Genomic DNA, 57671 nt, shown 5'->3' with positions numbered 1-57671 from the left:
GCCGCTTGCTGACCCAGCAACTGCAGCGTATCGGGTGTTCGGTCCAGACGATCTGGCCACCCACGCAAAACCTGCCTTCAGGAACGGATCTGGTCTTTCTGGCCGTGCAGCCTGATCTTTTGCACCTGCGCCTGGATTGGGTCTGCGAGGAGGAAGCACCCACGATTATTGCCGTGGTCAATTATGAAAACCCCACGATCGTGTCGGCCGTGCTGGATTTGAATATTCAGGCGATCCTGCCTTCGCCCATACGCTCTTTTGGCTTGTTGTCCACGGTGGTGCTGGCACGTAAATACCATAAAGAACTGCGCCAGCAACGTCGGCTGATCAGCAAGCTGCAAACCAAACTGATGGGGCAGCGGCATGTGGCGCAAGCCAAGACGATCTTGATGCGTACCCATCAGGTGTCAGAGGACCAGGCCTACGATTTGATTCGTGAGCAGGCCATGAACAAGCGCAGCACGATTGAGGATATTTCGATTGCCATTGTGAATGCCAGTGAAGTGCTGTCCCTGGGGCAAAAAGGTTCGTCCTTGCGGGGGAACTAGCCAGGTGTTTTGGCCAGGCTGAGCTGCGGTGGCTGGCTAGAGCAGGCGCGTGATTGAAGTGGTAGGCATAGGCTTGCTTGGTAAAGAGAAAAAGGCAGAAACACTACCCGTTTTCATTCCTCCTACAATAGCGATTTTCTAGAGTACGCCGCTGCCCCAGCGTAGAGATAATGAGCCATCAGGAATATGAACAGCCCCGGTCTGCCCTTGCGGTGACATCAGAGCAGCGCGCTGCCTGGGTGCAACTGCAAAAAGACCGTGATCAGCTTCACGAGCAATTAGAGACTTTGAACCGTGGCCACCTGGATTTGAGGAAATTCTTGCTCAAGGCCAAGCGCAATAATTGGATTGCCTGCACTTTAGTGGTGATTTTTACCGCGCTTGGCTGGTTGCTGGATGCATCGGTCTGGCTGCGTTGGTATGTATTGCCGATTACGTTTTTCTGCTGCGCCTTGTTGTGGTTTGGCGGAAAGCTGCTGGATCGGCTAATGCAAAGCAAGATTGCGAATCTATCCGAGTTTTTGCAACAGACGGATGCACAAATAGAAAAGGGGCGGCCTATCTTCGAGACAGACCACCCCCAATCCGATCAAGCTTGAAGTTACTCAGTGGAGCTTGGTGTCGCCACTCCCCAACCCAAGGCCTGATACAAGGCAATTACATTCAGGTACGAGCCGGTTTCCGCTATTGCCAGTTCTTGCCGGGTCTGGTTCAGGCTGCGCTGATTTTCCAGCACTTGCTGATAGGCACCGGCTCCCACTTCATAACGCGTCAAGGCACGCTCATGGGCATTTTCCAGATGTGACGCCGCTCGAGTCAGGCTAAGCAGGCTTTCCTGATGTTGAGTCAGCCGTTGCAAAGAGCCCTGAATTTCTTCCTGAGCTTGCAACAGCACTTGTTGATAGTGCAGGCGTGATTCATCGGCCACCGCCTCCATGCCACGCAAGCGCGCTTTGGCATGGCCCAGGCGCAGGGCAGGCCATTGTATGGCAGGTGAAACATCAAAGGCACGGGCAGCATGGCCCAGGTCGCTACCTCGCAAGGCAAAAAAGCCAATAAAGCCAGCCAGATCCAGGCGGGGGTACAGCTCGGCGGTGGCGGCGGCCACTTCGTGCGAGCTGGCCAGGATTTCCTGCCGGGCGGCGCGTACGTCAGGCCGGTTGAACAGCATGGCGTTCACATCACCTAACGGCAAGGAAGCGGCCAAGGGTGCCTTGGCACTGGGCAACGGCGTATCAATGCTCCCGGCTTGCCCGCCGCTTAGCACCTGGATGCGCAAACGAGCCAGTTCCAGGTCGCTGCGCAGTTGGGGCACCAGGGTTTTGGCGCGCTCCAGACCAGCCTGGGCATTGTCCAGATTCTCCGGCAATTCCCGACCCAGCGAGACGCCAGCCTGCACCAGCCTGATTGTATGCTCCCAGCTGCGTACGTCGTCCTCAGCCAGAGCCAGTTGCCGTTGCAAACCTTGGGCTTGCACGTATTGGCGTGCCAGTTCAGCCGCGATAGCCTGGCGAGTCAGATCAAGTTGGTCTGCACTGGCCTCGCTGCGAGCCTGCGCAGAACGGGCCAGTTGCTCCAGACGACCGAACAGATCGATCTCCCAAGTGGCCTGCATGCCAAGGCGCCAGTTCTCGGTAATACCGTGATCAGTGGAGCCATCGGGCGCGGCAAATTGTGAACCGCTACGGTTGTAGCTGGCGTGGGCCGTAACGGCGGGTAGACGGTCGTGTTGGCGCTCGTCGATCAGGGCACGGGAGGCCCGCCAGCGGGCCTGTGCCTGGGCAATATCCAGGTTGTGATCCAGGGCCTTGGCAATCAAGGCGTCCAGCTGCGGGTCTTGCAGCAAGGTCCACCAGTTTTCGCGTTGCTCGGTGGCTTGAGCGAACTGGCTGTTCCAGTTGGTGTCGGTCAAGCTTGGAGCGGTGGGAATGGAGGTGTCCAGTCCCACAGCGCAACCGCTCAGGATCAGGCTGGGGATCACCAGTCGCAGAGCACGCGCCACAGGCGCTAGCCTGTTTGATAGTTGTGGCGTCATGATGAGTGTTCTCCAGTCGAAGGGCGCAGGGCTTGCGCCAGATCGCGCGCCCGCGGGGTGTCTGCTTGATGGGCGTGATCACGCGCCAGCAAGGTATACAAAGTCGGCAAGATAAACAGGGTGAATACCGTGCCGATCAACATGCCCGAGACCAGCACCACACCCAGGCCAAAGCGGCTGTTAGCACCCGCACCGGAGGCAAACAGCAGAGGCACCAGACCAAAGACCATGGCCCCGGTTGTCATCAGCACAGGGCGCAAACGAATGCGGGCGGCTTGCAAGATGGCTTCGGGCTTTTTCAGGCCCTCTTTGAATTGCAGTTCATTGGCAAACTCCACCATCAGAATGCCGTGCTTGCTGATCAGGCCGACCAGCGTTAACAGACCTATCTGGGTGTAGATGTTGAGCGTGCCAAATCCCAGGGCCAAAGGCAGCAGGGCACCGCACAGGGACAAGGGCACCGTCACCAGAATGATGATGGGGTCCACCAGGCTTTCGTACTGTGCGGCCAGTACCAGGTAAATCACCACCAGTGCGGCCAGGAAGGCCCACACCAGAGACTGACTTTCCTGGGTGAATTGGCGCGACTCCGATTGCCAGTCATGCGTGAATCCTGCAGGCAATTGACGGGCGATGTCGTCCAGATAGCCCACCGCTTGACCCAACGTGACGCCCGGTGCTGGAATGGCTTGCAGCGTGGCCGAGTTTTGCTGGTTGAATTGGCGCAGGCTGTTGGGTTCCACTTCGCTGTGGATTTGAACCATGGCCGACAAAGGCACCAGCTCGCCATTGGCGCTGCGTACAAACTGACGTGTCAGTGCTTGAGCTGTCAGGCGCAGTTCACGCTGGCTTTGTGGAATCACGTCATACGAGCGACCATCCAGCGAAAAGCGGTTCAGGTAATTCTCGCCCACCAGCACGGCCAGGGAATCAGCAATATCTCGCAGACTGATCCCCATGCTGGCCGCTTTGCTGCGGTCAATTTCCACGCGGGAAACGGGCTTGTTGTAGTCCAGATCGCTGTCTACCACGACGAACAATCCGCTTTCTCGGGCTTGCTGTTTGACCCACTCCATCGTGTCGTACACCGTGCGGTAGTCGCCGGGGCTGCGCAGTACCAGTTGAACCGGCAGACCGCCGCTGGAACCGGGCAAGGGGGCAAGCTGGAAGGCGAAGATACTGCTGCCGGGAATCGCGCTGACACGTCCTTGCAGCTCACCCTGTACGGCGCTGGCATCGCGCTCGCGCTTGCTCCAGTCCTTCAGGTTGATCCCGCCAAAGCTGGCAGCCGGGCCGTCTGTCCCCACAATCAACCAGGTGCTTTCGGTTTCGGCCACTTCACGATACGTGTCATCCAGCAGCTTGCCGTCGCGCTCGGCATAGGCCAGGTTGGCATTTTGCGGAGCTTTCACGGCTGTCAGCACGCTGGCCTGATCTTCAATGGGAGCCAGCTCACTGTGCGTCATTTGATAGAGCACGGGCAGGCTGATAAAGACCAGCAAGGCCATGGCGCCCGTGATCCAGCGATGGCGCAAGGAGCGGGCCAGCAATCGACCGTAGCGGGCCGACAGACCACCAAAGAAACTCTCTGCCAGGTGCGCCATGCGACCTTCATCTTGCTGTGAGGGCAGTAGCAAGGAACTCATCACTGGGGACAAGGTCAAGGCCACGACCCCGGATACCAGCACGGCACCGGCCAGCGTCAGGGCAAACTCTTTGAACAGTGCTCCAGTCAGGCCACCCATCAGCCCAATCGGGGCATAGACGGCGGCCAGGGTCAGGGTCATGGCGATCACTGGGCCGGCCACTTCACGTGCGCCCAATAAAGCCGCCACCACGGGTGAGCGTCCGGCGGCAATGTGACGGTGTACGTTTTCAACCACAACAATCGCATCGTCCACTACCAGTCCGATAGCCAGCACCATGGCCAGCAAGGTCAGCAAATTGATGCTGAAACCAAAGGCCAGCATCAAGGCGGCTGCTCCCAACATGGACAAGGGAATGGTAGCCAGCGGAATCAGCACGCTGCGGAAAGAACCCAGACACAGATAAATCACCAGCACCACGATAATCATGGCTTCGGTAAGGGTCTTGAGCACCTCATCAATCGAGGCCTGGATGAAGCGGGCGGTTTCAAAAGCCAGGGCCACTTCCACGCCGGGAGGCAAGGTGGCCTCAATGGCTGGGAGGCGATCACGAATGCCTTCCACAATCCGCAAGGGGTTGCCGCCGGGAGTGGGGAACAAGCCCAGGTGAATCGCGGGCAGGCCATCCATCAGGGCGCTGGTTTCCGTCGCTGCTGCTCCCAGCTCTACCTTGCCTACGTCGCGCAGTCTTACCAGCGAGGTGCCGTCTTCGCGCACGATCAGGTCCTGAAATTCGGCTACGCTGGTCAGGTCCGAATTGAGCTGAATATTGCTCAAGACATGCTGGCCTTTGACCATGCCGGGGGCGGCCTGATAGTTGTTGGCACGTACAGCCTGGGCAATATCGGCAGCTGTCAGTCCATAGCCCGCCATGCGGTCCGAGTCCAGCCACAGTCGCATGGCCAGTTTTTGACCACCAAAGGTCTGGATTTTCGCCACGCCATCAATCGTGGAGAACATAGGCTCCACCACGCGGGACAGATAGTCATTCAGTTCCGGGATGGAGATTGACGTCGTGGAAAAGCCTACATAGGCCACCGCAGTGGAGTCCCCGGAGGAGCGTTCCACAACCGGGTCATAGGCGCCTTCAGGCAGGCGGTAGCGCACCTGGCTGACCTTGCTCATGACTTCGGTCAGGGCCTGGGTAGAGTCGCGGTTCAGCTCCATGCGCAGGGTCACGACACTGCGGCTTTGCACGGAGTTGGAGGACAGGTAATCCACCCCTTCCACCGAGGCCAGAGCCTGGGCGATGGGCTGGGTGACAAAGCCTTGCATCAGTTGTGCAGAGGCGCCGGGGTACTCGGTGGTAATCGTGATGGTGGAGTTCTCCAGCAGGGGATACTGCCGGATGGGCAGCTTGTCCAAAGAGAACAGCCCCAACATCAGGAGCAAGGCGCTGACCACCAGGGCAAGTACCGGCCGACGAACGAACAAGTCGGTAAAGCCGGGACGGGAGGTGGTGTTCATACGGGCTCCTTGTCCTTGGCGGTTTGTACTGTGGAGCCGTCCTGAATCTTGATCTGGCCGGCGCTCACAACCTTGTCGCCTTCTTTCAAGCCATCAATGATTTCGACACGCTCATCCCATTGCTCGCCAGTTTGTACGGCCACGCGCTTGACCTGCCACAGACCCTGATCCGTGGGGGAGGCCACAAACACGGTCTGGCCGTAGGCGGTGTAGGTCAATGCGGTTTCGGGCACGGTCAGGACGGGCGCTTCGGCGGGGCGCTTCAATTGAGCACGGGCGTACATCCCCGCTTTCAGGCGATTGTCCGGGTTGGGCAGCAGCGCTTGCAGGCGCACGGTGCGCGAATCTCCAATCAAGGGATCGATGGCGCTGATTTCAGCCTGGAAGTTCTCGCCTGGCCAGGCGTCCACCTGTACGTGCAGGGTCTGGCCCACCTTCAGATCCGGCAGGCTTTGCTCTGGCACGGTCAGGTTCACACGCAGTTGACTGTCATCGACCAGGCTGGCGATGGCTTGGCCGGGTTGCAAGTAGTGGCCCTGATGCAAGCTGGTGATACCGATGCGACCCGAGAAGGGGGCGGCAATCTGTTTCAAGGCCAGTTCAGCGCGTTGATATTGCAGTTGGGCCTGGGCCACAGCGTGATCGGCCTGGGCTTGATCCAACTGCTCCTGGGTAGCGGCTTGCTGTTCCTTCAGCTTGCGTACACGGGTGAGCTGAATGGCGGCCTGTTTGACCTGTGCCTGCTCGCGGCGCACGCTGGCTTGTTCCAGTTCGTCATTGAGCAAAACCAGTGGCTGGCCTGCCTTGACTTGCTGTCCGGAGGTGAAATCAATCTTGCGAATACGGCCGCTGGTCTCTGCACTGAGCAGCACTTGCTGCCAGGCTTCCAGTGCACCGACGGCATGCAAAAGACGAGGAGCGGTCTGGGACTCGACGCTGGATAGTTCGACGACGGCAGGCGGATAGGCTCCCCCTGCTTGAGCTTCTTGCGAGGCTGGCAGCAAACGCCAGCCTATGGCCAATACGCCGGCCAGAACGGGAATCATGATCCAAGTACGACGCGAACTCATGCTGCCGACCCTCCTGTCAGGGAAGAGGGCCACAAAGGCTGTTTGTTGGGAAGAGTCCAGCCGAATCGCTGATCACTTTGCGACCAGTCTTCGGGTTTGAAGTAGGTGGCTGACACAAGCTGGGCTTGCCGTAACCATGACAGAGGTCCGGCAAACAGAATCCAAATGAGGGGAGGCATGGCAGGTTCCTGTGACAACAAAGAGGCAGCCAACATGGCTTGCCTTAATTAGGTACCTGGACTATAAAACCTCAAGTTAACTTGAGGTCAAGGGGTGTCAAGATGGCAAAAACAGTGGATTTCAGTCGTGCCTTGACGGTGGGGGAAGTGGCCAAACGCAGTGGTGTCCCTGTCTCGACCGTGCATTTTTATGAAGCCAAGGGCTTGATTGCCAGTACCCGTAATAGCGGGAACCAGCGTCGTTTTGATTCGGTGGTTTTACGCTACATTGCGATCATCAAAGTAGCGCAGCGTACCGGGATTCCTCTGGAGGAAATCCACGAGGCCTTGCGTGGTTTGCCACCGGGCAGCAAGCCATCGAGCAAGCAATGGCGAGCCATGTCCAGCCGTTGGCAGGCCAGTTTGAATGATCGTATTGAGCAGTTGACGCGACTGCGCGATGAGCTGACCCACTGTATTGGCTGTGGGTGCTTGTCCATGAGTGAGTGTCCCTTGCGTAATCCGGCCGATATTCTGGGCCAGCAAGGGCCCGGTCCCCAGATTCTGGAAAGAAAACTGGAGACCGGAACAGAGGCTTAGCTCGGGTCGGGCGACTGCGCGTACAGCGCGGTGGCTTCGGAAGTGACCAGGGACTGATAGCGCTCGAAGTGGTTCAGGATGTCGTTAATGACCTGACTGGAGGACAGGCCCATCAAGTCATAACCCCGACTGCCATCGGCAAAGACAGTACGCACTTGCCATTCTTGAGGGCGAGCCTGTTCGTTGCGTGCTGCTGCCGCGGTAAAGCTGGCAACCCGACGAGCGCGCAACTCGACGCCATAGACAAAGTTACGCTGGTTGTCGGCCTGAATGGTCAGTTGGGCCGTATCCTGCTCGCTGGTCTCCAGGCTGACATTCAGATTGCGTTTGCCCAGCTCGTCGGCCACGGCCTGCAAAGCGGGAACCACGGTTTCACCCATGAAGCGCCGGGCATCGCGTTGGTTGGGCGTGTGCAGGATCGTCGAGAGGCGTCGACGCCAGGACACTTCCGAGCCGGGAGCCGGGCCGGACATGGGGCCTTGGCGACGCAATCGTGACATATCTGCCTTCATGCCTTTGAACAGCCCCAGGATCAACAAGAACATGATGATGGCAAAGGGCAGGGCGCTGACCAGCGTGACGGTTTGCAAGGCTGTCAGACCACCGGCCAGCAAGAGCAGGGAGGCAGCGGTGCCTTCCAGCGCGCACCAGTAAATGCGTTGCCAGACTGGAGCATCTTCCACCCCACCGGCGGCCAGGGTATCGATAACCAAAGAGCCCGAGTCGGCCGAGGTCACAAAGAAAATGGCTACCAGGATAATTGCCAAAGTCGAGGTTACATTGGACCAAGGCAGGTATTCCAGGAACTCGAACAGGGCCACGGATGCATTCGCGGCAGCATCCTGGGCTAGTTGGCCTGCCGCCACACCCATATCCAGGAAGATGGCGGTGTTGCCAAAAACGGTCATCCAGAAGAAGGTGAAGACGGTGGGCACCAGCAAGACGCCCAGTACGAATTCACGTACGGTGCGGCCACGCGAGATGCGGGCGATGAACATGCCGACAAAGGGCGACCACGCGATCCACCAGGCCCAGTAAAACAGGGTCCAGGCTTTCATCCAGCTTTGCCCGCGGAATGCTTGTGTACTAAATGAGCGTGCAAAGAAGTTATCGAGATAACCGCCGATATTCTGTACAAAAGCATTCATCAAAAAGGCTGTGGGGCCCACGGCGAGCACAAACAGCATCAAGGCAATGGCAACCAGCAAATTCAGTTCGGACAGGCGGCGAATGCCAACATCCAGTCCACTGACAACAGATAAGGTAGCCAGTGAGGTAACCACCACAATCAGGACAATTTGCAGCCAGGTTTCCTGCGGCCAGCCAAATAAATGCTCCAGACCGGCATTGATTTGAAGTACGCCCAAACCCATGGAGGTAGCAATACCAAATAGCGTGCCGCACACGGCAAAAATATCCACGCTATCGCCAATCCAGCCTTCAATACGCTTGCCAAATAAGGGATACAGGCCCGAGCGGATGGTTAAGGGCAGGTTGTAGCGAAAGCAGAAGTAGGCCAGCGACAAGCCAACGACCGCATAGACGGCCCAGGCGTGAACGCCCCAGTGAAAGAAGGTGATGATCTGCGCCTGATGGGCGGCTTCCACTGTGCTGGCCAGGCCCGAGGGCGGGGCCGAGAAGTGTTGCAGCGGCTCGGCCACGGCAAAGAACATCAGGCCAATCCCCATACCGGCAGCAAATAGCATCGCCATCCAGGTGAGATAGGGGTAATCAGGTTCCGAGTCGTCCGGCCCTAATTTCAAATTACCGTAGCGGCTTAATGCCAGATAGACGACGGCAAAGAAAAACAGGGCCACAGCCAGGATATAGAACCAGCCGAAACTTTTGATGACCCAGTTTTGTAACTGCTCAAAAATAAGTGCGGCGTCTTTAGGGAAAATAATCCCGATCAGCAAAAAGACCAGGACGATAAAGGTAGATCCCCAGAACACCCGTGGATGTAGCGTGCTTTTAAAAGGCAGCCCCATGTCATGCTCCGTTTGTAACTAAGAGGGCACAGCTTAACGAGAACGACTGCCGGTTGAAAGGTTTGTTAGATTAGGAAATATTTGCTCAGGCTCGGAAAGGATCTATTGGCAGAATTAATTCCTGATGTCCGGCCTGGCGGGTCAACTCCAATTGATGCAGCACACTGGCACTGGCCGTATGCACCGCAGAATGCAGGTCTGCACCCAAAATAAGATGGGCCAGCAAGGTGGAGGCAAACAGGTCTCCGGTACCTTTGGCGGCACAATCCACGCGCGGATGGCTAAGCAGGGTGTCGGCACGCGGCTCCTTGCGAGACATCAATAATTTGATCTGACCATCCTGCCAGGAGTCGGGGGCGGCACTGGTGGCAATGACCCATTCGGTCCGGCCATTTAGCAAGGCGTGCGCGGCGCTGGAACTGCCCTGGATGGTGTCGCAAGGCTGTTGGGACAGCAAGGACAGCTCGTAATTATTGGGGGTCAGGCCCGTGGCCAGCGGCAGCAAGGTTTCGTGATAGGCGGGGATCAGTGCCGGGTCTACGTAGACGCCTACATCCAGATCACCCATGACCGGGTCCACTATCACCAGAGTGTCAGGGTGCTCTTGCAGCAACGCTTTTAACCAGCGTGCAATGATGACGGCCTGGTTGGCGCTGCCCAGATAACCGATCAGGACAGCGCGTACCTTGTCCAGCGCACCGCGCAAGACCAGATCATTCAGAAAGCCTTCCAGCCATTCATCGGGGACAGCGCCGCCGTGCACCGTGGGGTATTGCGGGTTGTTGCTGAGCAACACGGTGGGAACGGCGGCCACTTTAAAGCCGTGTCTACGCAAAGTCGGGCCGGCAACATTGTTGCCCACCCGACCGTAGACGACTTGCGACTGAATCGAAACGACATCCACATGGTAGGGATGTCGTTCACGATCGACGAACGTTACAGCAGCAGTGTTCATGCAGCGCAATCAGCGGAACTGGCCTGTTTAAGTTGGCTGAGCCAGCTGGTCAGGACCGTAGCGGCAGCGGCGTGCAGGCGTTTTTGTACCGCCATGGCTTCCAGACGCAGCATTTGCGGATCGATATCAGCTTGTCCCAGTTCGTTGGCATGACCAACCAGCCAGCGTTCCAGTTTGCTGGTGTCGGCTTCCAGGTGAAATTGCAGGCCCAGTACTTGGGTTCCGAAGGAGAAGGCCTGATTGGGGCCTACGTCCGTGCTGGCCAGGTGAATGGCTCCGTCTGGAATATCGAACTGATCCCCATGCCAGTGCAGGACGGGAATGCCGCTAACGGCGGCCAGGGGCGATTCTTTGCCCGCTTCGCTCAGTTTCAACGGAGAGAAACCGATTTCTTTCACACCCAGGGGGTATACATTGGCACCCAGGGCGCGCGCAATCAATTGTGCGCCCAGGCAAATGCCCAGCAAAGGTTTGCCTGCCAGCAAGAACTTGTTGATCAGTTCCAGCTCATCAGACAGGAAGGGGTAAATCTTTTCGTCGTAGGCGCCGATTGGCCCGCCCAATACAACCAGCAGGTCAGCGTCCTGTTCACCCACGTGACGCAGTGACTCGACGGAAGGGTCAATGTATTGAACTTGGTAGCCCTGTTCGATCAGAACAGGCTCCAGTGTGCCCAAGTCTTCAAAATGGATATGACGCAGTGCGATGACTTTCTTCATAAGAGGTTCTTTCAATCCAGATGGTAAGGATGTCAGCTCGTGGTACCGATGTCTACATTAATGGCACCCGATAAGGGGAAGGTGCAACATGCCAGTGCATGGCCCTGGGCCTTGTCCTGGTCGCTCAGGCAAAAATCCGGTTCAGAGCGGTACTCGCCCTCCGAAATCTGTACCCGGCACGCGCCGCAAATACCCGAGCGGCATTGACTACGAATAGGCACATCGGCGGCCTCCAGCATTTCCAGCAAGCTGCTGCCCGGTTCAGGCGAGAGCGTTTGCCCGGTGCTGCGTACATTGATTTGCAAGGGCGCGCTGTCTGCTTCAGGCAGGATTTCCACGCCGGAACTGGCGGGCGGGGAAAAAGCCTCGATCAACATGTGCGAGATGGGGTGAGCCTGAAGGGTGTATTCGCGCAAGGCCTGGGCAAAACCGTGGCTGCCGCAAATCACGACGGCCTGTGGGTCTTTTAACTGCTCCATATTTTCAAAAGAGGGGCGACCCACTTTGAAATGAGCGCTTTCGCGAATCTTTTCCTGCGTGACAAACACGGTCAGCGTGAACCAGCTGGTGCCCAGGTCCAGCTGCAGCAGCTCGTGCAGGAAAGGAATGTCGGCAATACGGGCAATACTGAGCAGCAAATGTACTTGTGGTACAGGCAAGCCGTCCTGGGCTCGCGTCGCCAATTCACGCAGCAAGGCAATGGGCAGGGTAATGCCAATGCCGCCTGCAATCATGGCGATACGCTGGTAACCCACAATGGAGTTCACCGAGATTTCACCCGCCACATATTGCAGGGGCACACTCATGCCCTCGCGCAAGGTGGCGTGCAAGTGATCGGAAACACTATTGCGCCCCGACCCTTTCACGGCAATTTCAATCAGGTCTGGATCGGCCATACGAGTGATCGAATACATACGCTGTTGAATGGTGCCGCCGGTATCGGGGTAGCTCAGGGCGACGTGCTTGCCTGCCTGCAAGGCTTGCAGAAAATCAAAATGGCCGCCCTGCACCCGCAAGGTAAACACTTTGACGTTTCCGGCCTCGGGGCGAACGGTCTCGCAGCGCGCCTGAATCATGGCTGTCATTGCAGCGCCTCCTGTTGTTCGGCCTCGGCAGGAGCCTTGCCGGACTTGCTGTTCAGGCCAATGCGTTCGATCAGGCTTTCTACCGAGCCGGTGTACACACCAATTTCGTTGGAGTCGCCGGTGTCGTGCAAGATGTCGCGAGCATTGGGGAAGTTCACCATGGAGAAGACTTTTTCCCAGGCGCCCATTTCATTGTTGGCGAACATTTCTACGGTGCGCAAAATAACGGCGCGCATATGCTCGCGCTCTTTCTGGCTCAGTCCGTGAATGATGTCCGACGCAACAAAGCTGAACACGCTGGAGTGGCTCCACTCGTCCATGGCATGGGTGCGGGTAACTTCATGGCACACGGTCTGGATGCTCTTGTCCTCGGCCATGGTCTTCAGGTAGTCGGTAATCAGGGTCTCGGACGCGCAGGCAATGGCAAAGCGGGTCAGACGACGCTCGGATTCGGAACCGCATTGGCTCAGGATGTCATTGCGCCACTGCACCAGGTTGAAATTGGTGAAATCCAGGGGCGTCAGACCACGCATGGAGTAGATGTAGTTGCAGGCCATGATGGACATGCGAGTGTGCAGGGCCTCGTCCAGCAAGGCCTGGGACATCACGTCTTGCAGCAGATTGCGGTTGGCGCTTGGGGGCGGGGTCTTGATGATGTCTTCGCAAGAAGGCGTGACCACGTTGCACTCAACGTAAATGGTCTTCAGGTTGTAAATGCCCCAGGCGTAGGACAAGCACTGCGATTTCAATTCTTCAGGAGCTTCCAGCCATGCCTGATGCCCGCGAAAAGGCAGCAGGCATTCACTGAAATCGGCCTTGTTGGGATCGAAAGCCAGATTGTTGTAGTCCGGCAGTTCCTGATTCACGGCAGCCCGGTTTTTCCAAAGTACAGACAGCTTTTGCAGCATATTCCGTACGGCGTCATCAGTTTCGTAGCTTTTGATTGTCATTTCAAACTTCCTTGCTGTTGATTGCGATCTGTTCGAAATGAACAGGTCGTTTCTTTACTCCACCTATCTTTATTTCCAAATGGAAATTCGCAGGCTTAAAAGGATTTGCCGATTCTTATGGACAAGGCCCAAAAAAATCCCGTTGCCGGGTTTCTTGAGCCGTGGGGATCAGCGTGGTTGAACTGCCGTTAAAGCAATGGCGTTTCCTGTAGTCGTGGGAAAACTGGGGATGTGTTTATCGTGTACAGATTGAAAAAGGTGATAATCTGCTTGAACGTTTAGAAGTACGGGCGTTGAGTATTCGTTGGCTGCATTCTAATGATCCTATGACAATAAATGACAGACCATTTCAAGATCATTTGACAGACCACTTAATGATAAAAATTTGAATCTTGTTTTAATTCTTGACCAGGATGATCGGGATTGGCGTTCTCTCTGTGTTTCAGAGGGTTTTTAATTCTTTATGCTTTGAATTTTTATTCAAATAACAATAATTAAAAGTGGTCTGGTGAGTTAATTTTTAATGGACTGTTTTATAGATCGATAAACAGAATAGGATGTTTATCTTTCGCCCTTGGAGTTCGTGCGTCCAGGGCAGCACTTTTGCCTGGTATCGGGCAATGAGCCACGACCCTATCGTGGCCAATCTCTAAACAGGAACTCCCATGAAGAGTCTTGCCGGTGGCGACACCCCCCACCAGCCTCTGGCGGGTTCGCAATTTCTACAGCAAAGTGATCGCAATCTTTGGGACATCATCGAAGCCGAACGGCGTCGTCAACAACACACCATTGAGCTGATCGCTTCCGAGAATTACCTGAGCCGCTCCGTTTTGGACGTGCAGGGCTCCTTGCTCAGCAACAAGCAGGCGCAAGGCTATCCTGGGCAACGGATTTACGGCGGGTGCGAACAAGCCGATCAAACCGAAGAGCTGGCTATCGAGCGGGCCAAGTCGGTTTTTGGGGCCTCTTACGCCAATGTGCAGGCGCACTCGGGCAGCCAGGCCAATCTGGCGGTGTACCTGGCCTTGCTCTCGCCGGGCGACACGATTCTGGCGCTGGATCAAAGTGCGGGCGGGCACCTTAGCCACGGTTCGCATTTCAATGTGTCCGGACGCTGGTTTCAGACCTGCTCGTACGGAGTGGATCGTCAGACGCAATGGGTCGACATGGACGAGGTTCGTGCCCTGGCCCACAAGGAACGGCCGCGGTTGATCATTGCCGGAGGTTCGTCCTATTCACGTACGCCAAATTTTGCCGAGTTCAGGAATATTGCCAACGAGATCAACGCTTATTTGATGGTGGATTTGGCCCACGGCGCGGGGCTGGTGGCGGCAGGTCTGATGGAGTCACCCGTCAAACATGCCCATGTCACGACCTTTTCCACGCATGGCACCTTACGCGGACCGCGTGGTGGGATTATCTTGAGCAATGAGCCCAAGCTGGCCGAGCGCTTGAGCCAGGCCGTATATCCAGGGCTGCAAGGCGGACCTTTGCTGAACATTCTGGCCGCCAAGGCGGTGGCTTTGGGTGAAGCGATGAGCCCATCCTATAAGGCCTATGCCCAGTCCGTCATCATCAATGCGCGCAGCCTGTGTCGCCGCTTGTCCGAAGGTGGGCTGACGGTGGTGTCAGGGGGAACAGACTGTCATTTTGGTGTGGTGGATTTGCGCCCTTGGGGCCTTTCCGGGCTTTTGGTTGAGCAGGTTCTGGCTCAGTTGGGCATTAGCTTGAGCAAACACCGTGTGCCGTATGAGCAAGCCTCTGGCGCCTATTCGGGGGTACGGGTCGGCAGTGCCGCCTGTACGACTCGCGGTTTGGGTGAAGATGATTTCAAGGAAATTGGCGACATGATTCTGGCCTTGCTGGGCGGGGTGCGCAGTGGTTCGCGCAATCCCCGCACCGAGAATGCCATTTTGGAAGGGGTCGCAGACCTGAACCGGCGATACCCCTTGATGTACTGATTTTTCCCGGCTCAGCCTTTGCCCTGACGCAGAGCGTTGGCCAGACGCAACATGGCGGACTCGATCTCGTAGGCGGTCAGGGAGGCATAGCCCAGCAGCCAGCCCTGTTGTTTTTCTTCACCAATGTACAGACGGCTCAAACCCGGCAGTTGAACGCCAGCGCTCAAGGCGCGGCGCAGCGTGTGTTCTTCTGACCAGCCCGGCTCCAGAAAGCAGGGAATCTGCAAACCGCCTTCAGGTCGGGCCGCACGAACGATTCCTTGCAAGTGCTGCTCGATGGCTTCCAGCATGATCTCCCGCCGCCCGGCATACAGCTTGCGCATAGCGCGAATATGCGAGTTGTAATGTCCGTCCTCCATAAAACGCGCCAGCGTCAGCTGCAGGATTTGCGGTGTGTGACCATCCATGATGCTGCGTGCCTGGGTGAAGGGTTTGACCAGCTCGGGTGGCAGGGCCATATAGCCCATGCGCAGGCCCGGATACAGGGTTTTGCTGAAGGTGCCCAAGTAGATTGTGCGTTGGTATTTATCCAGACCCTGCACACACGCCGTGGGTAAGCCGTCGTAATGAAATTCACTGTCGTAGTCGTCTTCCATAATCCAGCGGCCATTTTCAGCCGCCCAGTGTATGAGCTCCAGACGACGTTCCAGGGACATGGTGGCCCCGGTGGGGTACTGGTGCGAGGGTGTCACGTAAATGCAGTTCGCGCCGCTGCGATCTTCATTCAGCAGATCGGTGCGCAAGCCTTGCTCGTCCACGCCAATCGGTACGACACGAGCCTCGGCCGCTTCAAAGGCTTTGCGGGCGCCGAAGTAGCCAGGATTTTCAACCAGAATGGGTTTGCCAGCATCGACCAGTAATTGCGCGCACAGGAACAAGGCCTGGCGCGTGCTGCTCAGAATCAAAATTTGATCGGCCGAGACCTTCGCACCACGCTCCAGATTCAGGTACACGGCAATCGCTTTACGCAGGGACTCGGTGCCTTGCGGATCGCCATGCAGCAGGATGTTGGCTCGATAGTCTTTCATGGCCTGACGCTGCAGGCGTTCCCACACATCGGTGGGGAAGTTGCGGGTTTCCGGCAGGCCAGTGGCAAAGGCCTTGATGGTCTGTTGATCGGCAATGCCGCCACTTTCAAACACGGCGCGACCCCGACGGCTCAAGCCCGTACCGGGTTCCATTACGCTGCGTTTCAGATCCTGAGCTTTGATGCGGCGATAGGCACTGCCGCGCAGCTCCGTGCCGACCGACTCGGAAACATAGCTGCCCGAGCCCTCGCGCCGCACGATAAAGCCGTCGCGATGCAGTTGAACATAGGCGTTTTCAACCGTATCGCGGGCCATGCCCAAGGATTTGGCCAGCGAGCGTGTGGCAGGCAGCTTGACCCCCGGACCCAGCGCGCCATCCAGAATCAACGCCCGCAAGGCACGCTGAATGCGTTGGTGAAGATCCAGGGATTGAAGTTCGTCATCGTTAAGACGCATCTTCAAGGTGTCCAGTTCAAACGAACGCGTCATGCGGTCTGCTCCAGAGAATATTAATGGTCTGACTAGTCAGACCATTGTGCTCGTAGACTTGATTGTCATTGCCGAAATAGGGGGGCCTGTTCCGGCGTTCAGGTTTGTACAGGATCTCAGCAAGTATGTCCCGACCCTTTAATTTCAGCGCAGGGCCCAGCGCCTTGCCAATGGATGTTCTATTGCAAATACGTGATGAGCTGCTTGATTTTGCGGGCACAGGGGTGTCCGTGATGGAAATCAGCCATCGTTCCCAGCCTTTCATGGATTTTGCCCATCGTACCGACGCCGCTGTGCGTCGTGTTCTGGCCGTGCCAACGGACTATCACGTCTTGCTCCTGCAAGGAGGGTCGTACCTGCAGTTTTCTCAAATACCGATGAACCTGCTTCATCAAGCAAACACAGCGGACTATATACATACGGGTTTATGGTCGGAACAGGCGGCTAATGCCGCCAAGCAATATGGGAATGTCGAAATCGTAGCCAGTTCTTATGAAACTGGATTTGATCGTATTCCCGAGATTAATGAATCTAATATTAATCGGGATGCAGCGTACTTGCATTACACAGAGAACGAAACTGCACAGGGCTTGCAATTTTCAAAACCACCTGTTTCACCTATTCCCTTGGTATGTGATGCTTGCTCCAGCTTGATGTCAAAACCGATTGATGTCTCGGCTCACGATTTGATTTATGCCTCGGCCCAGAAAAATATGGGAATTGCCGGTGTTACGCTGGTATTACTTAATCCTGCTATTTTAGACAGGCCTTTGGCAAATACGCCACAAGCTTTGGATTTTTCCATTCAAGCAAAAAAACAATCGCTATTAAATACGCCCTCAACCTTTTCCTGGTATGTGCTGGGTTTGATGCTGGAATGGATAGAGCGTGTTGGTGGAATAGAAGTATTGCACAAAATAAATAAGAAAAAGTCGCAGCTGCTCTATGAGATTATTGATGGCAGTGATGGTTTCTATATCAACAATGTTTTACCTGACTATCGATCCATCAATAATGTTCCATTTCATATTGCTGAAACTGATTTAGATATTTTATTTGTTGAAGAAGCGCAAAAGAATGGTTTTCACGGCTTGAAGGGCCATCAGTCAACGGGGGGCTTGCGCGCCAGCATCTACAACGCCGTCACCTTGGATGCGGTACAGGCGCTGGGAGAGTTCATGCGCGAGTTCAAGCGCACGCACGGTTAGGGCGTGCGCCTGCTTTGCAAGGCGGCCAAGCAAGTAGCCGCGACGTGGGTAGAAATTTTTTTAAGGAAAAGCGATGTACGACAACACACTCAGCCTGGCTGAATTCGACAAGGAATTGGCTCAGGCCATTCAGGGCGAAGAAAGCCGTCAGGAAGATCACGTAGAACTGATTGCCTCGGAAAACTACGCCAGCCCTTTGGTTATGCAGGTTCAGAACTCCGTGTTTACCAACAAATACGCCGAGGGTTACCCGGACAAGCGTTACTACGCCGGTTGTGAATTTGTAGATGTAGCCGAACGTCTGGCTATCGAGCGTCTGAAAGCGGTGTTCGATTGTGATTACGCCAACGTACAGCCTCATGCTGGAGCGCAGGCTAATACTGCAGTATTCCTGGCTTTGCTCAAACCGGGCGATACGGTGATGGGGATGAACCTGGCTCAGGGTGGTCACCTGACCCACGGTAACCCCATCAACATTTCCGGGCGTCTTTACAACATTGTTCCTTACGGAGTTGATACCCGAACCGGGCTGATCGATTACGACGAAATGGAGCGCATTGCTATCGAGACCAAGCCCAAAATGCTGATTGGTGGTTTCTCCGCCTATTCGCGTGTGAAGGATTGGGCGCGTATGCGCCAGATTGCTGACAAGGTCGGTGCCTGGTTCTGGGTGGATATGGCCCACGTAGCTGGTCTGGTGGCGGCGGGTGAGTACCCCAGCCCCTTGCCACACGCCCATGTAGTCACCAGCACAACGCACAAAACCCTGCGCGGTCCACGTGGTGGCGTGATCATGGCTAAAGGGCAAAGCGAAGATTTCTACAAACGTCTGAATTCCGCTGTATTCCCCGGCGTGCAAGGCGGCCCATTGATGCACTTGATCGCGGCCAAAGCCATTGCTTTCAAAGAGGCTCTGCAGCCGGAATTCCGTACCTATCAGCAAAACGTGGTGCGTAATGCCCGTGCCATGGCGGCGGTACTGATGCAGCGTGGTCACAACATCGTGTCAGGCGGGACAGATAACCACATGATGCTGATCAACTTGTCGACCAAGCCCTACACCGGGCAAGAGGCCAGTGATGCCTTGGCAGATGCCTATATCACCGTGAACAAGAATTCGGTGCCCAATGATCCCCGTTCGCCCATGGTGACCTCGGGTATTCGTATCGGAACGCCGGCTGTAACGACACGTGGCTTTACGGTGAAGGACTGCGAGCAGCTGGCGCATTACTTGTGTGATGTGCTTGATGCCTACGAGGCTGGCACTTTAGATAAGGTCAAGCACGAGATTCGGGAAAAAATTGTGAACCTGTGCCGAAGCTATCCGGTGTATCAGGTGCAGACGGAGCCAGCGCAGCTGTGATTTAATTAATTTTTTATAGGAGCCCAGCCACTTTGGTGGTTGGGTTTTTTATATGGTAGTTGCACTGTTTTTGTTGGGCTTTAAATAATTGAGGGAAGGATGAAGCTATACGAGAATATTACTATTGGTAATTTTCTGTTTGCGCTTGGTTACTCTCTGCGTGATAAGCAGAGAAAAAATATGCTTGCAGGCTCAGTTAATCTATTGCAGCAAACCCCCGCTGATAAATTGTTAGGTGACGTACTCCTCAAGTTTACAGGCGTCGTTCGGCTTATTGAGTTTAAGGCGGAGGGAGCGAATTTAGCTAAGGAGAAAAGCCGACATTCGATTTTGTGTGTGGCAGTTCAAGAGAGGCAGTTTGAGTCGATTTCTAGAGAGGTCCATTGGTCAATTGAAACCAAAGCTACCGAAAATACTCTTGGATTAAGGGTGGTTCCATACTTGGATGCTTTTCCCCGTCCAAGAGGTCCAAAAATAGAGCTGTTGGAAGACTTTATTCACACTTTAGCCAAAGATATAGTCACCCAAAATTTTCTATATACAGGGGCTCAAATAAATGAATACTTGGCTTGGGTAAGACGCACGCAGGGGAAGGGGGAAGTAGGTTCAGGGGGGCTTTTGCTTTTGGCTGAGCCAGGAGGGCTTCTTAGATTCGCACCACTCACTGATTTGTTAGAGTTGAATCTTGAGCATTCTCTATGGATAAAGGAAAGGCAGGCGAAGTTAGAGAAGGATCTTGAACTCGTGAGACAGCGTGCGAAAGAGCGACAATATAAACTTGAACGGAAAGGGCTAAGTTTGGAAAGGTAGATATGACACCTAAAGAATTTGATGACCAGATTCAGACTCAACTCGATGTGGTGACTAAGATTTTAATTGCCAGCGGGCAAAACCAAGAAAAAGCAGAAGCTGCGATTTCTGCATTGGATGAGATGCGGACAAGGATAGAAGCCCGTATGGGGACTCTTGCGCAGTCTGTGGTTCATAAGATTGATGGGGCTGCGACGACCCATGCTGTTGAAGCAGCTAAGCTGCTTCAACAGCATTTCATAAAAGCTGACGAGCAAGCTGTGCTAGCGGCGGACAGGTATAGGCGTGCGGCGAGATGGTTGGGACTTAAGATTTTTTGTAGTCTAACCATTTTGATATTTGTAATTTTGGGCGCTGCATTGTTAGTTGTTATGAGTATCATTCCGACGAAGGAGGAAATCGATACTCGGCGCCAAGAGATAGCTGCTATGGAATCACGCGCTCTTGAATTGGAAAAGTTAGGTGTAAATCTTATTTGGTCTAAGTGTAGTGGCTCGCTGTGTTTCAGAACGAACGAGAAAGAGGGGGCATGGGGATCAAATGGTGAAACCTGGCGTAGGCCTTACGAGAGAAGATAATTAATGATATTTAACTTTTTTTAATTTAAAAAATTTTGGAAGGTTTTTTTAAATATAAGACTTTTTTTAATGGTAATTAATGAGATTAGAAAAATTCTTATGGGATAAGTATTTAATTAAATTGTGGATCATTGAGGGGGCTTGATTTTTTGGAATCGTGGTCGTTGTATGCAGAGTAAGGGTGTGGGATGAGACATGGAGCCTACATGGTGCTCTGCACCCTTGCCACTGCAAAAAGTAGCGAGGCGATCAGCCCCTCAACTTCCAATCTCCATACCCCTTCGCCCGCAGCTCACAAGCCGGACATTGCCCGCAGCCATATCCCCATTCATGCAAGGTTTCCCGCTCGTTCTGGTAACAGGTATGGCTGTCTTCCTGAATCAGCTTCACTAAAGCATCCGAGCCCAACTGGTGGGCCAGCTCCCAGGTATCTGCTTTATCCAGCCACATCAGTGGTGTTTCCACGGTCAGTGGGCGCTCGATCCCCAGGCTTAATGCCACTTGCAGTGCTTTCAGCGTGTTGTCACGGCAGTCCGGGTAGCCCGAATAATCGGTTTCAGACATGCCGCCAACCAGCGTATCCAGTCCCCGACGGTAGGCCAGGGCGCCAGCCAGGGTAAAGAACAGCAGGTTTCGACCCGGCACAAAGGTATTGGGCAGACCATCTTCCTGCATGGCGATAGTCATGGATTCAGTCATGGCGCTGCCGCCTATCTGAGCCAGGACGCTGGCATCGAGCACATGGTCTTGCCCGAGGCGCTCTGCCCAGTGCGGGAACTGCTGGCAAAGCTTGTCTCTTAGTGTCTGTCGACACTGCAGTTCCGCATGGTTGCGCTGGCCGTAGTCAAAGCCCACGGTTTCTACAAAGGCAAAGCGGTCCAAAGCCCAGGCCAGACAGGTGGCTGAATCCTGTCCGCCCGAAAAGAGAACCAGGGCCCGGCGGCGGGGAGTGTGTGGCTTCATGCTTTGACCTGTGCGGTGCTCAGGGCGCGGCGCTTCATGGTGCTGATCAGGGAGTTGAGCAGTACGCCATACATAGGTACAAACAGCAGCAGGCTGACGCCCAGTTTGATGACGTAATCGACGACGGCGATCTCGCCCCAGTGTTCGGCCATGAAGGGATTGCTGCTGTGCCAGAAAGCGATGCCGAAAAAGGCCAAGGTATCCAGTGCCTGCCCAAAGATCGAGGCGGCCGCTGGAGCAAGCCACCATTGTTTGTAGTCGCGACGGATGCGATCAAAGACCTGTACATCCAGCAGTTGCCCTAATACATAGGCGGCAAAGCTGGCCAAGGCAATACGGAACACAAAGCTGTTGAATTCGCCCAGTGCTTGCAAGCCGTTGAATTGCCCTTCATTAAAAAGCACCGAGACCACATAAGAGGCGATCAGGGCTGGAAACATCGCGCGGGTAATCACGCGGCGCGCTTCGGACTTGCCCATCAAGCGGACGGTCAGGTCGGTAGCCAGAAAAACAAAGGGAAAGCTGAAGGCTCCCCAGGTGCTATGGAAGCCGAACAGTTCAATAGGAAGTTGAACCAGATAATTGCTGGCAATCACAATAAAAATGTGAAAGGCAATCAGAAGTCGTACGTAGAACGACAGCCGTGAAGACGGCACGGTAGGCAGAGTCATGTCTGGACCTTTTTGGTGAATGGGGTGAGGGAACCCATTGAAAATGGACTGCAACCGACTATTGTACGGTCAGTTGCGGTTCGATGGAATGGTTGTTGCCCGCAAGTGTAGCGTGTGCATCAGACGCGCTTATACGTCTGCCTTGATGAGGCTTATGGCACAACCAAGGGGTAGGGGGCATGCAGAGGCTCAAACAAGCCCGCTTGCCAAAGCAGACGAACTTGTTTGGCTTGTTCTTGATGAGCAGCCCTTAGGCCGATGCAGGTTGCAGGCACTCTATCAGCAAGCGCTTGTGCAACTGATGTACTTCTTCAAAGGGCACGGGCGAGTTCTGTGGTCCCAGAACCAGCAAAACCATCAGCCACATCAGGGAGGGAGAGGCGGCCAGGATGTAGTCGGAGGGACTGACGTCAGGGCGGATGAGACCTCGCTGTATGCCCAGTTCAAAAAACGCCTGATTGGCGGTGTAGTTCTGGCTCAGGAGCTGTTTGCCCCAGTAATGAGCCAGATCCGGCACGCGGCCACTTTCTGTCATCAAAAGCCTGAACATGGCTTGCACGTCCGGGTTGGACAGGCGTTCATACAACTGGTGCAGGTACTCATCCACGATACAGGACAGGGTGTCTGCCTCGGAGGTATCGGACAACTCAAAGGTATTGCCATCAGGTGGCAGCAGAGTGCTGTGGAGCATGTCCTCGAACACTTCATCTTTGCTGCTGTAGTGCGCGTAGATGCCGGACTTGGAGATCCCGGCGCGCGCGGCGATGCGCTCCAGCGAAGTGCCCAGAAATCCCCGATGAGAAAACTCTTCAAAAGCGGCTTTCAGGATTTCGCGTTTGCGCTCAGCTGACGGTAGGTAACGTCGCTTGTTTGTGCTTTCGTTTTTAGAAGGTTTATTTTGGTGCGTGTCTGTCATGTCATCCTGTGGGGATGGGCAAGATATGGGGCTTGCAGTATATCAGGCCACTTGTCCCAGGCCGATGGCAAGCCAGCCTGGCTGCGGCTGGAGGGCTTGACGAGGGGCTGTGCTTGTTTTGTCACATTGCTGTGGAAATAATAGTTGTGCCATGAGTCTGGGTTACCGCTTGTTTCACTGGATTGCATCGCCTTTGTTTTTTAAAGCCTGAGTTTTTTTAGTGAGGCTTTATTTGTTTTTCCACTTGTTTTTATTTCCCTATTCCATAACAGGCACGGTATAACAACAAATGTGGTTGAGGCTGGTCGTTTTTTATCTGCCATGAACTTGATCTAACGCAAAGGTTTTTTATGGCTCTTTATTAAAAGGCCTGCATACAAAAAGTTTAGATGTAAACTGGTGTATTGTTAAAAAGACTAAGCAGTCGTATCTGTTTTTTGTATGTACTTTTTGCGGAGTGGCAATGGTTAGCAGGCAGTCCCTTGATCAGACTGAACAGTTAGACGCATCCGCACGAGCCGCCTGGGCTCGTATCTGGAGTTCCATCTCCCCCGAATCGCAGTTTCTTGCCTGGATGGACTGGATGCGTCATCTGGCCCTTAGCCCTGGCAAACAAGAACAGTTGCGTCAGTTGGCGCAACGTCAGTGGGAACAGCTATTTCGTGAATGGAGCGAGGAACTGGCCGCATCAGCCCAGTTGTCTCCCCAAACCTCAGAACAAGCTGCAGCGCCTGCCTATACCGACCGCCGCTTTTCCGACCCCGCCTGGGATCGTTGGCCTTTTAATTTGCTGCGACAAACCTATCAGGCGCAGCAGCAGTGGTGGCAAAGTGCCACGGAAGGCGTAGCCGGTGTGGAGCCTCATCATCAAAAACTGATTGCCTTTGGTGTTGAGCAATGGTTGAACATGCTCAGCCCCAGTAACTTTGCCTGGACCAACCCCTTGGTGTGGGATAAAACCCTTGCAGAACAGGGGGATAACTTCAGCCGTGGCCTGGAGAACTGGCAGCAGGATATGCAGGCCCAGTTCGCGGGTGAACCGCCCGTAGGCACCGAAGATTTTGTGGTCGGCAAGGATGTGGCGGCCACGCCGGGCAAGGTGGTACTACGTAACGAGCTGGTCGAACTGATCCAGTACACGCCTTCTACCAAGCAGGTCCATCCAGAGCCTGTGCTGATCGTTCCGGCCTGGATCATGAAGTACTACATTCTGGATCTGTCCGAACAAAATTCCCTGATCAAATACCTGGTGGATCAAGGCCACACGGTGTTTTGCCTGTCCTGGAAAAACCCGCTTGCCGAAGATCATGCCTTCGGGATGGACGACTACATTCGCCTGGGCTGGAAGGCCAGCCTGGATGCTGTCAACGCCATTGTTCCCGGCCAGAAAATCCACGCCACCGGTTATTGCCTGGGCGGCACCTTGCTGGCGATTGCCGCGGCTGCCATGGCACGCGATGGGGACGACAGGCTTGCCTCCCTGACGTTCTTTGCGGCCCAAACCGACTTTTCCGAGCCGGGCGATTTGTCCCTGTTCATTGACGAAAGTCAGGTCAGCCTGCTGGAAGCTCAGATGGCCGACGAGGGCTATTTGCGCGCCAATCAGATGGAAGCCGCTTTTCAAATGCTGCGCTCCGCTGATTTATTGTGGGCGCCCATGGTTAATAAATATTTATTGGGCGAACGCCGCCCCTTGAACGATTTAATGGCCTGGAATGCAGACGCCACGCGTATGCCCGCCACCATGCATTCGCAATATTTGCGCCGCATGTATTTGAATAATGATTTAAGTCAAAACCGCTATCCGGTTGAAGGCCGTATTGTTTCTCTGGCGCAAGTTAATTTGCCTATTTTTTGTGTCGGTACTGTTTCCGATCACGTTGCCCCCTGGCGCTCTGTTTACAAGTTGCATTATCTGGTGCCTGCCGAAATCACCTTTGTATTGACCACAGGTGGGCATAACGCCGGGATTGTCAGCGAACCGGGCCATCCGCGTCGCAAATATCAGATTCATACCCGCGCGGCGGGCACTGCGCCTGTTCTGGTGGACGACTGGCAGGCACAAGCCACCTCGCATCAGGGTTCCTGGTGGCCCGCCTGGACGGAATGGCTCAAGGCGCGCTCGGGAGCGGAGGTGAAACCACCGCAAATGGGTGCCGCCAAACAGGGCTACGCCCCAATCGGCCCGGCTCCCGGTCAATACGTATTAGTGAAGTAAGCAGTCAGTTCATACAAGCTCGCTAAATGGTGAGCTTGTCGCTCTGTTTGATGTCGGCGATAGGCGCAAAGCCCATCGCTGACGTGCTGTTTTGCCTTGACGGCAGTTCCCTTTTTCTCATTAGGCATTTTTTCCAATGGCCCCACAGACCTACGATTTGAGTCTCAAGCACCGAAGCGCTGCGCGTCGCCCTCATTTCGCGCTGGCTGCCTTGCTGGTCACCCTGGCGGGTTGTGCCTCGATGGCACCCGATTACGATCAGCCCGCTTCCCCTGTTCCACAGGCTTACTCGGACCTGTCCGCAGGCCCGGCCAATGCGGTGCGAGCGCGTGATCTGGGTTGGCGCGAATACTTTAAAGATCCGGTTCTGAGCAAGCTCATTGAGACTGCGCTGGAAAATAACCGCGATATGCGCGTGGCTGTTTTACGGGTGGACGAAGCCCGTGCCATGCTGAATTTGCAGCGCAGCGAACGCTTTCCTGAGTTTACCGTAGGGGGGCAAGCTGCTCGCTCGCGTGTGCCTGGGGACATGAACCCCAGCGGCCAGGCGGTGACAGGGGGTGATTATCGTGCCCAAGTCGGTTTGACCAGTTGGGAGCTGGATTTATGGGGCCGCGTACGTAGCCTGGAAGATGCTGCCTTGCAAGGCTGGCTGGCTACCGAGGCAGGCCGACAAGCCGTGCATGTCGCTTTGGTCTCGCAAGTGGCCAATAACTATCTTGTGGTGCGCGAGCTGGACGAACGCGTGCAGATCGCCCGCAAAAGTGTAGAGACTCGTCAGGAGTCTTACCGCATTTTCTCCCGTCGTTATGAAGTTGGCGCAACGTCCAAGCTGGATGTGACGCAGGTGCAAACCTTGCTGACGCAGGCTCAGTCCATGCTGGCCCAGCTGGAACAGCAACGTGCGGTGCAACTACATGCCTTGCAACAGCTTCTGGGGGCCGATCCGGGCGTGTCTCCAACCGGTGCGCCTTTGAATGAAAACATCATGTTGGCCGAGCTGTCCCCCGGTTTGCCTTCGGACCTGATGGTCTGGCGTCCCGACATTATTGCGGCTGAACACAAGTTGCGTGCCGCCAATGCCAATATTGGGGCTGCCCGTGCCGCTTTCTTCCCCCGTATTGCCTTGACTGGCAATTTCGGCACCGCCAGCGCCGAGCTGGATGGTTTGTTTGATTCCGGCAGCAAGGCCTGGATGTTTGCTCCAACCATCTCCCTGCCCATCTTTGATGGTGGCCGCCGCAGCGCGAATCTGGACGCCTCCTATGTGCGTCGCGACATGCGCATTGCGGAATACGAGAAAGCTATTCAAACAGCCTTTCGTGAAGTGTCGGACGCCTTGTCGACACGCCACTGGTTAAGCCAGCAGTTGGACGTTCAGCTGGTCGCCCGAAACGCCCAGACCGAGCGCGCCCGTCTGGCGCAGATGCGTTACGACAACGGTTCGGCTGCCTATCTGGAAGTGCTGGATGCGCAGCGTGATTTGCTGGATGTGGAGCAGCAAGTGGTGCAAACGCGCCGCGCGCTCCTGGCCAGCCAGATTGCCATGTATAGCGCCTTGGGCGGTGGGCTGGACCCCTCCGAGCCCCTGACCAACACCCATAACTCCTCTAATTCGGATCCATCCTCGAGCCAGCTATGAGCAAACAATCCTCTTTGAAAAAAAATCTTGTTCCTGTCCTAATCGTTGCCGGGGTTCTGGGCCTGGGGTGGTGGGCATGGCAGAAAATGTCCAATACCGGCCCTGGCGCTGGCTTTGTCAGTGGTAATGGCCGTATCGAGGCGACCGAGATTGATATCTCCACCAAGTTTGCCGGACGTATCCAAAGCATCGCCGCCCACGAGGGCGATTTCGTGAAAGAAGGTGAAGTGCTGGCCATCATGCAGCAAGACAGTCTGGAAGCGGCCCGCGATGAAGCTGTGGCTGGTTTGCGTCAGGCTGAAAACAATGTGGCGGCCTCTCAGGCCCAAGTGGCCTTGCGTGAAAGCGATGCCATCGCTGCCAAAGCCTTGATTGGTCAACGTGAGTCGGAACTGGACGCGGCCCAACGTCGTCTGGCGCGTTCCACTACCTTGTCCAAAGAGGGTGCCGCTTCGGCACAGGAACTGGATGATGACCGTGCCCGCGTGCGTGGTGCCCAGGCTGCGGTAGCTGCTACCAAGGCCCAGGCCAATGCCGCAGAAGCGGCCATTAATGCTGCCAAAGCTCAGCTGATCGGTGCCCAATCTGCCGTGGAAGCCGCCAAGGCTGCTGTGGCCCGTATCGAAGCCGACTTGCGCGACAGTGAATTGGTTAGCCCCCGCGATGGCCGCGTGCAGTTTCGTGTCGCCCAGCCCGGTGAAGTACTGGGTGCTGGTGGCCGTGTGCTGAATGTGCTGGACCTGTCCGATGTATATATGACCTTCTTCCTGCCTAGCGAAGTGGCCGGCAAGGTGGCGTTGGGCACCGAGGTGCGTCTGGTGCTGGATGCCATTCCGGACATCCCGGTTCCAGCTACCGTGTCCTTCGTGGCCAGTTCCGCCCAGTTCACCCCCAAGAGTGTGGAAACGGCCTCGGAGCGCCAAAAACTGATGTTCCGCGTCAAGGCCCAGATTGCCCCCGAACTGTTGAAAAAGCACCTGGAGCAAGTCAAGACCGGCTTGCCCGGTGTGGCCTGGGTAAAGCTGGACCCCAATGCCAGCTGGCCTGAGTCGCTGACTTCCACCTTGACGGAGTAAACCATGCCCAAGCAGCAAGCGGCGGCGGTTGCTCGCGTTGTTGAACTTAGCCAGCGTTATGGCGACACGCTCGCACTGGACCGTTTAAGCCTGGATGTGCCTGCCGCTTGCATGGTCGGACTGATTGGTCCTGACGGCGTGGGCAAGTCCAGCTTGCTGTCCTTGCTGGCGGGCGCCCGTGTGATTCAGGAAGGCCGTATTGAAGTGCTGGGTGGCGATATGGCGGAAAAAAGCCATCGCGACCAGATTTGCCCGCGCATTGCCTACATGCCTCAAGGCTTGGGCAAGAACCTGTATCCCACCTTGTCGGTGGAAGAAAACCTGCAGTTTTTTGGTCGATTGTTCGGGCACGATGCTGCCGAGCGCCGTCGCCGAATTGATGATTTGACGCGCAGCACGGGCCTGCATCCTTTTCTGACACGGCCAGCAGGCAAGCTTTCGGGCGGTATGAAGCAAAAGTTGGGTTTGTGCTGCGCATTGATTCACGACCCGGACTTTCTGCTGCTGGACGAGCCTACCACCGGCGTGGACCCCTTGGCCCGCAAGCAGTTCTGGGATCTGATCGAGCGTATTCGCATCGAACGTCCCGGCATGAGCGTGATTGTCGCCACCGCTTATATGGACGAGGCCCAGCGTTTTGATTGGCTGGTCGCCATGGACGACGGCCAGATTCTGGCAACAGGTTCGCCCAAGGAACTGCTGGAGCGCACGGAAAGCAAGAGTCTGGAGCAGGCCTTTATTCGCCTCTTGCCCGAGGACAAGCGTCAAGGCCATAAGGCCGTAGAAATCCCGCCACTGGATGTGGATGCCGACGATATTGCCATTGAGGCCGAAGGGCTGACGATTCGCTTTGGCGACTTTACCGCCGTGGACAATGTGTCCTTCCGGATACGTCGTGGCGAAATTTTTGGCTTTCTGGGCTCGAACGGCTGCGGTAAATCCACCACCATGAAGATGCTGACGGGGCTGTTGCCTGCCTCCGAAGGTCAGGCCTGGTTGTTTGGCCACGAGGTTGATCCCAAAGACATCGATACCCGCCGTCGTGTGGGCTATATGTCACAGGCTTTTTCCCTGTACAGCGAGCTGACGGTCCGGCAAAACCTGGTGCTGCACGCCCAGTTGTTCCACGTCCCCGAGGACGAGGTGGAAGGCCGTGTGGCGGAAATGGTGGAGCGTTTTGAGCTGGGCCAGATTCTGGACCGTTTGCCCGATGCCATTCCTTTGGGGATGCGCCAGCGCCTGTCCTTGGCGGTGGCCATGGTGCATAAGCCAGAGCTGCTGATCCTGGACGAACCCACTTCCGGTGTGGACCCAGTGGCTCGCGACAATTTCTGGCGCTTGCTGATTGAGTTGTCCCGCCGCGACAAGGTCACGATTTTTATCTCCACCCACTTCATGAACGAGGCCGAGCGTTGCGACCGCATGTCCATGATGCACGCCGGTAAAGTGCTCGATAGCGATACGCCTGCGAACCTGGTGAAAAAGCGCGGCGCCGCTGATCTGGAAGAAGCCTTTATCGGTTACTTGCTGGAAGCCAGTGGCCCCGAGCCTGAAGTGGAACCGGCGACAGAACAAGCGGTGGTGGCAAACGAAGCTCATAGCGAAAAGCGCGAACGCTTCAGCTTGCAGCGTTTGCTGAGCTACACCTGGCGCGAAGCGCTGGAGCTGCGTCGAGATCCGGTGCGAGCCACTTTGGCCTTGGCCGGTTCCCTGATTTTGCTGTTTGTGATGGGTTTCGGTATCACGCTGGACGTAGAGGATTTGCGCTACGCCGTGCTGGACCGCGACCAGACCAGTATCAGCCAGAACTACGCTTTGAACCTGTCCGGCTCGCGCTATTTTCTGGAGCAGGCCCCCTTAACGGATTACCAGGATCTGGACGACAGAATGCGGCGCGGCAAGATTGCGCTGGCGATCGAAATTCCGCCCGGTTTTGGACGTGATGTGCTGCGCGGCAGCAAGCCGGAAATCGCCGCCTGGGTGGACGGTTCCATGCCTACCCGTGCCGAGACCATTCAAGGCTACGTGAAGGCCATGCATCAGCAATGGCTGATTACCCAAGCCAAGGAGCGTCTGGGGACGGGGGCTTTGGTCGTGCCCGCCAGTATTCAGGACCGTTACCGCTACAACCCGGACGTCAAGAGCTTGCCGGCCATGGTGCCTGCCGTGATTCCGGTGCTGCTGCTGATGTTGCCTGCGATGTTGACGGCATTGTCCGTGGTGCGTGAAAAGGAACTGGGTTCCATCATCAACCTGTACGTCACGCCGGTCACCCGAGTGGAGTTTTTGCTGGGCAAGCAAATTCCCTATATCGGCCTGGCGATGATCAACTTTCTGTGCATGTGCCTCTTGGCCATCACGGTGTTCGATGTACCCATCAAGGGCAGCTTCCTGACCTTGAGCGTGGCCACCTTGATGTTTTGCGTGATTTCTACCGGCATGGGGCTGGTGGCTTCCACCGTGACGAAAAGTCAGATCGCGGCCATGTTCTTTGCCATGATCGGCACCATGCTACCCGCCACGCAATTGTCCGGTTTGCTGAACCCAGTGTCCTCCATGGAAGGGATCAGCCGTTGGGCGGGCGAGATTTATCCGGCTACGCATATGTTCAACATCAGTCGGGGGGTATTTAACAAAGCGCTGACGTTCTCGGATCTGCACGGGGCCTTGTTTGCCTTGTTGCTGGCCATTCCGGTGGTGTTGGGCGCGGCGGTCATGCTGCTGAAAAAGCAGGAGAAGTGAGATGAGAAAACTCAAGAATGTACTGTTGCTGGGCCGCAAGGAGCTGTGGAGTCTGGCGCGCGACCCCATGATGCTGCTGCTCATTGTGTACGTGTTTTCGGTCTCGATTTACACCTCCGCAACCGCGCAGCCCGAAACCTTGAACAATGCGCCTATCGCGATTGTGGACCAGGACCAGAGCCCCTTGTCAGCGCGCATTACTTCGGCTTTTTATCCGCCTGAATTCATCCACCCGCACATGATCGAGTATGGGGAAATGGACTCGGGCATGGATACGGGGCAGTTCACCTTTGTGCTGAACATTCCACCGAACTTTCAGCGCGATGTGCTGGCCGGACGCAGCCCCGAAGTGCAGTTGAATATTGACGCCACCCGTATGAGCCAGGCCTTTACCGGCAATAACTACATCCAGCAGGTGGTGATGGGCGAGGTTAACGAGTTTGTGCGACGGTATCGCAGCATTGACACCTTGCCGGTGGATCTGGCCTTGCGGGTGCGGTTTAACCCCACACTGGAAAAAGCCTGGTTCGGCAGTATTGCCGAGGTCATCAACTCGGTGGCGATGCTGTCCATCATCCTGACCGGAGCCGCCCTGATCCGGGAGCGCGAGCACGGCACGATCGAACACTTGCTGGTGATGCCGGTCACACCGGGCGAGATCATGGCGTCCAAGGTCACGGCCATGGGACTGGTGGTCCTGGTGGCGACGGCGGCGTCGCTGAATTTTGTGGTGCGAGGTCTGCTGGGCGTGCCTATCGAAGGTTCCATTCCCTTGTTCCTGTGCGGCGCCGTTCTGTGTCTGTTTGCCATGACTTCCATGGGGATTTATCTGGCTACCTTGTCGCGCAGCATGCCCCAGTTTGGCCTCTTGTTGATGTTGACCTTGCTGCCCATGAACCTGCTCTCGGGCGGACGTACCCCCCGCGAAAGCATGCCTGAAATTGTTCAGAACCTGATGCAACTGGCTCCCACTACACACTTCGTGTCCCTGGGGCAGGCCATCTTGTTCCGGGGTGCTGGCATTGAAACTGTATGGCAACCCTTTTTAGCCCTGCTGGTGATCGGGACGGCGTTGTTCCTTCTGTCACTGCGGCGTTTTCGTAACACCATCTCTCAGATGGCTTGATGGACTGGGCCCCGTCAGGGGGCACTTTTTTCCTTTAAGGAGATTTCGATGAGCATGGAAACACTTCCCCTGGATCTGTACAAGGCCAATGTTGAGTTGCAACTGCGTATCACGCGCCTGCTGCAGGAGGGCGGCCATCGCTGGCTGGAGTCCGTACAGAAAAGTAATTTGCGCAGCATGGAGCAGACCACGGCCGAGATTGAAGGCTTGTTGCAAACGGCTAACTGGCAGTCCTTGGCCACCTTGCCCGCCGACACGTTCTGGCGCTTGTTCCAGCACGGCGTTAACGACAGCCAGACCATCAATCAATTAGCGATTCAGAACCAGACCGAGTTCACCTCCGGTTTGCAGGAAGCGCTGGAAGCCTGGCAGAAGTCGGTGATGGCGGTGGTCAGCAATACCAGTGCGGCCGTGCCAATGATGGATATTTTCAAGCAGTGGGGCGCACCTTGGGCAAACGCTGCCAGCGCCTCTGACACTAAAAAGGGAGCATAAGCGGTATGTCTACGGTTAAACGCACGGCCTTGGTGACAGGTGGTATGGGCGGTCTGGGCCAAGAGATCGCCCGTGCCCTGCATGATGCGGGCCATCAAGTCCTGGTGACTCACTCGCGCAGCGAGGCTGATGCCCAGGTCTGGCTTAAAGAGCAGGCCGATGCAGGTTATGTGTTTCAGGGCTATCACGTTGATGTGGCCGATTTCGAATCGTGCCAGCAAATGGCGCAAGCTATCGAGAAGGACGGTCTGCAAGTCGACATCCTGGTCAATAACGCCGGTATTACGCGCGATGGCACGTTCCGCAAGCTGAGCAAAGACAAGTGGGACGATGTGCTGCGCGTCAATCTGGACTCGGTGTTCAACGTGACCAAGCCTTTTATTGACGGCATGCTGGAGCGTACCTGGGGCCGAGTGATCAATATCTCGTCCATCAATGGCAGCAAGGGACAGTTCGGTCAAACCAACTACTCGGCCGCCAAGGCAGGGATGCACGGTTTCACCAAGGCTTTGGCTCAGGAAGTGGCGCGCAAGGGCGTGACCGTGAACACAGTTTCCCCTGGTTATCTGGCCACCAAAATGGTCATGGCTGTGCCTGAAGATGTGCGTAACAGCATTATCGCGGGCATTCCAGTCGGCCGTCTGGGCAAGCCCGAGGAAATTGCCGCTCTGGTCACCTTTATTGCCAGCGAAGCAGCTGGATTTATGACAGGTAGTAATGTCGCCATGAATGGCGGCCAGCATATGTATTAAGTCCGACCCGGTTCGGCTGCTGCCTGTATGTGCCCGCTTGTCGGGCCTGCGACTTATGAAAGGAATGGATATGCACAAAGATATCGCCATTGTTGCTGCGACTCGTAGTCCCATCGGCCGTTTTCAAGGGGGGCTGTCTACGGTGCCCGCCCACGATTTGAGCGCACAACTGATTCGTGCCGTGCTCCAGAGTACGGGCGTTGCAGCCGAACAGATTGATGAAGTTATTCTGGGCCAGATTCTGACCGCCGGCGCTGGTCAGAACCCGGCCCGTCAGGCCGCGGTGAACGCTGGCCTGCCTTATGAAGTTCCCTCCATGTCCCTGAACAAGCTTTGCGGTTCAGGCTTGAAAGCGGTGCATCTGGCGGCTCAGGCCATCGCCCTGGGCGATGCCGATCTGGTGCTGGCCGGTGGTCAGGAAAGCATGAGCCTGGCTCCCTTTGTTGTACACAAGGCGCGTACCGGCTTGGGCCTGGGCCACGCCATGATGGATGACACCTTGTTGCGTGACGGTTTGACCGACGCTTTTCATAACTATCACATGGGGATCACGGCAGAAAACCTGGCCGAGCGTTATGGCATCACCCGCGAACAACAAGATGCTTTTGCGGTGGAGTCCCAGCGTAAAGCCGTAGCCGCGATGGAAGCCGGACGCTTCAAGGACGAAATTACCCCCATCGACGTACCTCAGCGTAAAGGCGACCCTGTGCGCGTCGAGGCCGACGAACAGCCGCGTGCCCAAACCACGCTGGAGTCTTTGGCCAAGCTGCGTCCTGCCTTCAAGAAAGACGGCACGGTTACCGCCGGCAACGCGTCCACCATCAACGACGGTGCAGCCGTACTTTTGCTGGCCAGCGCAGAGAAAGCCAAGGAATTGGGCCTGCCCGTTCTGGCCTGGATTCGTGGCTGGGCCAGCACGGGCGTAGATCCGGCCATCATGGGTATTGGCCCGGTATCGGCCAGTCGCAAGGTCTTGAAGAAGGTGGGTTGGGAACTGGATCAACTGGACCTGATCGAAGCCAACGAAGCCTTTGCCGCTCAATCGCTGGCGGTGGCCAAAGACTTGCAGTGGGATATGGACAAGGTCAACGTCAATGGCGGTGCCATCGCTTTGGGTCACCCCATTGGTGCTTCCGGCGCGCGAGTGCTGGTGACCTTGGTTCATGAAATGCGTCGCCGAGGTGCCCAGAAAGGTCTGGCCACCTTGTGCATTGGCGGTGGTCAAGGCGTAGCGATTGCCATTGAGGCCGCTTGAACAGATAGCTGATGGAAGGGAGAAGATGATGACAGATAAGTCTCGTGACGACAGCACGGCCTGGTCCTCCTGGATGATGAATCCCTGGAACCTGGGTCAGACCGTCTCCTCGTACCTGGTGGACGCCTGGCAGCGCGCCATTCTGTATGCCGATATCGAGCGTCAGGTCGGGGATCAGTACCAGGCCCAACGCAAGGTTGAGGTGCCCAATGTGCTGAACTTCCCGGCTGAACTGGTCATGTCGGGCCTGAGTCTTCCCCGACCCGTTAACTATCTGATGGTGCGCATTCTGGCACCGGAAGATCAGCCTACCGATCCCAGCAAACGTCCTTTCCTGGTGGTGGACCCCAGGGCAGGGCACGGACCGGGGATCGGTGGCTTCAAGTCCGACAGTGAAATCGGTGCTGCGCTGCAAGCCGGGCACCCTTGTTACTTTGTTGGCTTTTTACCGGACCCTGTTCCCGGTCAGACCGTCGAGGACGTGATGCGTGCCCATGCTGCCTTTGTCAGCAAGGCGGCAGAGCTGCATCCGGAAAGTCAGGGCAAGCCGGTGGTGATTGGCAATTGTCAGGCGGGCTGGCAGGTCATGATGGCCGCCGCCGTCTGGCCGGAGCTGTTTGGCCCCTTGATTCTGGCCGGTGCGCCCGTGTCCTATTGGGCCGGTCGCAACCCCATGCGTTATGCCGGTGGTCTGCTGGGCGGTAGCTGGCTGACCGCCATGACCAGCGACCTGGGCAATGGCCGTTTTGATGGTGCGTGGCTGGTCAAGAATTTCGAGAACCTGGACCCGGCCAATACCTTGTGGTCCAAGCAGTACAACGTGTACGCCAAGGCCGACACCGAGGCCGAGCGCTATATCGGTTTCGAGAAGTACTGGGGTGGTTATGTCTTTCTGAATGATGTGGAAATGCAGTACATCGTGGACAACCTGTTCATTGGCAACAAGCTGTCTACAGCCCAGTTGTTGACGTCGGATGGCATCCGTATCGACCTGCGCAATATTCGCTCGCCCATTGTGGTGTTCAGCTCCTTTGGCGACAACATCACACCGCCTGCACAGGCCCTGGGCTGGATTACTGACTTGTATCTGGACGACGATGATGTACGTAGTCACGACCAGACCATTGTGTTCACGACCCATGATCGTATCGGGCACCTGGGTATTTTTGTGTCGGGCAGTGTGGGCAGCAAAGAGCACCGCAAATTTGCCAGCACGATTGATCAAATTGACCTGTTGCCCGCCGGAATTTATCGGGCCACTGTCGAGGAAACGCCCGACGACGACACCTTATTGAATGACCCCTATCTGATGTCGGTGCGTCAAAGCAGCCTGGCTGAAATTGCGGAGATTGTGCAGCCTGATCCCGAATCTGATCGCCGCTTTGCTGCCGCTGCCCGTCTGTCGGAAATCAATCTGGCTTTTTACAAGAGCACCTTGCAGCCTTGGGTAAAAGCTTTGACCACGCCTTATACCGCTGCGCTGCTGGAAGCATTACATCCCATGCGCTTGTCTTACGAGTCCTGGACCAGCGCCCACCCCTGGGCCGCAACAATCCACCAATGGGCCGAGAATATCGCACAGCAGCGTCAGACTGTGGATGAAGATAATCCCTTCCTGGAGGCGCAGGAGAATTTCTCCCAGGCTATGGAACGGGTCTTGAATAATTACCGTGATCGTCGCGACAGCATCTATCAGATCTGGTTCGACACCGTCTATGGCTCTCCTTTGCTGATGGCCCTGGCCGGTCATGCACCGGGCGATTCCATCCCGGCGCGTCCCCATCCTGGTAGTTCGCCCGAGCATCTGGCCTTTGTACGTCAGCAAATGCACAGATTGGATGGCTTGTTGAACGAAGGCGGTTTGCTGGAAGCAGCACTGCGTGGTTTGTTCCATATTGCCAAGCAGCGCAACAGCGTGGACGAGCGTTATCACCATGCCGCCATGCGTTTGCGCGAGCAATACGACACGGGCAATTTTGATATTGAAAAAATGCGTGCTGCAATTCGCGAGCAGGCCCTGGTGCTGGCGCACCACGGTCATAAGGCCGTGGAAGCGATTCCCCATTTGCTTAGCAAGCAGACGCCCGAGGAAATCCGTCTGGTGGCATCCCTGATCAAGAAATTGATCAGTGCTATAGACGAGCAGGATGCCGCTCCCGAGGCGGTGGTCAAGGCGTCTGAAGAAGTGTTGGGTTTGTTCGAGTCAGCTGCCAAACAGCAGGAGCAGGCAGGGAAACCGGATGAGGCAAGCACCAAGCCTGTAGTGAACACGGCGGCCAAGACGGCAGCCAAGACCCCAGCATCAGCGGCCGAGAAAGCTGCAGCTCCTGCGCCGGTGAAATCTGTCGCTCAGACCTTGATGGCGACGGTAGCAACACCAGTGAAAACCGGTGCCCAAGCCTCTAAAGCGACGCAAGCCAAATCAAAGACAGCAAGCTCGGCAAGTAAAACGCAGCCAGCCGCTAAAGCAGCTGCAAAACCGGCTGTGGCAGAGCCAGTGAAACCGGCTGTGAAGTCGACAGCAAAGCCGTTAGCTCAAACCGCAGCAGGCATTCCCGCTAAAGGCGGGGAGGCAGCAGCCAAGCCGGTGGAAAAGGTAGAAGCCAAAACCGCTGCGCCCAGCAAAGCTGCTCCTGCCTCTGCTAAAGCAGCAGCTGAAAAAGCGGCTTTCGCAGCTGGCTCCTCATCCGTTGCAGCCAAGTCGCCTTCAAAAGCGTCGGCATCCCAGTCAGCCAGCACCGGCGGTACGGCATCCAGGAATCGTCAGCGCAAATCCTGAGATTTGGCGTGAATGAATTTTTGAAGGAGTTTCAAGCATGAAGTATTCATTTTCCGGCCACTCTGCTCTGGTAACGGGTGCGGCCTCCGGCATTGGTGCCGCCACGGCCCGTATGCTGGCGGCCAATGGCTTGTCGGTCGTGGTGTCCGACGTACAGGCTGATGCCGTGCAGGCCGTGGTCAAGGAAATTGAGCAGGCCGGTGGCAAGGCCGTGGGCAATGTGGCGGACGTCACCCAGCCTGATCAAGTGAAAGCAGCCGTCGACTGCGCCATTGAGCATTTCGGGGCCTTGCACTTTGCCGTCAATAACGCCGGTGTGGGCGGGGATTCCGGCCCGGCTGGCGAAATGGACCTGGATGGCTGGCGTCGCCTGATCGACATTAATCTGAACGGCGTAGCCTATGGCCTGCGCTATCAGATCCCCGCCATTTTGGCGGCAGGGGGCGGCGCCATTGTGAATATGTCTTCCATCATGGGCCTGGTTGCCAATCCGACATTGCCCGGCTACAACGCGGCCAAGCATGGAGTCGTCGGCCTGAGCCGTTCTGCGGCTTTGGAGTATTCCTCCAAAGGCATACGCATCAATACCATCCACCCCGGTTATGTGGATACCCCCATTCTGTCGGGCTTTGATGAGGCCGCGCGCGCTGCTTTGGTGGCCCAGCACCCGATTGGTCGTTTGGGCCATGCGGATGAAATCGCCCATGCCATTGCTTTCCTGCTTTCGGATGGTGCCAGCTTCATGACGGGCGCCTGCATGGTGGCCGATGGGGGCTACACCTCTATTTGAGTTGGGGGATCACGTCGCTGCGAGAACAAAATCAGTATTTCAATCCAAAATTAGCCAGCGAAAATCCGGGCCCCACTTTTACTGGGGCCTATTTTTAAGGAGTTCCACAATGAAGTATTCATTCTCTGGTCACTCTGCTTTGGTGACGGGGGCAACGTCGGGTATTGGCGCTGCGACCGCACGTGTGCTGGCTGCGAATGGTTTGTCTGTGGTGGTGTCCGGTAGAAATCGTAGTGCCCTGGAGGAGGTGGTCAAGGAGATCGAACAAGCGGGTGGCAAGGCGGTAGCCCAAGTAGCCGATGTGACCAAGCCCGAGCAAGTGAAAGCCTTGGTGGATTGTGCCATTGAGCATTTCGGCGCTTTGCACTTTGCTGTCAATAATGCAGGCATTCTGGGCGGCTCCAAGCCGGTTGGGGAGATGGATCTGGATGATTGGCATCGCCTGATCGATACCAATCTGAATGGCGTAGCCTATGGCTTGCGCTATCAGATTCCGGCTATTTTGGCAGCGGGTGGTGGGGCGATTGTGAATATGTCGTCCATCATGGGCCTGGTGTCCAATGCCCGTTTGCCCGGCTATAACGCGGCGAAACATGGGGTAGTGGGGTTGAGCCGAGCCGCAGCGCTGGAATACTCCTCCAAAGGCATACGCATCAATACGATTCACCCCGGCTATGTGGATACACCGATTCTGTCGGACTACGACGAGGCGGCGCGGGCTGATCTGGTGACTCAGCATCCTATTGGCCGCTTGGGCCATTCTGACGAAATTGCCCATGCCATTGCCTTCCTGCTGTCGCAGGGGGCCAGCTTCATGACGGGAGCATGTCTGGTGGCCGACGGGGGCTATACCGCTCGTTAAGCGACAGGTTTGGCGGCTCTTTTTTTGTGTTGGAGCCGCCATCCTGTCTTGGAAAATATACTGATGCCGACATCCGACATCCGACATCCGACATCCGACATCCGACATCCGACATCCGACATCCGACATCCGACATCCGACATCCGACATCCGACATCCGACATCCGACACCTGATATCCGGCTCGATCCTTGATGCGGAGGAATGGGGCACCTCTATTCCAGTCTTATTTCACGCCAATAATTTTGATGGTAGTGATCGATACCGAGCCCGGCAGCACCCCAGTAGCAGCATGAGCCTCGGTGATAGGGATGTGGATTCTTGCCGAACCGCCAATACCCAGTTGTTTGACGATATCTTGGAATAGGGGCGGCAAGTTCGTGGTGAGACTGGTTTTGGTTTCTCTGGCCGCCAGTACCTCACCTGTGGCCAGTTCCTCATCCAGTTCAAACAGAATGTCGCTGCTAGCGGTTACCATGGGCGCCTTGCCCTTGCTCAAGATTTTGTAGACCACACCATCAGGCATTTTGATTGCGCCTTTTTCGGCTCCAGCCGCCGCAAGAACAGACTTGGCCTGTTTCTCGTTCTTGGACAGCATGGCTTGCTCCAATAACTTGTCTACGTTGGCCAGCTCCACAGAAATGATGCTGGAGGACAGCTGCAGGCGTTGATCGATCTTGTCGCTGAAGCCTTGTGAGAAGGCTTGCAAATCCAGTGTTTTGCCAATGGATGCCAGCTTCTGTGTCTCGTGCGGCGCACTGTCCGCATACCAGGCTCCGATGGCATAGCTAAGGCGGATATCTGGCGAGGCTGCATCATTCACAATCATGTGCCTGGGGGCTCCGCCAGATTCGGCCTTGCTGGCAGTAAGAGCCTGCGCGACCAGTCTGTGCTGCAAGTCCTGTTTTGTTTCCTTCAGATCATCAATTTCTTTTTTGAGGGTGGTGATTTCAGCCGCATTTGCAGCCAGTCTGCTGTCTTGTGACTGGCCATTAGACAGCTCCAGGCTTCGGTCTCTTTGCAGGCTTTCCAGTTCTGATGCCAAAGCATGTTTCTGATTCAGCTCCTCTTCCAGACGCTGACTCAATTCCTTGATCCGTGCTTGGTTCTGCTCCTGATCGATGGCAATGGGCGCCAGGACCAGAGCCCCATCCGGTTCTGCCTGTAGCTGCTGGAGTTGTTGTTGCAACTGGCTATTCAGGTTTTCGGCATCCGACAGGCGCTGCTGCAAGGCGATCAACTGAGTATTGGCTTGATGCAGTTCGTTGCGGGGCAAGGCGTGGCTGTTGTCCTGATCAGAATCGACAGCGAAAGAGGGGGCGGTATTTCGCTTTACTGGATTTGAGGCGGGTTGGGGGCGAGCTAGGCCGTCGCCAATAATGTTTTCCTGGGCCAGGCGGTCCAGTAAACCTGTTCCAACCGAGTGAGAGGCCTCATAGAAAATCAGCAAGGTGCAGCACAGGGCTGCATTGAAGTACTTTTTCATAGCTTGTTCAGGGATTGAACGCGATCGACCATATTGGAATAGACGGCGTTGTTGATCCGGATGCAAACCAAGGAAAGCATTTTATTCACTTCGGTCAGCATGATTTCAGACGCATTTTCATCAATCAGAGATGCATTGGCTTTGTAGATGCCAAAGTTCTCATCAATGGTCTGCATTTGCTGTCGATATTTCTCATAAGAGACGGGGTCCAGCTCTTTTAGCGCCGCGAATTCTTGATAGCACTTGTCTTCCTTGCCCGACGTGGCGGATTCCGGGGTGGGCCGAACAGGGGCGCTAGCTTGGCAAGCAGAAAGAAAAAGAGCGACCAGGATGGCCGCGCCGGGAACAGCGAATCGCATAAACACCTCGAGACGTTCGACTATCTTTATTCAGATTCTTTTAGGGGACGAGCATTGAGTTCGAGCGTTGCAGCCAAGTTGGGACATGCAGGCCATCGCTGCCTGTGGTAAGTGATAGCCTCGCGTGGCGTGATCAGAGTGTCTGGGCTTGTGCTGCACGGGAATTGGACCATGCAGATGCGGGCAGAAAATTAAGAACTATCTGATTTTCACGGCTTGCGATTATCGACAGGAGTACAAAAATCCTGCCGCTTTTCATAGGAAGCCGTGATTGTGCAGGGGCGGGCTTGAAAGCCCGCTAGCGTGTTCAGTGGGTAAGGTCCGGATCTATGGCTTGCCTGATGTTTGGGGCGGGATATAGATCAGCGACAGAAGCAGTAGCATCAGGCAGATAAGTCCGGCCAGAATATTGGTGCCGCTCCAGCCAGCAAAGCTGAACAGGAAGGCAGGGGCAAAGGCACCCAGTGTGGCAAAGATGGAGACGCCCAGATCATTCAAGCCCTGTACCGCCATAGCTTGCGGCTTGCCTTCCAGGCAGTTGCTCAGCAAGGCACTGCCACCGACATAAGTAAAGTTCCATCCCAGCCCCAGCGTTAACAGGGACAGGCTCAGCGCCGTATAAGTATGAGCCACGATATTGGCCAGACTGCTGAGCAGCAAGAGCACGATGCCGCTGATGGCAATGGTTTTCAGGCCAAATTTTTGAATCAGAAAGCCGGTGAAAAAGGAGGGGGCAAACATGGCCAGCACATGCCATTGAATGGCGGTGCTGATATCCGAGAAATGCACATGAAGATGGGACATATGCATGGAAGCTTGAATCATCAGCAGATTCATGATGCCGTAACCTATGGCCGCAATGCAGATGGCAATGGCCAGGGTTTTGTTGTGCAGCACCAGTCCAAGTGCCTGGCCACGGCTTTTTTCCCCGGGTGCCGCGCCATGACTCGGTTTTACTTCTTTGATGAGCAGATTCAGCATCAGCGACACTAGGGCCAGAACGGTGAAGGCAGCATAGCAGGCGGCAAATTCCTGTCCGAAGCTGCTGCTTTTCAAACCCCGTATCAGCATTGGGCCTGATACGGCGGCAACTACCCCGCCAGCCACAACTAATGAAATGGCGCGTGGTTTCAATCTGTTGTTCAGCCCGTCCGTGGCTGCAAAGCGATTGAAGTTGGCAAAGGCAATATAGATTCCCAGCAGGGCGTGTGAGGCCACCAGCCAGTAAAACTGCTTCATTTCGATCGCCCAATATCCCACCACCCCCGATACAGCCAAAGGCAGGCTTGCCAGCAGAAAGGATTTCTTGCGACCTATGGCAGCCATCAATCTGGAGGCGGGCAGGGTAAAGAGCATCACAAACAGGAACTGAAAACCGTAGGGCACGGTGGATAACCAGGGCTCGGGGGCCAAACTGCCACCTACCAAAGCAGCTATGGTGACAGACATGACGGCGGTGGTCAGGTTGATGGATTGGGCCAGAAAGTAAAGGTAGGTTTTGTAAGGAAGGTGGGTGGCAGTCATGGTGCTACGTGGCGAGGGATATTGAGGCTGATCGTGCAGTCAGGAACAGCGGAAGTGTGATGCAACGCGTTCTGCATGTGCAGGAGAAAATGCTGGTCACGCCTGCACATGCTGGTGGGGATTTTGGCCTTGTCGGGGGCCCCTGTCTCGAACAGTCGGTGTACTATCCTGAAAACTGTTAGCTAATTTTTTCTAACAGTGTTTGGGGAGCAGGCAGGTATGGGTTTTCATGAGCGTTTGAAGGACGCCATCCTCCAGGGCGAGTGGGCGGTAGGGCAGCAGTTACCTTCGATTCGCAAGATGATGGCAAGGGAGGGTTTGAGCCATCACACAGTCGTCAGTGCGTACACCCGTCTGGTGGGTGAGGGCATGCTGGAGGCCTTGCAAGGGCGCGGTTATTTTGTGGCCCGCTGGTCCGGTTTGAACGAGGACCTGCCCATTCTGCCGTCCGAAGCCCCGATGGATCCCTTGTTTAAACTGCTGCAGGCCAGGCCCGAGCAGTGCAAGCTGGGCTGTGGTTGGTTGCCCCTGCCTTGGCGGGATACGGATATGCTGGCCAAGGCCATACGCAAAACGGCCCGATCTGGCCGTAGTGGTTTGGTGGAGTATGGCGATATTCATGGGTATCTGCCGTTACGCAAGCAGTTGTCCCTTTTGCTGCGTCAATCGACCTTGATCCAGGTTTCTCCTCAGCAGATTTTGACGACCCTGGGAGCAACGCAAGCCTTGGATCTGATCTCGCGCACGGTGATTCGCGCCGGGGATCATGTTCTGGTGGATGAGCCTTGCAGCAGTAATTTGATCAAGCTGATTCGTTTGTGCGGTGGGATACCTGTCGGGGTGCCTCGTCTGGCGGATGGGCCGGATGTGGCGGTGCTGGATCGTATTTTGCAGACTCACAAAGTGCGGGCTTTTTTCTGCAATAGCACTTTTCATAATCCAACTGCTGCGGGTTTAAGTCCCAAGGTGGCTTTTGAAGTGCTGAAGCGCGCAGCCGAACACGATTTTCTGATTGTGGAAGATGATGTGTATGGGGATTTTTTCCCTGGTGTGCGTCAGACGTTTGCGGGGTTGGGGGATTTTGAGCATGTGGTCTATATAGGCAGTTTCTCCAAGTCGTTGTCGGCTTCCTTGCGTATCGGCTATCTGGTTTGTGGGCCGAAGTTGATGGAGTCCTTGCTGCGTCTGAAATTGTTGACCAGTGTGGCCGTACCGGGGTTTTGCGAGCGTTTTGTGAATACGATTCTGGCCGATGGCACTTATGCCAAGCACACGCAGGCGATTCAGCGCCAGTTGATGACGCATCAGCAAGTTGCGCAAAAGGTACTGAAAGAATACGGCTGGGAGTTCGAGGTGCAGGCGCAAGGTGGAATGTTCTTGTGGATTCGGCATCCGGATCTGCCGGATTTGACGGACTTTATTCAGCGGCTGGAGAGCAAAGGGGTTTTGCTGATGCCGGGAAGTGCGTTTGCCGTTAGCAAGGAGTTCAAGGACAGGACGCGATTGAATGTGGCGCATTTGATGCCTGCGGTGTTTGATTGTCTGGATGTGAGTGTGGGAGCTTGATTCTTGGTCAGTATCTGGGTTTTTTTGCCAAGACGCCCCTCAAGCCCGCCGCCCGACCAATCGGCTGAGCCCTTGCCGGTGCTGCGCACCGGTGCCCTTGGCGAACCATTGCTCCGGGCGCGCCCTTAACTCCGGGGGTGACTGGTCCCCCGGACCAGCCACAAGCGTCCCCGTCAAACAGAAGGGCGCTTGCATCCCTACGCAATGGTTCGCCGGCGGCAAGGACTCTGACCCGCCGATTGGTCGGGCGGCGGGCTTGAGGGGCTTGGGAAATACATAAAGAGCAAGCCAGAATCCCAAATTGGAGTTCTGGCTTGTGGTGTAAAAAACCGGCCCCGGCTGCCTATGCATACAGGTGGGGCCGGGGGTGGCTTAAGGCTTCAGAACGGGTTGGTGTCCTGCCAGGGGTTTCATCGCTTCTACGGCGTAGGCTACGTTCAGGATGCGTGCTTCTTCAAAGGCAGGGCCGATGATTTGCAGGCCTACGGGCATGCCGTTGGAGATACCGGCGGGCACCGTGACGGCCGGCAGACCGGTCAGGTTGCTGGGGCCGGTAAAGCGGATGCCTTCGTCGATGAAGTCCAGCGTTTTTCCGTTGATGTTGACGGTATCCACGCCAATGTCCGGTACCTGGCAAGGCAGGGTGGGGGCGATGATGACGTCTACGTCGCTGAAGGTGCAGGTAAATTGCTGTTTGAGGGCGCGGCGTACTTGCTGGGCTTGCAGGTAGTCGATGCCGCTGAACAGTTCGCCCAGTTCAAACAGGAAGCGAATGTCACCGCCAAAGTCTTCTGGGCGTTTGATCAGGTCCTGGTGGTGGATGGTCGCCGCCTCGGTCAGGCTGACGGCCAACTCGGCCCATTCGGAGTAGCGCAGGGCAGGCACGTTCAGGGGGATGACCTTGGCGCCCTGTTTTTCCAGGTCGGCCAGGCGGTCGCGAATGACTTTTTCAATGCCCGAGTCGACGTTCTTGAAGAAGTAGTCTTCGATGATGCCGATGCGCAGACCTTTGACGTTGCCGTTCAGAGCGCTCAGGTAGGAGCCGACAGGGACATTGGCGCAGGTCGGGTCGCGGGGATCAAAACCGGCAATCACTTCCAGCATCGCGGCAGCGTCCGCTACGGTTTTGGACATGGGGCCAACGTGGTCCAGGGTCCAGGCCAGCGGATAGACGCCAAATTTACTGACGCGTCCGTGCGTGGGTTTCAGGCCCACAATGCCGCAAGCGGCCGACGGGATGCGAATGGAACCGGCTGTGTCAGTACCCAGCGTGTTGTAAGAGCTGTGGGAGGCAACGGCAGCGCCGGAGCCACCGCTGGAGCCGCCGGGGACACGATCAGGGTTCCAGGGGTTATGCACGGCACCAAAGTGCGGGTTGTTGTTGTCGATGCCCCAGGCATATTCGTGCATGTTCAGCTTGCCGGTGAAGATTACCCCGGCATCGCGCAGCTTGGTGGCAACGGTGGCGTCGTCCTTGGAGACAAAGTCCTTGTGAATCTTGGAGGCCATGGTGGTGACCTCGTTCGCAAAGTAGATATTGTCTTTCAGCGCCAGGGGCACACCATGGAACACGCCCTTGTACTTGCCGGCCATGATGTCCTGTTCGGCTTGTTTGGCACTTTTTCTGGCCTGCTCGGCGGTGACGGAAATGTAGGCGTTGGTCTGTGGGTTCGACTTGTCGATGTAGGCCAGTAGGTTGTCGGTCACTTCGACAGGAGAAACAGCCTTGTTGCGCAGTTTGTCCGCCAGTTCAATGACGCTTAGCTCAAGCAATTCCTTATTCATGGTGATCCCCTCCGGCCAGGTGTTTGATAGCAAGGTCGGCATCGTCAATGGCGATGCCTTCCAGATTGCCTTTCATGGCTTGAATCTCGCGCCATTTGGTCTCCAGCTTGGCCAGATGTTCGGGACTGGGGTGTATTCCTTTTGCAGCCAGGGTGTCTTTGACACTTACAGTCATTTGTCCTCTCCTTATCGTTTTCAAAACCGTGCATGCGCCAATGACGCGCACAAAAAAAGCCCCACCCCTGGTGACAGGGAGTGAGGCTTTATTGCCTGCATGTCGCTGGCAACGTTGGCAGCGCATGCATGTGTTTTGGCAGACTCAGATGTCTGCTTTTTCAATCTACAAAATATTGATGCCTAAACATACTGGGGTTTACCAGAGGACGTCGAGGACGGGGAAAGCTCGTCGATTTTGCAGCTTTCCGGCCTCTGATCTATGCGCTTTAGCCGGCTTGATTCACAGATTTAGACAGTAGGTAAAAAGCACTATCGGAATAGTCTTATGGTTTGTTGGGGTACGAATGGGTGAAATTATATCTGGGTCTTTTTACATGCCTATTTAAAAAAGGTAATCCCGTGAGAAATAAAAAATTCAAAATCAAGTTGTGTTCAATACTGGTAGCCGGTTTTATTACCTGCTTTTCCATGAATGCTATTGCTCAAGCTAATGAGGATTGCCTAAGAAATACGGATTTGAATTTATATGACTGGAAAGTCCAGCCTTATGGAAATGGATTCCATAACGGTCAGGTAATAGCCTCGGCATTGACGAACTCGACATTTTATTATTCGGCATACGAACGAAAAGCCAGTGTGGATGCGGGGGGGCTGAACGGTGGTGATAACTTCTATAACGCTATTCCTATGCCCAAGACACCTGGTGTGGGAGTGCGAGTTTCCTGGAATGGATTTAATACTATTTACGCTTTTACTGCTTCTTCTGTCCGTCCTAACGGAACCCCGGTTTCTGTTCCTTATATGGGGAATATGTTGACTGGAGAAGGCCCCAGAAGCTACACGATTACTTATTATTTCAAATACGAAATTGTGGTGATCGATGCGGAGAAATATAAGGGCGGAAAACTGGAGGTCAGCAATGAGCAGGCTATTCGAGCTGTTGTTTCCCGGTTAGGTGCAAACGGTACGAGAACAATGTGCAAGAACGGAATGCTTGATTTGCTGACTCCCTTGGTCAATGGGGGGGGAATCCCCGAAATGCCCAAACCTCCAGCTCCTACCTGTTCGTCGGCGGACTTGAACCGGGTGGTGTCCATGCCGCCCATCACCCTCTCGCAGTTGGCCGCATATGGCAGCAGTCGCAGCGAGGGGAGGATCGCTGAACAGAACTTTGAACTGGTAGGCCGCGGCTGTCCGGCAGGTACCACGATCAAGGCCTTTTTTACCGATACTCGTGCCAGTTCGGAGTCCAAGAATTATTTGCGCTCTTCACATCCGTCGGTTGGTGTGCGTCTGTATCACCGGGATAGCCAGCAGCCAATCGAGTTTGGTCCTGCGCCTGTGGGTTCTACTTTGCCGGACCGGCCCCCCGTCGTGGAAGGGCCAACAAGCAGCTCTTTATCTGATATGCATTTGCCTATCACCGCCCAGTATGTGCAATTGCCCAATGTGCAAAGCGGCACGGTAACACCAGGCAGTTTGCAGGCCGAGGCCGTGGTCACGTTCATGTATGACTAGGCCTGTAAGGGCATCCGCTCATACAAAGAGCGGGCTGCACTGGCAAGGGCTGGGGTTTTCAGACTATTCCTAGGCCATTAGCCCGCAGGAAATCTTACGATCTCAGTTATCGATTCTGGCCTGGAAATTCCAGTCTGTTCATTGTTAGCCGGGGACATTCATGTTCGCACCATCCACTTCTCACATGCCACCTACGATGGTGATGAACTTGCTTCGTCAGCCTCGCTCGGAGTCCGGCTTGTGGATGCCCCGGCGCATTGTCCCTGCTGTCGGGCGTTCTGCTAAAGCAAGCGCAGCTCCGGTAGACAGCAAGGCCTTGAGCAGCCGCCTGGTCCGGCCTTACGGCTTTTCGGGCCGTAGCGGGTGCGCTCAGCCTGAACAGGGCGGGATGCTGATTACGCGGGCTGTTTTGCTCGATGCCTTGCGAAAGGAGCAGGTTCAGGCGTGGTTGCAGCCCAAGGTCTCGGTGCAGTCCCAGCAGTTGGTTGCGTTGGAGGCTCTGGCGCGCTGGCGTCACCCTCAATGGGGTGTCTTGTCCCCCGATGTGTTTTTGCCCTGGTTCAGTGAGCATGGCCTGGACGAGGCTTTGCTCTTGCATATGCTGCAAGAAGTTCTAGGTTTGCAGGCCTATTGGCGTCGTCAGGGTTTGTCGGTGCCTGTGGCAGTGAACCTGCCCACTCATTTGCTTGATGATGTCAGCCTGCCAGATCGTCTGATGGCCTGTGTACAGGAACAGCAGGGGCAGGCCAGCCAGATTACGTTGGAGTTGCTGGAAAACTCCAACACTCGAACGCCCTGCGCCTTGTTTTTAGGGGCTTCACGCCTGGTAGCGATGGGCTTTGGGCTGGCGCAAGATGATGCCGGGGTGGCCTACAGCTCAATGGAACGTTTGATGTCAGCCCCGTTTTCAGAACTCAAACTGGACCGGCAAAGTGTGAATGGCTTGGCGCACAGTCGCGAGCAAAGCGAACAGGTACAAGACTGGATCCGGGTGGCCAAGCAGCGTGGCCTGCGTGTTACCGCCGAAGGAGTAGAGCAGCAGGAGGATCTGGATTGCTTACGACAAATGGGCTGTGATTATGCTCAAGGCTATTTGTTCGCCAAACCCACACCCGCCTTTGAGCTGGATATGTGGATGCGTCAACGTTGGGCGACATGAATCAGGCATGCCCGGCCCTGCCTTGTGCGTATTCAGGAGAACAGGTTGTTCCGGGTACAGAACGCAATCAGGTCCTGGTTGTTATGCACGTTCAGTTTGCGCATGGCCGATGCTTTTTGGGCGCTGATAGTCTTGATGCTGCGGTTTAATTGTTCAGCAATGGCGCTGATGGAGTCTCCCATGGCAAACAGGCGCAGGACTTCAAATTCCCTTGGGCTCAGGGACTCCAGGCGCTCCTGTACCGAGCTGGTCAGCACGTCTTTGGGCGTATCTTGCTTGAAATTGGCCGGGTAGTACTTCACGCCCTGGCGCAACAAGTGCAGGGCGACCAGGACTTCAGAGAGCTCGTCCTGTTTGAGGACAACTCCTTGTACGCCAGCATCGTACAAAGAAGAAATAATCATGGGGTTGGACACCATGGTCAGCACAATCAGTTTGACGTCGGGAAAGTGGCGCCGTAGATAAGAAATGAAGCGCATCCCGTCGCCATACTGCTCATCGCCGGGCATGGAGTAGTCGGTAATGATGGTATCGGGCTGGTTTTTCTGCAGGTGCTCGACCAGCTCCGAGGGGCTGGCAGCTACGGCCTCAACGCTCAGGTTGATATCGCGGCCCAGCAGTTCGCGTATCCCCATCAAAATCAATGGGTGATCGTCTGCAATGATGACGCGCAGTTTCTGAATGGCGGGCATTCGGGTTTCCTTGCCTGTTTTGCTAGACTTGTTCAATCAGCTCGCGTAGTGCCTGGCACACGGCAGCGGCTGTATGAACTTGTGTTTCAGTTTGTTGAGTATTTTGCCTGAAATTCTGTTCCAGTTCTTTCACTCTGTCCGCGATTTCATGCAGACCCATTACCACCAGAGCTCCAGCCATGCGATGCAGGACGGCCTGGCTTTGCGCCGCGTTTTGCTCTTGCAGGGCTTGTTCCAGGGTCTGTAAATCCTTGCTCATGGTGCTGCGGAAAATCTCCCGATAGCGTTTGGGCACAGGCGAGGTAGCTAACGATTCCAGCAGTCTGCTCAGGGTGGTTAGATTCATGGGCTTGACCAGGCATGCGTTCATGCCGCTTTGCGTACAGCGCTGGGCTTCGTCGCGCATGGCGTTGGCGGTAATGCCAATGATGGGTGCGTTCATGCCTTGTGCACGCAGATGGCGTGCCAACTCGTAGCCCGTCATATTGGGCATATTGACGTCTGTCAGCAGCAAATCATGGTTGTTGTCATCCCACAGACTCAAGGCCTCTTCGCCATCTTGAGCCAGGGTTACCTGATATCCCAAACGCTCCAGCTGTTCACGCAAGGTCGCCTGATTGAGCGGGTTGTCTTCAGCGACCAACACATGCAGGCCAGGGCGGCTGGGGGGCTTGATCGCTGTTTTGGCGGGTGGCGTGGACCCCAGGATTTGTGACGGCGTGGCATGTTGTTGTGCCTGCCAGCGCTCCAGAGAACGAGCGATGCTTTCGGGACTGGTGCCATCCGCCTCGGGCAAGGTACTACTGCCATCGCGTGCCGAGACACTGAGGTAGGGGCCGAGCCAATGAGGTACCGGCTGGCTGCCGGGCATCATCACATCCAGCAATATCTCTTCGGCCTGGCCTGTCAGGGAGTCGCTGGGCAGCAGCGTTTGTGCCTGAGCATTCCAGCGGATCAGCCAACTGCAGATCGACTCGGACAATTCGGCATGGGGTGTTCGCACATGCAGCTTCATGCCATTCAGATTCGGGGCAGGGAGGGCTCCGGCCTCTGTGGGCCCTATGTCCAGGTTTAGCGTAAAGGAGAAACTGCTGCCCAAGCCTGGCTCGCTGGTGAGTTGAATCTGACTGTTCATCAGTTCGGCCAGACGGGCACAGATGGACAGCCCCAGGCCTGCTCCGCGTATGGTGTGCTCGCCCGCGTGGGCGACGTAGAAGGGGGTAAATAGCTTGTCCTGTCGTTCGTGCTCGATGCCCACGCCACTATCAGCTACCTGAAACAATACTTGCGCTTTGCCCTGGACAACCTGCTCAAGACGTAGCCGCACAATAATGTGGCCAGCCTGGGTGAACTTGACGGCATTGCTGATCAGATTGCTCAATATCTGGCGTATGTGCAACGGATCGCCCAGGACGCAACGGGGCACATCCGGGTCTACATGGCAAAACAGCAGCAGATTTTTTTGCTGCGCCATGGCGGTATAAGTGGCGGTGCAATCCTGGACCAGAGCAACCGGGTCCAGGGGGACAGACTGTACATGTGTCTGGCCCGCTTCAATCCGGCTGATATCCAGAATGTCGCTGATGATTTGCAACAACTGGCGCGAGGCCCCTTGAATTCGGTCCACTTGTTGATGTTGCTGGCTATTCAGCTCCGTCATGGACAGCAATTCCAAAGAGCCCAAAACCCCATACAGGGGAGTGCGGATTTCATGGCTCATGGTGGCCAGAAAAGCAGACTTGGCGGTACTGGCTTCATCGGCGGCGGCGCGAGCGCGCTCCAGTTCGCGCTGGATTTCTTCTTGTGCCGTCAGGTCCATCAATACACACAGCAACACATCCTGCTCGTGATAGCGGCTGGGTGCGCAGGCCAAATGCAGGCTGCGGCCATCTGCCAAATCTACTTTGCCCTCGGTCGCTTGCGGTCCTTCTTGCTGCAGCTCGTCCAGGGCTAAGGCCAGAGGAGCTTTCTCAGGCAAATTATCTCCGGCATCCAGTCCCAGCCATTCCAGTGCCTGGGCATTGCCAAAAATAATCTGCCGCTTTTCTTTGCTGATGACGCACAGGGCTACCGGCGAGGTATCGATGATGCTGCGGTTAAAGTCCCGGCTTTCCAGCAGCGCTCGTTGGGCCTGGCGAGCTGGTTCCACTACGCGGCGTCCGTACCAGCGCGCATAGGCCACGCCGCCAAGCAAACTCAACAATAAGAATGCCACGGTGCCCAAGGGCACCCAGGTGCTGTTCAGCAACTGGCTGGGGCTGATCAGGTAGCGCCCTGTCCAGGTGCCGGAAGGGTCGCGTACTTGAAAGGCCAGGCCCTGCAGGCTGATGCTGAAACCGTCGTGCTGCAAGTTCGGGGAGTCGTTTTTACCGATCAGCAAGCCCTGGTCGGCATGGTGCAGCCAGAACCGATAGCCGACAGGCGCTTCGGATTGATTGAAAAATTCACGCAACCTGCCCTTGTCAAACAGACTCATGGCCTGGAATCGGGCAGGGTCTGCACCCGGTACGGGCAGGCCGGGCAAGGCAATCGGGATGATGCCCAGCATATGCAAAGGGTGGTCGGGCAAGGAAACCCATTTCACGGGCTGCGGGCCGGGTAAGGGTGTGCTTGAGGGTTGAATATGTTCGCGTGCTTCCTTGTGCGAGGCAATGGGCAAGACCGTATCCGTGCGGGAGGACTCCAGCTCCGGAATGCTCAGGCTGTCCTCCATGTCGGGATGGAACAGGAACAAGTAGCCGGAAGGAAAATAGGATCTGGCCCAAAAGGAGGCAAAACTGTCGGCCAGATCGGCACCCAAGGTTCCGTAGGCCTCTTTGGGGGCACGGCAATGCTGCTCGCAAATCATGGAAAAGGAGACACTGGCGGTGGGTCGCCAGATATTGACGGAGCGGCCGCTTTCTACCGGCGGCGGTTCCGGCTCTGGCCCTGCCTGCAGTTTGGCAGCATCAGCCTTGAGCTGCGCTAAAAATCGTTCCTGTTCGTGGATATAAGCTACCGTCACGGCGAAATCAGATTTCAGACGATGGCGCTCCTGGCTGAAAAAATGCTGCCCGCCTACGAGCAGAGCGCCCAGCAAAATGAAGGAGACAGGAATAACGCTGAGCAATAGCCGTGTGTGTCCACGCGAGCGCCGCGTCATACGATTAAAAGGTGAGTTGGCCATGGTTCTCCGTGAGGTCGCCGTGTTGGGCAATTCCTGCCGTATCATACCGTCCCGCGCCGTGGTCACGACGCAGCAATTGCAGATGGTCGGATAGGTCTAGAGAGTCGCAGGCTGCAGGCTGTCGCGCAAGGCGGCCATGGGCAGAGGTTTGATCAGCAGGGCATCCATGCCTGCGGCGGACCATTCTTTGTCTTTGTCCAGAATGGCATTGGCGGTAATGCCAATAATGCGTCCCTGGTAGCCTTCCGCACGCAGGGCGCGGGCCAGAGAGTAGCCATCCATGCCGGGCATGAACAGGTCGGTAAACACAATATCAAAGCGATCTTTGTTGGCCAGGGTCAAGGCGGCTTCGCCACTGGCTTCCAGATGGGTGGTGCAGCCCAACAAGGTCAATTGCTCCTGAAGAATCTGCCGATTTACCGGGTTGTCGTCCACCACCAGTACACGTTGCGTGCGTAAGGATGGATTTAACGCTTCCTCGGCTGGTTGGCGGGCGCAATCCAGCGCTTGAGCCTGCTGCACCGCTTGCATGATGTGCTCCATAGCGGTCGAGGCAGTGTAGAAATGGTCCGGGTTATTGGCTTGAGTGCTCAGGGTCTGGATATTGGGTTGAACCGTCACCTGGCGGCCTGTCCACTCTGCTGTGCTGGTGGCAAAAGACGGCCAGCTATGCACCAGGACTGTGCCCGGTTTGGCAGCTTGACCGGTGTAGGGCAAGGCATAGGCACCCCAATGACGGAGCCATTTGCTGACGTTGGAGACGATTTCCGGAATGTCTCCAGTAACATAGACGGGGCGGAACGCCAATTTGGACTCGGGAGTCGGAGCTGTGCCGGCCGGGGAGGCCACAGGCAGAATCACTTCGAACGTGATACTGGTGCCCAGGCCCGGTTCACTGACCACGGACAGAGTGCCGCCCATCAGGCTGGCCAGGCGCTGACAAATGGGCAAGCCCAGACCCGTGCCAGGCTGCTTGTTGGCACCACCTTCGTTAAGACTGAAATAGGGCAGGAACAGTTTGGGTAAAACCTCTGCACTGATGCCCTGTCCGGAGTCCGTAATCTGAAAACGCAAGGCCAGACGGTTACCGGGCTGGGGCTCGGTATGCAAACGAAGCACCACATGACCGGACGTGGTGAACTTGATGGCATTGCTGACCAGGTTGCTCAGAATCTGGCGAATTTTCAGAGAGTCTCCAATGATGGGGACTAAAGCCCTGACAGGGGTGATGGAATACAGCAGCAAGCCCTTGTTCTGCGCGGTGGCAGCAAATGCCGCAATAATTTCATCTACCTGCTCCTGCGCACAGAACTCACGCGGCTCCAGGCTGACATGGCCCGCTTCAATACGGGACAAGTCCAGCGACTCACCCACTACCCGGAACAGCGTTTCGGCCGAGCGGCGCAAGGTGTCCAGATAGGGCGATGGGTGCTGCTGGTTTTCGGACAGCGACAGCAGTTCCAGCGTACCCAGAATTCCGTAAAGGGGCGTGCGGATTTCATGACTCATGGTGGTCAGGAATTGAGTCTTGGCGATATTGGCATTCTCGGCCAGTTGGCGAGAGTGGCGCAGGGCCGCTTCCTCGGCTTTTTCAGTGGTGACGTCAATAATGGAGCACAGGGCAGCCCGATTGCCACGGTAGTTCAGGCTGATGGCATGCACACGCACGCTGCGGCCATCTTTCAGCGTGATGTCGGTACAGGCGCTTTGATCGTGCTCACCTGGCAAACGTGTGCGCCATTGCTCATCATCTTGCATCCAGGTGCGTGCCTGCAGGTTTTCCTGAAAAACCACCTCACCTTGGGCGTCGACCAAGGCCAGGCCGACAGGGGCCATGGCGACCAGTTTGCGATTCAATGACACGCTATCGACCAGACTTTGTTGCTGCTTGCGGGCAGGCAGCAGCAAGCGACGCCGGATCAGGCAGGCGCCGACCAGGACAACGGTGGTAAAGACCGTGAGGGTGAGCAAAGCAGTGATCAAGGCGTTGCGACCGTCGTGCAGTAACTGCCTGGTTGGCAAGGCGTAGAGCACTCGCAGCCCGCCTGTTCCAATGGATTTGCTCAGGATGATGTGTTTGGGCCAGCCTTTGCCGTCAAAACCAAAATAGTCCTGTTGAACCCAGCGCAACTCTGACGCATCGGGCGGGGAGCTGCTGTACAAGACAGCTTGCCCGCGTATATCGAACAAGATGTATTCCGTGCCGGGTGGTGGTGGCGTCAGGGTCAGGGCACGGTCGATATTGTTCAACTCAAGGCCTAACCAGGCTCCTTGGCGATCTTCCCGGTCTATCGGTGTGTAAGCCACCAGTTGAGAGAGAGTGTCATTGTCCTGATGTAACCAGAGCACAGGAACTTGACGGGCGTGGGGTTTTTTATTGATGGTGCTAAGGCGTCTGGCCAGCGTATCCACCTGTGGTTCCCAGAACAGACGCTGACCATCGCGCTCCAGACGGTAGTCCCGGGCAGGATCCAGCTCGCTGTATCGCAAGGTGCCTGTGCGATGGATGGCATTCCAATGGCGGCGTGTCAGTAAAAAGACGTAGTGATCGGCTGAGCCATTGTTCGGGGTGTCGAGCGTTTCCAGGTTTTGTCTATTGGACGAGAGCTGCACGGTGTCGGGAGAAACCGCTGCTGCGGCCACGGCGCGCAGCAGGACCTCACGCTGGTCAAAAAATAATTGGGCGTGGTCGGCAGCACCGTTCAGTTGCCGACGGTACTCGGAAATCAGGTGCGTAGCCGATGCATACAGATATGCCCCGGTGCCCAAGGAGGCACACAGGATAAGGATTAAGGACAAGGCACCCAGCAAGACGCTGGGAAAGCGAGGAACCTGCATGCAGGGCAGGTTCTCTCGCATGGGGCTGCCTCTTAGCTGAACGGGCTTCATACTGTTCCGTCCTGGCTTGCGCCTTGTTTGGCCAGATCGCCGGGCAGCATGGGATCGGGTTCACGCTTGACACAGTTCAGGCGAAGCAATTGATAGTTCAGGCTTTCGGCTTGTTCGGCCAGCTCGTAGCGGGCGCGACACAGCTGACCATTACGGCTGATATCCAGATAGCCGCGCATTTGTTCAGGGGAGACCATGGTCAGGATACGGCCACGCGGGTCGGTCATGCCCAGTTGCTGGCCGGCGGCATCCCGCACCATGGCGCCAAAGGGCAACGCTGCACCTTGCTCATCGCGCAATTCAAACTGTACGCGGTAACCGACTTCGGCCTTGAAAGTAGCCAGGGCAACCGCACCGCGGGTAGGGACGATTTGCTGCACGGCGTTGTCGAATTCGGCATTGCGCGGGGCGTTGCGTGTATCCAGGCTGACGTGGTTGCTGCGGTAGGGGGTGGCATTGGGGATGATGGCGTAGCCGTTCGAGCCGGTCTTGACACCGGCGTGGCTGGATACGCCTACCCCGGCTACAGGCGGCTCGACTTTGGCCAGCATGATGGTCTCGCCCAGCGCCTGCCCCAGGTTTACCCCACCGCTATGCGCGACAAGCGAACCATTGGCCGAGAAATTGCCGGAGCTGTGCTGACTACCATAGGAGTAGCCGGCATTCATGCGGGCAAAAGAGCTTGCTGTTCCCACGTTGACCGAGGCGCTGCTTTCACCGGTAGCACTGCGGCCACCAGCGACGGCGTAGCTGATCTCGCGCTCGGTAGGCAGCAGGCCGCTGGCACCGGCCTGGACAGCATTGCCACTATTGTCGTGGCTGACCGTGGTGAAGCTTTGCGGTGCATTTTGTCCGCTGCCCAGAGGAATGCTCAGAGTCAGCATGACCGCGTTGTCGTGCGAGCGCGAAGGACCAAAGGAAGACTGCAGGTTGCGGGTACGGGTGTACGACAGGTTGTAGTTCACCTTGCCGATATGGTTGCTGTAGCCCACCGACAAGCTGTTGGAGGAGTTGTTCTCCCAGTTCTTGTTGTAGGAAGCGCTCAGGTACAGATTGCCACCGCCTACGGGTTGGCTGATATTGGCATCGATGCGCTGGCGCGAGTCACGTTGACCGTACAGGCGCAAGTGCGCTGGCGCCTCAGTAGCGGTGACGTGATCGGACAGGGTGCGATAGCCACGGCTCAAGTCGTGACGCATATTGATGGACACGTTCGAGCCGGTAGCCTCGATGAACTTGTTGTAACGCAGGTTCATGCTGGTGCCCTGGGATTGCTGGCCCTGGACACGACTGGTGGAGCGGGTCGCATCCAGCGAGACCGCACCCAACTGGGTGTTCATGCCGACCCCCAGGGAATAGGCATTGAAGTCTTTGGACACCTGCACCCCGGCGGCCAGGGTGGTGTTGGCGCTGACGCCATACAGCATGGAGCCGCTGACAAAGTGGGGACGCTCCTGCATTTCGTCGTTCAGGCGCAGTTGACCGGCGGCGATGTCATAGCTCAGGCGGCCTTCACGCACCATCAAGGGCGGTGCAGAGAATGCCTGGCGCAAGATGCGACGCGAACCATCGGCTTCGATAATGGTGATTTCCAGATCACCGTTCGAGCCCGAGGGCGCCAGGTCACTGATGGCGAAAGGACCGGGGGCGACGTTGGTGGTGTAGATCACATAGCCGTTCTGGCGTACTTCCACCGTGGCATTGCTTTCGGCCGTGCCACGGATAACCGGCGCGTAGCCCTGCTCGCTGTCGGGGCGCATGGCCTCGTCCGAGAGCATCTGCACACCCATAAAGCGCACACTGTCAAACAGGGGCGAGCGGGTATACGTCTGCCCGGCCAGCAACTGGCTTTTCAGGGACACGATATTGCGCTGGGCATACGTGTTCTGGCTGGTAAAGGAGCTGGAACGATTGGTGCCCGAGGTGTAGTAGGAGTTGTTGCGTATGCGCCAGGGGCCGATGTTCACACCCAGGCGCAGGTCTGCACTCAGGTGGTTGGTGGCGGACATGCCTTTGCTTTGATCGCGGCGCACATTGACACCGTAGTTCACAAAGGCAGCTGTCTGGCCTTCGTCCCACAAAGAAGGATCAACATAACCGCGTTTGCTGGGGCTCAGGTAGATCTGCGGGATGCTCAGCAGCAGACGCAATTGGGCACTTTCGTAGACCACGGTGGCGTCAGGCACAATTTCGGGCAGACGCAAGCAGGTGGACTCGGCCGACACGGGAGCGGGCAATTTGCTCAGATCAATCCCGATCTGCTCGAGCATCTCCTGGTCAAAGCAGGGCTCGTTTTCGTCCGTACGCGGGTTGCGTTTGAAGGTGATGTCGCGTCGTCCGGTACGCTGCTGGTTCACGTACAGGTCCACGCGCTGTACGCCTTCAGCGACGTTGCTGCTCGAGAGC

General features: G+C 56.1%; 43 protein-coding genes (2 of these 43 only partly in view). 22 read left to right on the top strand and 21 right to left on the bottom strand.

Annotated elements, in window-relative coordinates; all coding sequences use genetic code 11:
• Together N879_RS10475 and N879_RS10470 are read left to right on the top strand one after the other, a co-directional pair.
• Nucleotides 1-548, top strand: the 3' portion of a protein-coding gene (locus N879_RS10475) for an ANTAR domain-containing response regulator (RefSeq protein ID WP_009459347.1). Its footprint begins 142 nt before the window's first position; 548 of the gene's 690 nt are visible here — the last part of the coding sequence; its start codon lies off the left edge, out of view; the stop codon is at nt 546-548.
• 170 nt (nt 549-718) lie between these two features.
• Nucleotides 719-1147 (top strand): hypothetical protein, encoded by a 429-nt coding sequence (locus N879_RS10470; RefSeq protein WP_021446941.1) that lies wholly within the window; start codon nt 719-721, stop codon nt 1145-1147.
• A gap of 2 nt (nt 1148-1149) precedes the next feature.
• Here the strand turns inward: N879_RS10470 and N879_RS10465 are convergent, their stop codons facing one another.
• From N879_RS10465 to N879_RS10455, 3 genes are read right to left on the bottom strand one after another with little or no spacing between them, the layout of a single operon-like run.
• Nucleotides 1150-2583 carry an efflux transporter outer membrane subunit gene (locus N879_RS10465; protein WP_031232707.1) on the bottom strand — a complete coding sequence of 478 codons (1434 nt, stop codon included), beginning with the start codon at nt 2581-2583 and terminating at the stop codon, nt 1150-1152.
• The gene (locus tag N879_RS10460; protein WP_009459334.1) at nt 2580-5696 is read right to left on the bottom strand and encodes a MexW/MexI family multidrug efflux RND transporter permease subunit; all 3117 of its coding nucleotides are present in this window, start codon (nt 5694-5696) and stop codon (nt 2580-2582) included. The genes N879_RS10465 and N879_RS10460 overlap by 4 nt, the downstream gene beginning before the upstream one ends.
• On the bottom strand, nt 5693-6766 hold the full coding sequence (locus N879_RS10455) for an efflux RND transporter periplasmic adaptor subunit (protein WP_009459332.1): 1074 nt from the start codon (nt 6764-6766) through the stop codon (nt 5693-5695). The genes N879_RS10460 and N879_RS10455 overlap by 4 nt, the downstream gene beginning before the upstream one ends.
• 281 nt (nt 6767-7047) lie before the next feature.
• Here N879_RS10455 and soxR point away from each other — a divergent pair, with 281 nt between their 5' ends.
• Nucleotides 7048-7524, top strand: a complete 477-nt coding sequence (soxR, locus tag N879_RS10445; protein ID WP_009459330.1) for a redox-sensitive transcriptional activator SoxR — start codon at nt 7048-7050, stop codon at nt 7522-7524.
• Here soxR and N879_RS10440 read toward each other — a convergent pair.
• The 5 genes from N879_RS10440 to N879_RS10420 form a co-directional block, all read right to left on the bottom strand.
• Nucleotides 7521-9512, bottom strand: coding sequence for a BCCT family transporter (locus tag N879_RS10440; protein ID WP_009459329.1), 1992 nt, complete (start codon nt 9510-9512; stop codon nt 7521-7523). The two genes, soxR and N879_RS10440, sit on opposite strands and share 4 nt — an antisense overlap.
• Nucleotides 9513-9597: 85 nt before the next feature.
• The gene (pdxK, locus tag N879_RS10435; protein ID WP_021446940.1) at nt 9598-10467 is read right to left on the bottom strand and encodes a pyridoxine/pyridoxal/pyridoxamine kinase; all 870 of its coding nucleotides are present in this window, start codon (nt 10465-10467) and stop codon (nt 9598-9600) included.
• Nucleotides 10464-11186, bottom strand: a complete 723-nt coding sequence (locus N879_RS10430) for a glutamine amidotransferase (protein ID WP_021446939.1) — start codon at nt 11184-11186, stop codon at nt 10464-10466. The genes pdxK and N879_RS10430 overlap by 4 nt, the downstream gene beginning before the upstream one ends.
• Nucleotides 11187-11218: 32 nt before the next feature.
• Complete coding sequence (locus N879_RS10425; protein ID WP_009459327.1) at nt 11219-12271, bottom strand: 2Fe-2S iron-sulfur cluster-binding protein; 1053 nt, start codon at nt 12269-12271, stop codon at nt 11219-11221.
• A complete protein-coding gene (locus N879_RS10420; RefSeq protein ID WP_009459326.1) occupies nt 12268-13221 on the bottom strand; it encodes an AurF N-oxygenase family protein in 954 nt (317 codons plus the stop codon). The genes N879_RS10425 and N879_RS10420 overlap by 4 nt, the downstream gene beginning before the upstream one ends.
• 665 nt (nt 13222-13886) lie before the next feature.
• Here N879_RS10420 and glyA (N879_RS10415) point away from each other — a divergent pair.
• Nucleotides 13887-15182 carry a serine hydroxymethyltransferase gene (gene glyA / locus N879_RS10415; RefSeq protein WP_009459325.1) on the top strand — a complete coding sequence of 432 codons (1296 nt, stop codon included), beginning with the start codon at nt 13887-13889 and terminating at the stop codon, nt 15180-15182.
• 11 nt (nt 15183-15193) lie between these two features.
• On the opposite strand, the gene pdxR is transcribed toward glyA (N879_RS10415), so the two are convergent.
• The gene (gene pdxR / locus N879_RS10410) at nt 15194-16699 is read right to left on the bottom strand and encodes a MocR-like pyridoxine biosynthesis transcription factor PdxR (protein ID WP_021446938.1); all 1506 of its coding nucleotides are present in this window, start codon (nt 16697-16699) and stop codon (nt 15194-15196) included.
• A gap of 125 nt (nt 16700-16824) precedes the next feature.
• Here pdxR and serC point away from each other — a divergent pair, with 125 nt between their 5' ends.
• From serC to N879_RS10390, 4 genes are all read left to right on the top strand, one after another.
• Nucleotides 16825-17907 (top strand): 3-phosphoserine/phosphohydroxythreonine transaminase, encoded by a 1083-nt coding sequence (serC, locus tag N879_RS10405; RefSeq protein WP_009459323.1) that lies wholly within the window; start codon nt 16825-16827, stop codon nt 17905-17907.
• 73 nt (nt 17908-17980) lie between these two features.
• Nucleotides 17981-19270: a serine hydroxymethyltransferase gene (glyA, locus tag N879_RS10400; protein WP_021446937.1), complete on the top strand. Its 1290-nt coding sequence runs from the start codon at nt 17981-17983 to the stop codon at nt 19268-19270.
• Between the two features lie 99 nt (nt 19271-19369).
• Complete coding sequence (locus N879_RS10395) at nt 19370-20080, top strand: hypothetical protein (protein WP_009459322.1); 711 nt, start codon at nt 19370-19372, stop codon at nt 20078-20080.
• Between the two features lie 2 nt (nt 20081-20082).
• Nucleotides 20083-20658 (top strand): hypothetical protein, encoded by a 576-nt coding sequence (locus N879_RS10390; RefSeq protein WP_009459321.1) that lies wholly within the window; start codon nt 20083-20085, stop codon nt 20656-20658.
• A gap of 249 nt (nt 20659-20907) precedes the next feature.
• Here the strand turns inward: N879_RS10390 and queC are convergent, their stop codons facing one another.
• From queC to N879_RS10375, 3 genes are all read right to left on the bottom strand, one after another.
• Nucleotides 20908-21621 (bottom strand): 7-cyano-7-deazaguanine synthase QueC, encoded by a 714-nt coding sequence (gene queC / locus N879_RS10385; RefSeq protein WP_021446936.1) that lies wholly within the window; start codon nt 21619-21621, stop codon nt 20908-20910.
• Nucleotides 21618-22292 (bottom strand): 7-cyano-7-deazaguanine/7-aminomethyl-7-deazaguanine transporter, encoded by a 675-nt coding sequence (locus N879_RS10380; protein WP_022983354.1) that lies wholly within the window; start codon nt 22290-22292, stop codon nt 21618-21620. Before N879_RS10380 ends, queC begins: the two co-directional genes overlap by 4 nt.
• Nucleotides 22293-22542: 250 nt before the next feature.
• A complete protein-coding gene (locus N879_RS10375; protein WP_009459318.1) occupies nt 22543-23208 on the bottom strand; it encodes a TetR/AcrR family transcriptional regulator in 666 nt (221 codons plus the stop codon).
• Nucleotides 23209-23671: 463 nt separating this feature from the next.
• On the opposite strand from N879_RS10375, the gene N879_RS10370 reads away from it, so the two are divergent.
• The 11 genes from N879_RS10370 (at nt 23672) to N879_RS10320 (ending at nt 38945) form a co-directional block, all read left to right on the top strand.
• Complete coding sequence (locus N879_RS10370; RefSeq protein WP_031232705.1) at nt 23672-25426, top strand: PHA/PHB synthase family protein; 1755 nt, start codon at nt 23672-23674, stop codon at nt 25424-25426.
• 136 nt (nt 25427-25562) lie between these two features.
• Nucleotides 25563-27068 carry an efflux transporter outer membrane subunit gene (locus N879_RS10365; RefSeq protein ID WP_009459317.1) on the top strand — a complete coding sequence of 502 codons (1506 nt, stop codon included), beginning with the start codon at nt 25563-25565 and terminating at the stop codon, nt 27066-27068.
• Entirely contained in the window at nt 27065-28144 is a 1080-nt protein-coding gene (locus N879_RS10360; RefSeq protein ID WP_009459316.1) for an HlyD family secretion protein, read from the top strand. The genes N879_RS10365 and N879_RS10360 overlap by 4 nt, the downstream gene beginning before the upstream one ends.
• 3 nt (nt 28145-28147) lie before the next feature.
• Nucleotides 28148-30886 carry a ribosome-associated ATPase/putative transporter RbbA gene (rbbA, locus tag N879_RS10355; protein ID WP_021446933.1) on the top strand — a complete coding sequence of 913 codons (2739 nt, stop codon included), beginning with the start codon at nt 28148-28150 and terminating at the stop codon, nt 30884-30886.
• A 1-nt stretch (nt 30887) separates the two neighbouring features.
• Nucleotides 30888-32012 carry an ABC transporter permease gene (locus N879_RS10350; protein ID WP_021446932.1) on the top strand — a complete coding sequence of 375 codons (1125 nt, stop codon included), beginning with the start codon at nt 30888-30890 and terminating at the stop codon, nt 32010-32012.
• 54 nt (nt 32013-32066) lie between these two features.
• Nucleotides 32067-32507 (top strand): phasin family protein, encoded by a 441-nt coding sequence (locus tag N879_RS10345; RefSeq protein WP_235484280.1) that lies wholly within the window; start codon nt 32067-32069, stop codon nt 32505-32507.
• A 5-nt stretch (nt 32508-32512) separates the two neighbouring features.
• Nucleotides 32513-33259, top strand: a complete 747-nt coding sequence (gene phbB / locus N879_RS10340; protein ID WP_009459304.1) for an acetoacetyl-CoA reductase — start codon at nt 32513-32515, stop codon at nt 33257-33259.
• Nucleotides 33260-33329: 70 nt separating this feature from the next.
• A complete protein-coding gene (locus N879_RS10335; protein ID WP_009459302.1) occupies nt 33330-34514 on the top strand; it encodes an acetyl-CoA C-acetyltransferase in 1185 nt (394 codons plus the stop codon).
• A gap of 25 nt (nt 34515-34539) precedes the next feature.
• A complete protein-coding gene (locus tag N879_RS10330) occupies nt 34540-37293 on the top strand; it encodes a DUF3141 domain-containing protein (RefSeq protein ID WP_009459300.1) in 2754 nt (917 codons plus the stop codon).
• Between the two features lie 37 nt (nt 37294-37330).
• The gene (locus tag N879_RS10325; protein ID WP_009459298.1) at nt 37331-38083 is read left to right on the top strand and encodes an SDR family NAD(P)-dependent oxidoreductase; all 753 of its coding nucleotides are present in this window, start codon (nt 37331-37333) and stop codon (nt 38081-38083) included.
• A gap of 109 nt (nt 38084-38192) precedes the next feature.
• The gene (locus tag N879_RS10320; RefSeq protein WP_021446930.1) at nt 38193-38945 is read left to right on the top strand and encodes an SDR family NAD(P)-dependent oxidoreductase; all 753 of its coding nucleotides are present in this window, start codon (nt 38193-38195) and stop codon (nt 38943-38945) included.
• A 225-nt stretch (nt 38946-39170) separates the two neighbouring features.
• Here the strand turns inward: N879_RS10320 and N879_RS10315 are convergent, their stop codons facing one another.
• The 3 genes from N879_RS10315 to N879_RS10305 form a co-directional block, all read right to left on the bottom strand.
• The gene (locus tag N879_RS10315) at nt 39171-40430 is read right to left on the bottom strand and encodes an FKBP-type peptidyl-prolyl cis-trans isomerase N-terminal domain-containing protein (protein ID WP_009459296.1); all 1260 of its coding nucleotides are present in this window, start codon (nt 40428-40430) and stop codon (nt 39171-39173) included.
• Nucleotides 40427-40789 (bottom strand): hypothetical protein, encoded by a 363-nt coding sequence (locus N879_RS10310; protein ID WP_009459294.1) that lies wholly within the window; start codon nt 40787-40789, stop codon nt 40427-40429. Before N879_RS10310 ends, N879_RS10315 begins: the two co-directional genes overlap by 4 nt.
• Before the next feature lie 327 nt (nt 40790-41116).
• On the bottom strand, nt 41117-42313 hold the full coding sequence (locus tag N879_RS10305; RefSeq protein WP_009459291.1) for an MFS transporter: 1197 nt from the start codon (nt 42311-42313) through the stop codon (nt 41117-41119).
• 219 nt (nt 42314-42532) lie between these two features.
• Here N879_RS10305 and N879_RS10300 point away from each other — a divergent pair, with 219 nt between their 5' ends.
• On the top strand, nt 42533-43879 hold the full coding sequence (locus N879_RS10300; protein ID WP_021446928.1) for an aminotransferase-like domain-containing protein: 1347 nt from the start codon (nt 42533-42535) through the stop codon (nt 43877-43879).
• A gap of 372 nt (nt 43880-44251) precedes the next feature.
• On the opposite strand, the gene N879_RS10295 is transcribed toward N879_RS10300, so the two are convergent.
• Nucleotides 44252-45664 (bottom strand): Asp-tRNA(Asn)/Glu-tRNA(Gln) amidotransferase GatCAB subunit A, encoded by a 1413-nt coding sequence (locus N879_RS10295; RefSeq protein ID WP_009459289.1) that lies wholly within the window; start codon nt 45662-45664, stop codon nt 44252-44254.
• Nucleotides 45657-45839 (bottom strand): hypothetical protein, encoded by a 183-nt coding sequence (locus tag N879_RS10290; RefSeq protein WP_003803240.1) that lies wholly within the window; start codon nt 45837-45839, stop codon nt 45657-45659. Before N879_RS10290 ends, N879_RS10295 begins: the two co-directional genes overlap by 8 nt.
• Nucleotides 45840-46189: 350 nt before the next feature.
• Here N879_RS10290 and N879_RS20060 point away from each other — a divergent pair, with 350 nt between their 5' ends.
• Both N879_RS20060 and N879_RS10280 read left to right on the top strand, forming a co-directional pair.
• The gene (locus tag N879_RS20060) at nt 46190-47359 is read left to right on the top strand and encodes a fimbrial protein (RefSeq protein WP_128831652.1); all 1170 of its coding nucleotides are present in this window, start codon (nt 46190-46192) and stop codon (nt 47357-47359) included.
• A gap of 160 nt (nt 47360-47519) precedes the next feature.
• On the top strand, nt 47520-48518 hold the full coding sequence (locus N879_RS10280) for an EAL domain-containing protein (RefSeq protein WP_082453639.1): 999 nt from the start codon (nt 47520-47522) through the stop codon (nt 48516-48518).
• A 32-nt stretch (nt 48519-48550) separates the two neighbouring features.
• Here the strand turns inward: N879_RS10280 and N879_RS10275 are convergent, their stop codons facing one another.
• The 4 genes from N879_RS10275 to N879_RS10260 form a co-directional block, all read right to left on the bottom strand.
• A complete protein-coding gene (locus N879_RS10275) occupies nt 48551-49210 on the bottom strand; it encodes a response regulator (RefSeq protein ID WP_009459281.1) in 660 nt (219 codons plus the stop codon).
• A gap of 22 nt (nt 49211-49232) precedes the next feature.
• The gene (locus N879_RS10270) at nt 49233-52376 is read right to left on the bottom strand and encodes a hybrid sensor histidine kinase/response regulator (protein WP_021446927.1); all 3144 of its coding nucleotides are present in this window, start codon (nt 52374-52376) and stop codon (nt 49233-49235) included.
• A 96-nt stretch (nt 52377-52472) separates the two neighbouring features.
• Nucleotides 52473-55235 carry an ATP-binding protein gene (locus N879_RS10265; protein ID WP_009459279.1) on the bottom strand — a complete coding sequence of 921 codons (2763 nt, stop codon included), beginning with the start codon at nt 55233-55235 and terminating at the stop codon, nt 52473-52475.
• 26 nt (nt 55236-55261) lie between these two features.
• Nucleotides 55262-57671, bottom strand: the 3' portion of a protein-coding gene (locus N879_RS10260) for a fimbria/pilus outer membrane usher protein (RefSeq protein WP_009459278.1). It continues 266 nt past the right edge of the window; 2410 of the gene's 2676 nt are visible here — the last part of the coding sequence; the start codon falls outside the window, past its right edge; its stop codon occupies nt 55262-55264.

Origin of the sequence: Alcaligenes sp. EGD-AK7, assembly GCF_000465875.3 — a bacterium.
Taxonomy (GTDB): Bacteria; Pseudomonadota; Gammaproteobacteria; order Burkholderiales; family Burkholderiaceae_B; genus Alcaligenes; species Alcaligenes phenolicus.
This window is presented reverse-complemented; position numbering and strand designations above follow the sequence as displayed.

Bases quoted from the DNA above. Each gene is read 5' to 3' on its own strand.
- N879_RS10470 (WP_021446941.1), top strand. From the start codon at position 719: ATGAGCCATCAGGAATATGAACAGCCCCGGTCTGCCCTTGCGGTGACA.
- N879_RS10465 (WP_031232707.1), bottom strand. From the start codon at position 2,583: ATGACGCCACAACTATCAAACAGGCTAGCGCCTGTGGCGCGTGCTCTG.
- N879_RS10460 (WP_009459334.1), bottom strand. From the start codon at position 5,696: ATGAACACCACCTCCCGTCCCGGCTTTACCGACTTGTTCGTTCGTCGG.
- N879_RS10455 (WP_009459332.1), bottom strand. From the start codon at position 6,766: ATGAGTTCGCGTCGTACTTGGATCATGATTCCCGTTCTGGCCGGCGTA.
- soxR (WP_009459330.1), top strand. From the start codon at position 7,048: ATGGCAAAAACAGTGGATTTCAGTCGTGCCTTGACGGTGGGGGAAGTG.
- N879_RS10440 (WP_009459329.1), bottom strand. From the start codon at position 9,512: ATGGGGCTGCCTTTTAAAAGCACGCTACATCCACGGGTGTTCTGGGGA.
- pdxK (WP_021446940.1), bottom strand. From the start codon at position 10,467: ATGAACACTGCTGCTGTAACGTTCGTCGATCGTGAACGACATCCCTAC.
- N879_RS10430 (WP_021446939.1), bottom strand. From the start codon at position 11,186: ATGAAGAAAGTCATCGCACTGCGTCATATCCATTTTGAAGACTTGGGC.
- N879_RS10425 (WP_009459327.1), bottom strand. From the start codon at position 12,271: ATGACAGCCATGATTCAGGCGCGCTGCGAGACCGTTCGCCCCGAGGCC.
- N879_RS10420 (WP_009459326.1), bottom strand. From the start codon at position 13,221: ATGACAATCAAAAGCTACGAAACTGATGACGCCGTACGGAATATGCTG.
- glyA (WP_009459325.1), top strand. From the start codon at position 13,887: ATGAAGAGTCTTGCCGGTGGCGACACCCCCCACCAGCCTCTGGCGGGT.
- pdxR (WP_021446938.1), bottom strand. From the start codon at position 16,699: ATGACGCGTTCGTTTGAACTGGACACCTTGAAGATGCGTCTTAACGAT.
- serC (WP_009459323.1), top strand. From the start codon at position 16,825: ATGTCCCGACCCTTTAATTTCAGCGCAGGGCCCAGCGCCTTGCCAATG.
- glyA (WP_021446937.1), top strand. From the start codon at position 17,981: ATGTACGACAACACACTCAGCCTGGCTGAATTCGACAAGGAATTGGCT.
- N879_RS10395 (WP_009459322.1), top strand. From the start codon at position 19,370: ATGAAGCTATACGAGAATATTACTATTGGTAATTTTCTGTTTGCGCTT.
- N879_RS10390 (WP_009459321.1), top strand. From the start codon at position 20,083: ATGACACCTAAAGAATTTGATGACCAGATTCAGACTCAACTCGATGTG.
- queC (WP_021446936.1), bottom strand. From the start codon at position 21,621: ATGAAGCCACACACTCCCCGCCGCCGGGCCCTGGTTCTCTTTTCGGGC.
- N879_RS10380 (WP_022983354.1), bottom strand. From the start codon at position 22,292: ATGACTCTGCCTACCGTGCCGTCTTCACGGCTGTCGTTCTACGTACGA.
- N879_RS10375 (WP_009459318.1), bottom strand. From the start codon at position 23,208: ATGACAGACACGCACCAAAATAAACCTTCTAAAAACGAAAGCACAAAC.
- N879_RS10370 (WP_031232705.1), top strand. From the start codon at position 23,672: ATGGTTAGCAGGCAGTCCCTTGATCAGACTGAACAGTTAGACGCATCC.
- N879_RS10365 (WP_009459317.1), top strand. From the start codon at position 25,563: ATGGCCCCACAGACCTACGATTTGAGTCTCAAGCACCGAAGCGCTGCG.
- N879_RS10360 (WP_009459316.1), top strand. From the start codon at position 27,065: ATGAGCAAACAATCCTCTTTGAAAAAAAATCTTGTTCCTGTCCTAATC.
- rbbA (WP_021446933.1), top strand. From the start codon at position 28,148: ATGCCCAAGCAGCAAGCGGCGGCGGTTGCTCGCGTTGTTGAACTTAGC.
- N879_RS10350 (WP_021446932.1), top strand. From the start codon at position 30,888: ATGAGAAAACTCAAGAATGTACTGTTGCTGGGCCGCAAGGAGCTGTGG.
- N879_RS10345 (WP_235484280.1), top strand. From the start codon at position 32,067: ATGGAAACACTTCCCCTGGATCTGTACAAGGCCAATGTTGAGTTGCAA.
- phbB (WP_009459304.1), top strand. From the start codon at position 32,513: ATGTCTACGGTTAAACGCACGGCCTTGGTGACAGGTGGTATGGGCGGT.
- N879_RS10335 (WP_009459302.1), top strand. From the start codon at position 33,330: ATGCACAAAGATATCGCCATTGTTGCTGCGACTCGTAGTCCCATCGGC.
- N879_RS10330 (WP_009459300.1), top strand. From the start codon at position 34,540: ATGATGACAGATAAGTCTCGTGACGACAGCACGGCCTGGTCCTCCTGG.
- N879_RS10325 (WP_009459298.1), top strand. From the start codon at position 37,331: ATGAAGTATTCATTTTCCGGCCACTCTGCTCTGGTAACGGGTGCGGCC.
- N879_RS10320 (WP_021446930.1), top strand. From the start codon at position 38,193: ATGAAGTATTCATTCTCTGGTCACTCTGCTTTGGTGACGGGGGCAACG.
- N879_RS10315 (WP_009459296.1), bottom strand. From the start codon at position 40,430: ATGAAAAAGTACTTCAATGCAGCCCTGTGCTGCACCTTGCTGATTTTC.
- N879_RS10310 (WP_009459294.1), bottom strand. From the start codon at position 40,789: ATGCGATTCGCTGTTCCCGGCGCGGCCATCCTGGTCGCTCTTTTTCTT.
- N879_RS10305 (WP_009459291.1), bottom strand. From the start codon at position 42,313: ATGACTGCCACCCACCTTCCTTACAAAACCTACCTTTACTTTCTGGCC.
- N879_RS10300 (WP_021446928.1), top strand. From the start codon at position 42,533: ATGGGTTTTCATGAGCGTTTGAAGGACGCCATCCTCCAGGGCGAGTGG.
- N879_RS10295 (WP_009459289.1), bottom strand. From the start codon at position 45,664: ATGAATAAGGAATTGCTTGAGCTAAGCGTCATTGAACTGGCGGACAAA.
- N879_RS10290 (WP_003803240.1), bottom strand. From the start codon at position 45,839: ATGACTGTAAGTGTCAAAGACACCCTGGCTGCAAAAGGAATACACCCC.
- N879_RS10280 (WP_082453639.1), top strand. From the start codon at position 47,520: ATGTTCGCACCATCCACTTCTCACATGCCACCTACGATGGTGATGAAC.
- N879_RS10275 (WP_009459281.1), bottom strand. From the start codon at position 49,210: ATGCCCGCCATTCAGAAACTGCGCGTCATCATTGCAGACGATCACCCA.
- N879_RS10270 (WP_021446927.1), bottom strand. From the start codon at position 52,376: ATGGCCAACTCACCTTTTAATCGTATGACGCGGCGCTCGCGTGGACAC.
- N879_RS10265 (WP_009459279.1), bottom strand. From the start codon at position 55,235: ATGCGAGAGAACCTGCCCTGCATGCAGGTTCCTCGCTTTCCCAGCGTC.